Source organism: Pseudooceanicola lipolyticus, from assembly GCF_002786325.1.
Classification (GTDB): domain Bacteria; phylum Pseudomonadota; class Alphaproteobacteria; order Rhodobacterales; family Rhodobacteraceae; genus Pseudooceanicola_C; species Pseudooceanicola_C lipolyticus.
On the sequence record NZ_PGTB01000018.1, the window covers coordinates 1 to 52,965 of the forward strand.

Sequence of the window (52,965 nt, forward strand, 5' to 3'; positions counted from 1 at the left end):
CTCTTTCGCATTCGTCTGCTCCTTCAAGGTTGGGCAGACTCTACATCATGATGAGGGATTTCGCGGGGGGCAGGTCAAACGCCTTGTCGCTTCCCGAGCTGAAGCAGTTGCAAAAGAATGTTGCGAAAGCCATCGCCAGTTTCGAGGACCGTCGCAAGGCCGAAGCCCGCGCCAAGGTGGACGACTTCGCCCGCGAGCTCGGGTTCAGCTTCGACGAGCTTGCGGAAGCGGCTCCCACCCGGAAACGCGCGACCTCTGCGCCCAAGTACCGCCATCCGGAAAACGCCGAAATCACCTGGTCCGGCCGTGGGCGCAAACCGGCATGGATCGCCGAGGCGCTGGCTTCGGGAAAATCGCTAGACGATTTTGCGATCTGACCGGGGGACCTGTCTTGTACCAGCCCGCGAATGCCGTCCGCCTGCATGTCTCTCTGGCGGAGATTGACCCGCCGATCTGGCGGCGACTTGTCGTGCCATCCGACTGGACGCTCGACAGGCTGCATCTGGTGCTGCAGGCCGCGTTCAGCTGGACCGACAGCCATCTGCATGAGTTCCGGATCGGCGGGCTGCGCTATGGCGACCCCGATCAGCTTGAGGATGGTTTCGGCGGACCGCAGATTTTCGACTACACCGGGGTCAGGCTGGCGGATTTCACCGGCCAGGATCTGACCTTCAATTACCTCTACGACTTTGGCGATGACTGGACCCATGTGATCCGGATCGAGGAGTGGCTATCCCTCGATCCCCTGCCCCGCCACGCGGAATGCACCGAAGGTGCCCGTGCCCGGCCGCCCGAGGACGTCGGCGGCCCCTGGTCCTATGCCGATTTCCTCGAGACCATCCGCGATCCGAACCACGAGGACCACAGCTCCAACCTTCGCTGGGCCGGCGGGCATTTCGATCCGGACTGGTTCGACATCGACCTGATCAACAGGGATCTGCGGAACACCTTCCGCAAGAACACCAGCCGACGCCTGCATCAGCCCAAGCCAAAGCCTTCTGGTCGGTAAGCGCGGAGGGCTCGGCCCTCAAGGCGGTGCTGCGGGCCTGGATGACCCTCCTCCCGCCGGCATCACCAGTGTGGCAGCGCCCCCAGCGGGATCCCGGGATGTCTGCACCGCAAAAGGTGCACTGGTCTTGCGGCCTCTCCAGAAGCGTTGCTTGGCGTCGAGGCTCCCGCCCGACTTACCCAAGCATGGGCTCCCTACCCCTTTCACACGCTTCGGAGAGTCTCTCCGACCCAACGTACCCGTCCGATTTGCGCTCCATGCTATCCGCTTCCCCGCCAACCCGCTGCGCGCCCTTCTCCCAACTATGCCATCGTGCTTCACTCCGGGATCATGAACACGGCGTTTCTCTTGATAGCAATGTATTCCGGGCGACCGATCATTCCCGCTGAGGATGTCGCCAGGGATTTTTTCGGTCTGAGTACCGACAAGTTCATCCGCAAAGTCTCGGCCGGTTCCATCGCCCTCCCCCTCGTCCGCATGGAAGCGTCGCAGAAATGCGCCAAAGGCGTCCATATCGACGATCTGGCCGAGTACCTCGACAAGAGGCGGGCTGCAGCCGTCAAGGAATGCCTGCAACTGCAGGGTCTTCGGTAAGCGTGTTCCCCTCTGAAAATCGCCGAAGGCCAGCCTGCTACCCACGGCACGAAGCCACCACCCTCTTCATCTCGCTCAACAGCACGGATTGAATTCTGTCAGAAAACTGTGTATATTTCTGACAGGAGAACAATGATGCAGCACCTTGCAGAACAGATATTGACCCATGCAGAGGGACTTCCGGAAGGAGCACCACTTGCCGCAAAGGGCCTGCTGCACCTCGGCAGCCGTGCCGGTGTGGATCAGGCTTTGTCGCGCCTTGCCGAGCGCGGCCAGTTGATCCGTGCCGGGCGCGGGGTTTACCTGCGACCAATCAAAAGCCGGTTTGGAACGCGCGCGCCGTCCGTGGAACAGGCTGTCGAGGCCCTCGCGGCACAACGTGGCGAAGTCATCGTTCCAACCGGCGCCGCTGAAGCGAATGCACTCGGGCTGACCACGCAAGTGCCTGTTCGATCCGTGTACCTGACCTCGGGTCGCAGCCGCACGCTCTCTTTGGGCAAACAACTCGTGGAACTGCGCCACGCCCCCAGATGGCAACTCGCCCTTGGGAAAAGGCCGGCAGGCAGTGCTGCTCGCGCCCTGGCCTGGCTTGGGCCGGAACAGGCAGAGACAGCTCTTAGATCGCTGAAGCAGAAACTGCCGGCAGCGGCGTTTGACGAATTGGTAACCGCCGCACCGCAGTTCCCGACCTGGCTTGCACGCAGTGTCGGAAAGGCGGCGCATGTCTGAGCCCTTCCTGTCGTTGTCGTCTGCAGACCGCAAGGAGGCCCTGTCCGTAGCTGCAGATCGCTCCGGGCGGCCCGCGCACCTCCTCGAAAAGGATGTCTGGGTTGTCTGGGCCCTTCAGACCCTCTTCAGTTCCGAGCTTGGTGAGCACCTCGTATTCAAGGGCGGAACCTCCCTTTCCAAAGCCTATGGGATGATCCAGCGCTTTTCTGAAGATGTTGATCTGACCTATGACATTCGGGCGATCGCGCCTGATCTGGTGGGCGACCGCGCCGAAGCCCTGCCAACCACACGCAGTGAGGAAAAGCGCTGGTCGAAAGCTGTCCGGGATCGATTGCCGAAATGGGTCGTCGAAGCAACACAGCCCTTGATCCAGAACGCCATTGAAGCGCAGGAGCTCTCAGCCTCGACACGGGCAGATGGCGACAAGCTTTTCATCGATTACGAAGCTGCCTCTTCTGGCTCCGGCTATGTCGCCCCGAGCGTCATGCTGGAATTCGGTGCGAGGTCGACGGGCGAACCGGCGAGCCCGCGTGACGTCTCCTGCGACGCAAACGGGCTGATTGAGGGCGTGACTTTTCCGACCGCGACACCGCGCGTAATGCATGCCGAGCGGACATTTTGGGAGAAAGCTACGGCGATCCATGTCTTCTGCGTCCAGGGACGGCTCCGCGGGGAGCGCTTCGCGCGCCATTGGCATGACCTGGTACGCCTCGACGATGCAGGCATCGCGGATGTGGCTATTTCCGACCGAGACCTCGCCTCAGCAGTCGCGCGGCACAAGCGTATGTTCTTCCCGGAGAAGACGGCCGGCGGAACACCCGTGGACTATGAAGCCGCGGTTCATGGCAATCTGCAACTGGTCCCAAACGGAGAGGCTCGCACCGCGCTCGCGGCCGACTACGCGCACATGGTCGACGACGGCCTATTGCTTGAAGACGCTGAGCGTTTCGACGACCTCATCGAACGTTGCGCATCCATTGCCGAGCGCGCAAAGCTCGCAGAAAACAATCAGCACATCCGCACCTGAGCAGGTGGGCATACAGACTTCACGCCAGATAGCGGAAATCCGATGATCTTGGCAATGTCACGTCTTGACGCAATGCCAAGGGTCGTTTTGACTTCAAATCTGTATTTCATCCTGCATCCGAGGCGCGCGTGCGACGAACGTCAAAGACCGAATTTCTCAGAGGGTTAGGCGAATATAATCCCGGCGCACATGGGCCTTCGGGAACATCCTCAGAGCGGCAAAGACTAAAAGAAAAAATCGCCGCATATGATGCTCAACGCGGCGGCGTTTGGAACTACGAAGATCTCTATCATATCCTGACTATGATCCTGAAAGGATACCCCGTAGATAAAGCGCGCGACACGATTGCGGCCTTGGATGGGCCTGGGGAAGCCGCTGCAAAATTAGGAATCTTTGACGGAATCTGCGGATATATTCCAATTGGTAAAGCAAATTTCATCGAACGTGAGCGACGGGCTATCGCCTTCGGAAAACATGAAGTCGACATTTCACCTGACTTTAGCTTCAAGGCAAATCAGGAAATTTTCGAAGTCTTCATTTATCCCTATAAGTCACCTCCACTCAAGCAGCAACAGAGGCATGCGATCGTTAACGCCATTGCCGCGACCGAGAGGAAAGTCCCGCATTTCTTAATTTTGGCAGAGTACCCAGAACTGTCCGGGATACGAAAATTCAGAGCAGAAACCTTTGATTTTCGTTACAGAGTTACTGAAGAGGGCTTCATAAAACACATGGAAACCTTCTATGATCTCCTCGACGAACGATCCAAAACAGGAGATTTATTCGGAGGATAGTGCATGGGCGACGATCGTGTCTGCCGCACTTGCGATCCCCCACCGCATGACCCGCCGCCTCAGAACTTTAGCTGAAAAGTTGTTGACGCACCCCAGTCACTTCATGAAGCAACAGGCCACTATCGCATAATTTCGATGGAGGATGGCATGGTGGCCCGCAGGAAGAAACGTGCCACAGAAACTTCACTATCGAGCAACCTCTCGCGCCCAGAGTCCAATGAAATTTCCCTTACTGTTCAATACGCAAGCGCCAGGCTCACGTGATCTATGTCAGGGGTTCGATCTTGATTAAAATTCTTCACACTGCTGACGTCCATTTGGACTCTCCCCTCAGGTCACTGGCCTTGCGCAACTCGGACCTTCGCGACGCGGTTGCAGCAGCCTCCCGGTCCGCTTTCCGCGGACTGGTCGATTTCGCCATCTCCGAACAGCTCTCCGCAGTCCTGATTTCCGGCGATCTGTTCGATGGAAAAGAGCGCAGCGCAAGAACGGGCGCCTTCCTGATGGCCGAGCTTGATCGCCTTGGCGATGCGGGGATCAAAGTTTTCTACATCAAAGGCAATCATGATGCCGAGAACCCGATCACCGGAACGCTCGATCTGCCTGCCCACGTTCACGCTTTCGATGCACGCGGCGGCATGGAGCCGCTGACAGACGACATCGTGATCCACGGTGTCAGCTTCGCGGACCGTCACGCGCCCGACAGCCTTCTGCCGCGGTTCAAACCGCCGGTTCCGGGCGCGGTAAATATTGCCATGCTGCACAGCTCGCTTGGCGGTGCGGCGGGTCATGATATCTATGCCCCCTGCAGCCTCGCCGATCTGGCCGGCATGGGGTTCGATTATTGGGCGCTCGGCCATATCCACAAACGGCAGGTCCATTCGGCCGCACCTTGGATTGTCATGCCCGGCACCCCGCAGGGGCGCGATATAGGCGAGTCCGGCCCAAAATCCGCAACTCTGCTGACCATCGATCAGGGCCAGATCGATATTTGCGAAGTGCCCAGTTCGGTCGTGGAATTCGCCCAAAGCGAACTGGATGTGACAGAGACGGAGAGCGACGAGGCTCTGCGCGGGCTGCTGAAGTCCCACCTGAGTGCGATGCGCAACCAGATCGCGGCGCCGATCGGCGTTATCCGACTGATCTTGACCGGAAAGCCGAAGCGCCATTGGCAAATCCTACGGGATCGCGACGTCTGGAGCGAACAGGTGAACGAGCTTGCCCAGGCCACCGGGGATCTCTGGATCGACAAACTCCTGTTCGACCTGCCGCCGCCGGACGCAACCGAAGGCGCAAGCGGCGCCGCCGACGAACTGGCGACGATCATGGCAACGATCCGCGAAGACCCTGGGTTTGCAGCCCTCGCCCGCGACGAGGTCGAGACAGTCCTGCAGGATCTGCCTGTTGCTCTGCGCGACCGGCTGATGGCGGATGGGGCCGCCCGCGATGCGATGGTGGATAAATTGACCAAGGCGGGCGCCGAACTCGTCCTGGCCCAGATGAAGGGGGCCGGACACTGATGCGGCTCCAGCGCCTCTCCCTTGATCGTTTCGGCCATTTCACCGACCGACACTTCGACTTTGGCTCGGCCTCCGATGGCCATGATTTCCACATCATCTATGGCCCGAACGAAACCGGCAAGACCACCACGATGGAAGCCGTCCTACGGCTATTCTACGGCTTCCCGCTGCGCGAGGGCTATGCGTTCAAGCATCCGCGCAATAACCTGCAAGTCTCGGCCAGGCTGGATATCGACGGTGTCTTGCGTGATTTCACGCGACTACCGACGCGCAGCGGATCGCTGGTCGACGCGACCGGCACCCCGCTGCCCGAGGCTGCCCTCTCCGCCCATCTCGCGGGATTGTCCGAAGAGGATTACCGCCGCCTGCTCTGCCTTGACGACGAGACAATCGAACGCGGCGGCGAAGAGATCGCAAATGCCGAAGGGGATATCGGGCGCCTGCTCTTTTCCGCTGCAGCGGGCGTGGCCGACCTGAGCACCGTTCTGGATCACGTCCGCGAGCGGGCCGACGCGCTATGGAAGAAACGCGGACGCACCACCCGCATGGCCGAATTGAAACGCGCCTTGGCCGACGTTGAAAAAGAGATCAAAGACCGCGACGTGACCGCCAGCGCCTGGAAGGCCCTCAAGAAAGATTTGCGCAAGGCACAAGAGGCCGAGCGGGAGGCGCGCAAGACGCGGGATGCGCTGAATCTGACGAAGGCGCGCATGGAGGCGCAGCGGCGTGCCCTGCCCCTGATGGGCGAGATCCGGGACCTGGAACAGGCGATTGCCTCTTTCGCGAGTTATCCCGATCATCTGGATTTCGATCCGGAACGGCTGATCGAGCTAAACAGAGACCGTGGGCTGGCCACACAGAATATCGCACGCCTGACCGAGGAGATCGCGAACCTCAGGGAAAATCGCGACGCCGTCGCCTTGGATCCGAAGCGTCTTGAGCTTTCGACCGCGCTGGCAGCGCTGGAGGATCTCGCCGCGCGGGATCGAACCGCACAGCTCGACCTTGACAGGCGCGAGGACGAACGGCGGGCCGCGGAGGCATCGATGAAGCAGGCTGCATGGGATCTTGGGGTCACCTCGCCGGACGTCGATCTGCAAGGGCTGGTCCTGTCGGGCGCCGATATTGCGTCTCTGGAGAGCGCCAGGGAAGCTTTGCGCGAGGCGATTTCCCAAGAAAAGATCGAGGCGCGCGAAACCGCCGAATTGAAAGAGCGGGTGATCGCCGCGACCGAAGCCATGCAGGATGGCGCGCCCGCGGATGAGGAACGCCCACAGGTAGCAGATATTCTGCTGCGCTTCGATGCGGAGACCCTCGCCCCTGCCTACGCCGCAGCGCAACAGGCGATCGCGGATATGAAGATCAAGGCGCGGCGCTCCCTGGCTGCCCTCTCATTCGCAGGCGTCACTTTCGATCACCTACCCGCCTGCCCGACCTCCCGTCACCAGGCAACCAACTGGGCCGAGCGCCATCAGGACTTGCTTCACGACCTGCGCACGACAACGGCAAAGCGCGACGAGCATCTGGAGGATGCGGAGGCCCGCGGGGCTCAGGCCAAATCACTGGCCCGGGACGCGAAGCTCATCTCGGATGCCGATGCCGAGGATCTGCGCGCGCGGCGCGATGCACGCTGGGCGGAGCATCTTGCCGCCTTGGACAGACAGACCGCCGCCGACTTCCACGAGGCAATGCAAGGGCATGATATCGCTGCCGAAGCGCGATTGGCGCAGTCCCGCGAACTGGCACAGCTCCGCGAAATCGGCCAGGCCGAAGCCCAGGCCCGCGCCCGTGCGGCTCAGACCGACAAACGCCTGGAAACCCTTCGTGAAGAACGCACCAATATCGAGGCCTCGGTCAGCGCGGCGGCGGCTCAGGTTGGCCTTCCAGACAGCATCACGCCTGCGGAATGGTTGGACTGGCGGCGAAGTCACGAGGCGGCCAGCGAAGATGCCCAGGCCCTGCGCGATACCGAAGAGACCAATCAATCCACCCTCCAACGCGCCGACGCCCTACTGGCCGAGCTGGCCCGGACCCTGCCCTTTCCCCCGACAGATCTGACCGGCGCCCTGGCGGCGGCCCGGCGTCAGGCCGAGGACGACCGCAAGCAAACCGACGCCCATACAACGGCCGAGGCAACCCTGCGACAGGCGCAGCGGGATCTTGCCCGGCGCGAAGAGCGTTACGCAAAAGCGTTTAAGGCAAGGGAGGATACGAAGAAGACCTGGCGCGCACTGGTCCACGACCTCCTCGGAGTGGCATTGCCCCCCGAACGGCTGGAGGCATCGCTGGAGCCCCTGCGCGCTTTGCGCGAACACGAAAACACACGGGCCGCAGCCGGGCGCCGGATCACAACCATGCAGGCGGACCAAAAGCAGTTCACCCAGGAGATCGACAGCCTGGCACGCGCCCATGGGCAGGAGCCTCACGCAACGGCGGCAAAGACATTCGCCGCCCTCAAAACCCTGGCGGAAAAAGCGCGCTCGGCCACTGAGACGGGCCGAAAACTCGACACCGCGATCGAGACGGCCGAGGCCGATCTTGTCGAACACAAGGATCGACAAAACGCCATCGACCAAGAGGTCGCGACCATCGCCATGCTTTTCCCCGATACGACCACCCCGGGCGATATCGGCGCCCTGCGCGAGGCCGCAATTCGCACGCAGAAAGCAATCGACAACCGCGCCGCGCTGGCGAAAATCACCCGCCAGGTCCTGGCCGAACTGGGCACGACCGACATCGAGACAGCCCGCGCCCAGCTTGCAGAGTCCTCAGTTGCCGCATTGGAGGGCGAACTCGACAGCAACCGATCCGATCTTGCCCATGCCGAGGACGAGCTGACCCTCGCCATTCAAAACCGCACAGCCGCCGAATATGCCCTAGCCGAGGTGAAGGGAGACGACACGGTTGCGGAATTGGTCGAGCAGAAAGCGACGCTGGAACTGCAGCTCGAAGAGGCTGCCTTGGAGCATCTCGAACTTTCCCTGGGCCATCACCTCGCCTCCGACGCCATCCGGCGCTATCGCGACAGCCATCGCAGCGGCATGTTGACAGCCACGGAAGACTGCTTCGCCAGTCTCACGCAAGGCGCCTATCCGACCCTGAGTACCCAGATCGACAAGGAGTCCGAGATTTTGCTCGCCGTCGATGGCAATGGGGTCAGCAAGCGTGCGGTCGAAATGTCCAAGGGCACGCGCTTCCAGCTATACTTAGCGCTGCGGGCAGCGGCCCACGAACAACTTGTCGCGCAGGGTACGAGGCTCCCTTTCTTTTGCGATGACATCTTCGAAACCTTCGACGAGGCACGCACCAGCGCCGCCTGCCGCGTCATGGAAGCCATCGGCGGACGCGGCCAAGCGATCTACCTGACCCACCACCGCCACGTGGTCGAGATCGCAAAGAGCGTTTGCGTAACGCCTCCGGTCATTCATGAACTTTAAGACATCGCGCCGAGGAGAGTTGATTTGAGTACTTGGAATGCTCGCCGAGAGGCCTGGAACCCGCAGAAGGAAGACGCCCGGAATATCGGGGATGTCGACTATGGCCGGGTGATCCATTCGGCATCATTCAGAAGATTGCAGGGCAAGACCCAGATCCTGAATCTCGGCGACAGTGATTTCTATCGCACGCGCCTGACGCATTCCTTGGAAGTTGCTCAGATCGCGGGAGGGCTCGCAGTCCAGCTCGCGCGCAGTTTCCCCGATCACTCGGCAACGGCAAGTCTCCCGGACCGCAGCCAAATCCATGCGATCGCCTGCTCCCACGACCTGGGCCACCCACCATTCGGCCATGGCGGTGAAGTCGCACTGAACTACTGCATGCGCGATGCGGAAGGGTTCGAGGGCAACGGCCAGACCCTGCGTCTCCTGGCACGGCTCGAAAACTTCTCTGCCGCTGCGGGGGCCAACCTGTCACGTCGTTCCATGCTTGGCGTCTTGAAATACCCTGTTGCACTCTCAAGGTTGCGCAACCCCGAATTGCGCCCGCGGTTGCAGGAGGGCCCTTCGGTTCTGCAAACCATCGACTTGAAAGCCTCGACTCCGCCAAAGGGATATCTCGACAGCGAAACCGACGTCGTCGACTGGATTCTCGAGCCGCTCGGCAATGCCGATCGGGATGCCTTCACGTCGATCGAAAAGCGCGAAGGCAAGCATGCCCGCACTCTCCACAAGTCTCTCGATTGCAGCATCATGGATCTCGCGGACGATATCGCCTACGGGGTCCATGATTTGGAGGATGCCATTGCACTTCGGCTCGTCACAGAGCGCCAGTTCCGCGACCTCGTTCCCGAGGAATCCTGCAAGATCTTTGTCGAAGAAAGGCGGCTGAAGGGCCCCACCGAGAGCAACGCCCCATACGAGGCCATGGTCGACGGGCTGTTTGGCGACAGCAACACGCGCAAGCGCTGGATCAGCCGGTGGGTCAATCATCTGATTACACCCGTCCGTTTCATCGAATGTCCCGAATTCCAAGACCCCTTGCTCCGCTGGCGCGTCGAGATTCCAGAAGGTCAGGCCCGCTTCCTCAAGGCCCTAAAAGAGCTCGTAATGCAGGTGGTTATTCGCAGTCCGGGCGTGCAACATCTCGAATTCAAGGGGCAATCCATGGTTGTCTCGGTCTTTGAGGCAATGCAATCAGATCCAGAACGTTTGCTCCCGCGCGATGCGCAAGCGAAATTCGAAGCAGCAGATGGCGACCTCCGGCACATCAGCGATTTCGTGGCTGGTATGACCGACACCTATCTGCTCAAGACCTATGAAAGGCTGTTCGAGCCGAGGATGGGCTCAGTGTTCGACAAGCTTTAGTGAGCCCTGTCCCTAGGGGACACTTCGAAATTAAAGCGCGATTCCTCCGTGAATTTGATCTACTTTCCGGTGAGCCATGCGGTGAAGCGGGCCCAGCCACTCTTCTTGACCTTCGAAGCGTTAGTGGCCGCAGGTGTGTCGGCAACAATCTGCACCGGTGGACCATACATTGCAGCCCGCGCTCGCCCATCGCGCAGAAGCCCTGCCGTGACTTCGGCGTCTGACCACGATCCAGCCTCCACAACTTTCCCCTCACGCAGGACGTAGTGTGACCGGCACTTCAGGAGCCAGTTGCCTACTGACGGGTGAAGTGAAACCACGTTGCCGTCGAACGTAATTTTCCACTGCGCCGGCGCGAACGGAGTCACCACCTCCTCCCCGCATCCGCAGCAGCACAAGTGCGCGGCCGTGGCGTACTCCATCGAGATGTAGAGGATGCCCGGGCTCAGTTCATCCGGCATGTGCCGGACAAACTGATGATCTAGGCGCTTGTACGTCAGCATCATTGATCCCCGTTCAGCAGCAGATTGCCATCGGTCGTGTAGGTGCAGTGGTGCTCGCCCTCCAGGTCCCGGTAGAAACCGCGCAGCTTCTTCCACTTGATCACCGCCAAGACGGCGTTGAGGGCGTTTAGGTCCGCAACCTGGATGTTGGTGGCGTAGAGGTCTGCGCCCTTGTCGTCACTAAAGTCGATGCGGCCGGCATGGATGTGCTGGCGCTTGGCCGGCGTGCTGGCGGTCATGCGCAGAATACCGCCAAGCGACCCGTCGTCGATTTGCAGGCCCATGCCAACGTCGATGAACGAGGCGCCGATCGCCTCAAGCTTTTGGATCACCGCCTTCTTCGACGGACCGTCGTCGATGCAGATGAAACCGAACGTCACCCCGTCCAGCAGGTGCGCGTTCGTGGTGTCGATCGCGACGGAATAGGGCACAATCCCTTTACGCATGCGCGAGTAGTTCTTCGCCCAGTAGTCAACCTTGAGCGGGAGTTCGCGCAACTCCTCCAAGGATGCCGCGCCCGGGGCCCTGAAGGCGTTGTGCGACACGAACTCGTCCGCATCGAACAAACGGATCTCTACCACCGGCGTCTTGGCGACAAGGTCGAAGACGTACCCGCCCGTCCCACCTAAGCCGATGATCGCGACCGTGTCCTGCGCCAGCTTCTCAGCCAAGGCGCCCAGTCCCGCGCGCCCCGTGGCGGTATCGACGTAGTTGAACACAGACGCCTCTTCTTCCTCGGGGACAGCGTTGCCGCGGGCGGTGACGCCCGGCGACACGGTCGTCGCCGGGCCCGAGATCACCGCGATGTAAGTCGTCATCTTGTGATGGTAGTCGCGATAGCCGCCCTCCGGTTTGTTCGAGAACCCGTGGCGTGCGACCAGACCGTGACCGAGGTTCGAAGCGTTGTCCTGATGGCGCAGCGCTTCGATCGGACGGCCATCCACGCCGCATGGGTACTCACCGATCCAGTGGATCACATGTGTCTCAGGCGGTCGGGTCTGGTCGCCGGCCAGGTTGAGGGTGGAGACCAGGGTCCCGCGCTTCAGCTCCTGCTTGGCGTTGAGGTACGGCACCTCGCGCAGGACCAAGAGATTGCCCTTGATCTGCACGAGGTAGCCGTCCTCTCGAAGTTGCTTCAGGTCGGCGCTACGAGCGAACGGTGCGGGTGACATTGAAGACCGTCCCTTTCCTCACCTTGACCTTACCGCCCGGGCCAAGTTCGCCCGCGTGCGGGTGCGCCGCCGCATGACGGTAGGTCATGGAATAGACCGTGTTCTGGTCCGCAGTACCGCCCGGGAAGGCGAGCTGCACGACCTGCTCGAACCCCGCGATCTTGCCGGGGATCTCGCGAGGGCGCGAGTTAACGATGATCTCGGTCTCGTGGTGCGCGAGGGCGCCTTCGATCTCATGCTCCGCTTTGCGGATTTCGTCCTCGGTGCGGTGTTCGGCCTGGTGGGCCAGCGTCAGGTCGTGCTTCGCCGCCTTCAGGTGGTCCAGCCCGTGCTCGATATCTGGCGGTTTACCGCCATTTTGGGGAGACGTCATTTTTCAGTAATCCTTCGTTTCGTGACCAGCCTCTTGGGCTACAAATGGTTAATCGATGCGAAGGCGGTGAACTGGTAAGAGGGCCAACTTAAATTTTCAGGGTGCCGGGCGAGACCGGGCCGCAAACGAAAAATGCCGGGCAACCGGGGCATGTGCGTTCCGATGGTACGGCGCTGAAGGCCCCGGCTCTGATCTTAGCAAGATAGGACGATAGGGTCAGCTGGCGGTTGCGCAACACAGTGGCGCTCAGGCTCAAGGGCGTGACCGCCTTGTCCGTAAGGTGGACCAGCTCGACGCGGGCGCCAGATCCACGCTGCTGCGCCGCCAAGAGCAACGAGGCCGCTCCGACATCGGAATCCTCCTTGGAGCGGAGCCGGCCCGTGCGCACGCGCCGGAATACCAGCGTCCCGTCGGGCGCCGTCACCACATCCTCCGCGCGGAAGATGAGCTCATCACCGTCCAAGGTCAGCCGAAGCACCGTGGGCGTGACGGCGGTGGCGCCGGCGCGCGTCGACCGGAAGTAGCGGACCATCTCGACTGCGGCGGCTTGCAGCTCGGCGAGCACGCCGCATTCCTCGAGCCCGTGGTCGATGCATGCACGAGCGACATGCTGGACAAGGTCCGTATCGGCCGTGATGTCGATCTCGCCCGCCACGACGGCCTGAGTCACCGCCCGCACGGCCTCGTGCATGAGCATATAGACGGTCTCGGAACGGCGGCCGCCGATCTGAAGAACATGGGTGTAGAAGAAGCGCCGCGGGCACGGCTCATAGAGGGACAGCTGCGAACCGGTGAACTGGAGCTTGCCGCTGACCACGAGGTTGATCGGCGCGTCTTCGGGCTTGGGCGGCAGCGTCCTCGAGGGCGTTATCGATCGACGCGCCAGGTTGCCCGCAAGCTGGTCGAGGAACGGCGACAGCGGCCGCGCCGCATCGTTGGACTTGTGGGTGACCGCGTAGAGGAAGAGACGGTCGCGCGCCCGCGACGCTGCGACGTAGAACAGGCATTCCCGCTCCTCCGCATCTCCCGCGCGGAACACCGTCAAGGCGTCGCCCTCGCCGCCGGCGATCATGCCGTCGGGCGGCAGGCACGCCGGGGACTTGGCGTTGCCCGGCAGGGTGTCCTGGTTCAGCCCGGGCAAATGGACGACCGGGAACTCCAAGCCCTTTGCGCCATGCACGGTCATGAGCCGCACCGCGTCGAGGCTTTGCGACGCGGCCGGCAGCTGGCGCAGGTCGCGATCATCGCCGATCCGGACCAGGCGTCGGACCCGATCGAGGAGGCGCCGCACGGGCCACCCACGCCCGTTCGGCTGGACGCGCAAGAAGTTCATGAACTGCCAAATCGCGATGCCGCGCGACCGATCAGACACCGACGTCGCGGTGGCGATGTCGGCGGCGATCCGCGTCCGCTCGAGCAGGACCGCGGTGAGGACATTCCATGGCGAGGAGGTTTCGGAAAACCCCGCGAGCACGGCTTGGAGGCGCGCCCAGGCGGCGCGGCCCGGTTCGCTCAACGTCGCAGGGTCGATCTTCGACCAGCCCCCCGGAACACCCTCCTCTTCCGAGTCGCGCAGCGCGCCGAGCACCACGGCGACGTCGGCAAGCGACAACGCAAACTGCGGCAGAGCCCCGACCCGAACGACGCCCATCGCGCGCGTATCGACGAGGAGTGACAGGATCGCCAACAGATCCTTGACCTCGGGGCGTTCGAACAGGCTGCCCAAGAAGAGCACCGGGATCCCGAGACGTTCGAGGTCCCGCCCGATCGACGACAGGCGCTCGTTGCCTGTGCAGAGCACAGCCTGGTCGCGATACTTGTAGCCGCCAGCGCGCATCGCCTCGATCGCGTCAGCGATAGCGACGACCTGTTCGTCGCCCTGTCGGACCGCGTGGAGCTCGACGGGCGCGCCGAGCGCACCGCGATCGGATTCGAGGCCGGTATCGCCGTTCGACACCTTCATCTTTGTGGCGAAGGACGAAAAGGCATCGACCACCTCTTTGGACGAACGGTAGTTGCGCTTCAAACGGCCGCGTGCGCCGCCGTGGAAATCCTCTTTGCCGAAGCGAGCCGTGTTGAACGACGAAGCGCCCCGGAACCGATAGATCGACTGCTTGGCGTCGCCCACCACCCAGAGATTCTCGCCCGTCGGGCAGATCGCCTCCAGAAGGCGAACACTGCTCCGGTTGACGTCTTGGTACTCGTCGACCAGCACATGGTCATAGGCGCCTTGAATGCTCGCCCGGACACCCGCGTCACTTTCGAGGAGCTGCACGGGCATCGACACGAGATCACCGAAATCGATGCAGTGGGCCCCGCGCTTGAGGCGTTCATAGGCGTCGTAGACCACGGCGACCTCCGCCGCCTTCTCGGCCTGGTCAATCTGATCACTGGTTGTCGCCCTCGCGTGCATCGCGGCCGCCAGGGCCGCGTACCCGTCAGCATCAACTACCTCGTCCTTGGCGCGCGAAATCGCCGAGAGAATATCGGCGATGTTGCGGGTCGGGTCGTAGAGGTCCTGGTAGTGCTTCAGGTGAAGCCGCGGAAACTCTTGCTCGAGCAGCTCAACAGCCTCGGTGCGGTCCATCATCCGCGGCTCGTTTGGAAGGCCGAGCTGGGGCGCAAAGCGCCGCACAATGTCTAGACCAAAGGCGTGGAACGTGCCCATCCACATTGCAGCGGCCGCTTCGGGGTACTTGCGCGCGATCCGCTCGGTCATCTCCCCGGCGGCCTTGTTGGAGAAGGTCAAGACGAGGATGCGTCGAGGATCGACCCCATCCGCGAGAAGGCCCTCGATGCGGCCCGTCAGCGTTTGGGTCTTGCCGGTGCCCGGGCCGGCCTCAAGCAGATAGGCGCCGCCACGATGCTTGGCCGCTGCGCCTTGCAGGTCGTTGAGCGGCCGCTCGACGTGCGGCTTCTCAGCGATCAGGGGTTCGATCGGCAGCAGCAATGCGTCGAGCAGTTGCTGTGAGACGACATCGATGGGCGCCCTCATCTGCGCTGCGATCTGCGACGCGGTCTGCCCCTCCTCGACGTGAAGTCGCCGCACGAGGGCCCGTGGCAGCAGGAACTCTCGCGCGAAGAGGTCCATCTGGACCTCGCGACGCTGATGGCGACCATAGTCGACCACCCGATCGAAGCCGACCGGAGACGGTTCGGACGGGCGGACCGGGTCGATCTCGTTTACGGTCACCGGTCCGGCTTCGTCACCAAGCTCAACGTGGCCCAGTTCATGGGCGACGAGGAACGCCTGCTCGAATTCCGAGCCGATGTTCTCGTGGATAATCAGGCCATCGGCGGGGACATATGTCGCCCGACCGCCGTCGAGGATGCCGGCCCCCGGGTTCGCCTTTTCGACGTCGAGCCCGCGACGCTTGGCTTCAGCGAGCGTGAACGCATAGGGCTGCCGCGGGTCTTTGCCGGTTGCAACCGCTTGCTCGTGCAGATCGGCGGCCCGGCGTCGGCCAAGTTCGGCGGCGTCCATCCTAGTCGACGTCCGCTAAAAGCCGAGCCCGGTCGTCGTCCGAAACGCCCGCATCGATCAATACGCGCTCGAACGACAGCTGCACGGCCGCGGCCGGCTGTGCGTCGGCCCGGTAGCTACGGGCGAACGCGGCCGCGGGCGGCGGCGATAGCCAGGCGAAAAGGTCGTCGGCCGAGATCGAGAGCGCTCCGGCGAACCGCCGCATGAAGCCACGCGGGACCGAGGCCGGCTGGATGCGACGTTCGCGGAACGAGGTCACGACCTGGCGCGGAATGCCCATTTCGACCGCGATCTCGCGACTACGGGTGGGCGAGAGCGCCCCGAACGGGTCGGCCGCTGATTTCGGTTGGGCGGCGGCGTGCTTCAGCCAACCGGCGTCGATCATGGCCACGTCCGCGGCCGAGAACTCGTTCTCCGGCGGCCGCGCCTGCATGAGCTCGCGCGACAGGTCGATCAGTTCGCCAGCGTACTGCGGATACGTGGTCAGATAGCGATCGAGGGTCACCTTTGCGTGGGTTTCTTCCATCGCGAACGCGTCGAGGACGTCTTCAAGCCGGTCAGCGTTTGGATCGGTCATTGGTCGTCTCCTTCGATCAGCACCCTACGCAGCGTCTTTATTGCCCGGTCGCGGTAGTTCCAGATCGTTTTCGGCGACTTTTTCAGGGCCGTGCAGATCGTGATGACGTCCGGGTCCTCGGAATGGATTTGATATCCTAGCATAAGCATCTGGATTGTCCTGCTTTGTTCTGGTGGCAGGGTCTCAATCGCCGCGTCCAGCCGCAACCGGAACGCCTCATTGTCGATTTCCAATCCCTCGAGCGGATTGGCCCTCCCTGCCGCCTCTTCGATCTCCGGACTGAGCTCGCCGCTGTCGTCTTCATAGGAGAGCGGCTGAAAGCGGTTTTCGTCGCGCCAAGCTTGCCTCTGCGCGTCCTGCCGCAGGCGTTTGAGCGCCATGTCGAACCGGATCTCGAAGAAATCGAGCCGCTCGTCGTATACTTGGCGGTCTCCCGCCATCATTTCGACGAAACGGCCATACACCTTCTCGCGGATGCGTTCACGCGTCAGCGAGCGTGACGCTCCGTCAGCGGCGTCTGCAGTTGGCAGAGCGCGTAGCACCCGGGCGGATAAGATCTTGTAGAGCCGCTCGAACCACGCGTCTGAGTTGTCGGCACGGCTCGCTCGCACAAAATAAACCAAGCACTCAGTGGGGATATACCCGGCATCGTCGCGCGCACGAATCTGCGCGCGGGCGAGAAGCTCGTCGCGCGAGAGGTCCTTCAGTGCATGAAGCAACGCCTCGATCCTCGCGGGTCGGCGGTATCTAGACTTGTCCTGTTTCTGCTTCCGTAGCGCTATAATCAAATTTACCCCCGCCCTGGAGTTCCCACAATTGCCCGCGCGCGAAAGCGACAGGCGTCGTTCAACTATCGGGCAGAGCCGTCTTAGCTACTCCCATTTAGTAATCGGCGCCAAAAGGACGAACCGGTAATCGTCGCGCCGAATATTTCGGTACGGCGAAAGACTACGTGCTAACGGCCCATGTGTCCTTATCCAATCTGAGGCTGAGCCCGTCAGTACAGCATGGCACAATCGCGCTCCCAACGGCTACGCACATCGCCCTCTCCCCAAAAATAATTGGTACTTGGTACAAGAGCAGAATGGATTAAGCTTTGATTTTATGACACAAATTGCGCTCTAACCGTCCAATCCATCATGGGGGCCACGGAAAGACGAAGAGAATGGCGATCTATCATTTTTTCTTACTCAGTTTCGCACCGCGGCCTGCACATGCCCGTCCATATCAAAATCACCCATTCCTGCCAGTCTGTCGATCTTGCAAGCGCGCCTTTGGGCGACCTGAAACGGCGCGCAGATCGACCTGCACCCCGGTTTCTGCCGGCGTTGACCGAGACGCGGTGGACGCGAAAGCCGCAGCTCCGTCTTGCGGAATGACGCCCTGGCGCTTGCGGCGCGCGACAATCTCGGCACGGTTGATTGGGGCGTAGCTATACACGCCGGTGGCACCAGGGCCAAGCCAGTCGACCTTTCTTCGACCCTTGCAAAGATAAGAAGGCGAGGGCCGGCAAGACCCCGGTTGGGTCACCGGCGACATGTTGGGCATTTCCGGTGCCACACCCCTGGAGCGGTTCTCGCGGTTGCGCACTCCTGACCAGCACCGGCGGGGCCGATGCCCTCCTTCCTCGCAGGACAAAGCCACCCCACCAAAAGGGCGCGCCGCGAAACAGGTGTCAGCCGCCGCGCCCCCGGCCCGACATGCCCGCGATGCTGACCGACAGCGCGAACAGCACCGCGACCACGCAGACGATGGTGGGGCCGGTTGGGGTGTCGAAATGATAGGACGCGCGCAGCCCTGCCAGCACCGAAAACCCGGCCACGCCGATGGCGACCAGCGCCATGCCCTCGGGCGTGCGGCTGAACGGCCGGGCAGCGGCGGCGGGGATGATCAGCATGGCGGTGATCAGCAGCGCGCCGACCACCTTGATCGCCACCGCCACGACGATGGCCAGCGCCAGCGTCAGTACCAATTGTTCGCGTTTCGGATCGATGCCTTCGGAAAACGCCAGATCGGGGTTCAGCGTCGCGGTCAGCAAATGGCTCCAGCGCCATGCGATCAGCCCCAGCACCAGTGCAGCGCCACCCCAGATCACCGCGAGATCGGGGGGCATGACCGCCAGGATGTCTCCGAACAGATAGGCCATCAGGTCGATGCGGATGCCGGACAGGAACGACGCCGCGACCAGGCCAAAGGCGAGCGCCGAATGCGCCAGCACCCCGAGCATGGTGTCCAAGGCAAAGCCGCGCCCGCTGAGCGCGGCAACGGTCAGCGCCATGCCCAGTGACACCACTAGAACCCCGGCAAAGATCGAGGTTGAAAAGGCCAGCGACAGCGCCACCCCCAGAATCGCGGCATGGGCGGTGGCGTCACCGAAATAGGCCATCCGCCGCCAGACCACGAAGCACCCCAGTGGCGCTGCGGCAAGGGCCAGGCCCAGCCCCGCCAGTGCCGCGCGGATCATGAAATCGTCCAGAAAGGTCATTGCGCTTCCGTTTCGGGTTCGGCGTGGCCGTGATGATGGTCGTGGTGATGGGCATAGAGCGCCATGGTGCCCTGCGTCCCGGCGCCAAACAGCGCCCGGTATTCGGGTGCCGAGGCCACCTGCTGCGGCCCGCCCTGGCAGCAGATATGCTGGTTCAGACAGATCACCCGGTCACTGGCGCTCATCACCACGTGCAAATCGTGGCTGACCATCAACACGCCGCAACCGGTCTCCTGGCGCACCGCTTCGATGCGCTGGTAAAAGGCGGCAGTGCCAGGCTGATCCAGCCCCTGTGTGGCTTCATCCAGCACCAGCAGTTGCGGCCGGCCCAGCAGCGCGCGGGCCAGCATCACCCGCTGGAACTGGCCGCCCGACAACACGTTCATCTGGCGGTCCGCAAGGTCGGCGATGCCGGCCTGCGCCATCGCCGCGCCGATCTCGGCACGGTCGATTTTGCGATGCAGTCCCATCAGCCGGGCAACCGTGATCGGCAGGGTCGGATCGATATGCAGGCGCTGGGGGACATAGCCGATGCGCAGCTGCTTCTGCCGCACCACCTTGCCGCTGCTGGGCGCAAGCGAGCCGATCAAAACCCGCAGCAGCGTCGACTTGCCCGACCCGTTCGGACCGACAATCGTGACGATCTCGCCCGCCTCCAGGCCGATCGAAACATCGTCCAGCACGGTGGTGCCGGCGAACCGGACCGAAACATTGTGAAAGTCGAACAGCCTCATGCGGCCTGCCCCTTGAAGTGTTCCTGCCGGGAGGTAATGCCCATATCGTCAGCCCTGCATTCAATTCGCCAGGCTAGAACCGATGTCCTCATCGACTCCGCCAACCCGGCTCGAAGCGTGATAACATAACAATCTCGAGGTCGAAGGCAACAACAGATGAAGCATAACGTCAGGAGAAAGCGCCAATTGCGGGGAGCCGCGAGCCAGGGTCTCGACCGCAGGCGCGCCCTGCCGATCCCGGCCGGCACCGCTGGAAATAGTCACGCCCGTGCCCTGCCTGCAGCCGGTCAGCCGCTTTCGGCCTTTTTCTCCCACCGGCCGGATTCCTCGGACCAGTATTGCGCCGCGCAGCCCGCCTGGGTCAGCGCCCGCCACTGGCCGCGCGCGCGGTCGACCGCCGCGGCGTCGTTGCCGTCAAACAGCACGCAAACCCGCTCCAGCCGCGTCACCTCGTCCGGGGCGACCTCGGCCCCGTCCACCGCCATCAGGCAGACTGCCCGGTTGGGCAGGTCCGGTGCGGTGGTCAGCAGGACGGGCTGGTCGGCGTCATGTTTGCCCCCGGCCAGCCCGTGCGGCAGAAACCCGTCTTCCGGGCCCAGCCACAGCCGCTCGTCCAGCCATTCCATCCGCCCCGCATCGGTGCCGCGCACCGCAACGCGCCAACCGGCGGCGCGCGCCTTGGCCAGAAGCTGCGGCAGCGTGCGTTCCAGCGGACCGCGGGTCAGATGATAGAACAGGGCGGCGCCCAAGGTGTCAGCCCTCGAACTTGTCCGCCACCAGCCGGTTCAGCGCCGCAACGCCCCAGCCGGTTGCGCCCTTGGGGGCAAAGGCGGTGTCGGACTTGACCGAGGCGACCCCTGCAATATCCAGGTGGATCCACGGCACCTCGTCCTTGACAAAGCGCTTGAGGAACTGCGCGGCGGTCACCGACCCGGCGGGGCGGCCGCCGACATTCTTCATATCGGCGATGCGCGATTTCAGCTGATCGTCATAGCCCTGCCCCAGCGGCATCCGCCAGGCGCCCTCGCTTTCGGCCTCGGCCGCCTTGAGGAATGACGCGCAGAAGGCATCGTTATTCGAAAACACCCCGGCATTCTCGTGCCCCAGGCCGATGATGATCGCCCCGGTCAGCGTCGCCAGATCGACCAGACCGGCGGGCTGGAACCGGTCCTGCGCGTACCAAAGCACGTCGCACAGCACCAACCGCCCCTCGGCATCGGTGTTGATCACCTCGACCGTGTCGCCCTTCATCGTCCGGATCACGTCGCCGGGCCGGGTGGCATTGCCTGACGGCATGTTTTCCACCAGGCCGACCAGGCCCACCACATTGGCCTTGGCCTTGCGCAGCGCCAGCGCCCGCATCACCCCCGACACCACCCCGGCGCCGCCCATATCCATGGTCATGTCTTCCATGCCGGCGGCGGGTTTCAACGAGATGCCACCGGTGTCGAAGACCACCCCCTTGCCCACCAGCGCCAGCGGCGCAGCGCCCTCGTCACCGCCCTTCCACTGCATCACCACCACCTTGGACGGGCTGTCCGAGCCCTGCCCGACGCTCAGCAGCGTGCGCATGCCCAGCTTGTCCAGCTCGGCCTCGTCCAGCACCTCGACCTCCAGGCCCAGCGCGGTCATCTCGGCCAGCCGGTTGGCAAATTCGGTTGTGGTCAGCACATTGGCGGGTTCGTTCACCAGGTCGCGGGTGAAATGCACACCCTCGGCCACCGCCAGCAGCGGATCGGCCGCGGCACTCATCTCGGCGGCATTGGAATGGCAGATCACCACCGGTTCCGGCGCCTTGCCAGCGTCATCGGCGGTTTTATGCGCCTCAAAGCGATAATCGCGCAGCGCCAGCCCCAGCGCCAGGTTGGGTGCGGATTTCAACGATCCGGCCATGACCAGCACCGGCTTGCCACCCTTCAGCTTGCCCAGCGCCGCGCCGGCCTTGCGCGCCTGGACCGCGCTGGCATTGCGCGGCAGCACCAGCACGTCCAGCGCTTCGGCCGCCAGGCCAACCGGCCATTCCAGCGTCAGCACCTCGCCCGGCTTTACCTTGGAAAACCGTTCGCTTTCCATGAAGCGCATGATCGCGCCCTTGCTGAGCCGATTGGCGCGGCGGGCGGCCTGATCCAACTTGCCATCCGGGGTGACGATCACCACGACGCGGCCCTTGGCGGCAGCGATCTTGTCGAGGTCGATCTCTTCGAACCGGATGGGGGTCAGGCTGGTCATCTGTCGTGCTCCTTGATCCATTCCGACCAGACCTAGCGCGTGCCGCAGAACTTGACCAGCCGCCGATTGCGGCAGGCCGCCGGTCGCGGGCGCGCCCGATTGTTCTGCCCTTGCGATTGCTTTAGGATCGGTCGAAACAACACGATCAGAGGCATCGGGGGAACGGCAGTGTCACGCTACGACAGATATGTGCTGTCGCAATTCCTGCTCTTCTTCGGATTCTTTGCACTCGTCCTGGTGGCGGTGTTCTGGATCAATCGCGCCGTCGTGCTGTTCGATCGGCTGATCGGCGACGGCCAGTCGGCGCTGGTATTCCTGGAATTCACCGCGCTGACCCTGCCCAACCTGATCCGCATGGTGCTGCCGATGGCCGCCTTTGCCGCCGCCGTCTATGTCACCAACCGGCTGAAGGCGGAAAGCGAGATCACGGTGATGCAGGCCACCGGCTCCAGCCCCTGGCGGCTGGCGCGTCCGGCGCTGGGATTCGGCCTGCTGACCGCGCTGATGATGAGTGTGCTGACCCATTTCCTGCTGCCCGCCTCGACCAGCCAGCTGGCCCAGCGCGAAGTCGAGGTGTCGCGCAATGTCACCGCGCGGCTTCTAACCGAAGGCAGCTTTCTGCATCCGGCGCCGGGTGTCACCTTCTACGTCCGCGAAATCGGTGCCGATGGCACGCTGAACGACGTGTTCCTCTCGGACAACCGCAACCCCGAGCAAAGCGTCAATTATACCGGCAGCCGCGCCTTCCTGATCCGCGAGGACGGCCAGATCAACCTGATCATGGTCAACGGGCTGGCGCAGCGGCTGGACACCGAGAACCTGACGCTGTCGACCACGGTGTTCCAGGACTTTTCCTATGATATCAGCAATATGGTTAAAACCGATGAAAGCCGCCCGCGCAATATCCGCGCCATCCCCACCGGCGAGCTGCTGACCGGTCAGGCCGCGATCGTCGAGAAAGAGAATTACAGCGAGGGCCAGTTGGTCGAGGAACTGCACCAACGCTTTGCCCGTGCCGCCATCTGCGTGGCGGTGGCGCTGATCGGGTTCTCGACGCTGATGCTGGGCACGTTTTCCCGCTTTGGCGTCTGGCGGCAGGCGGGGATCGCCTTTCTGCTGCTGATCCTGCTGGAAGGTCTGCGCGGCGTGGTGTCGGAACCGGTGCTGACGGCACCGCATCTCTGGCCCCTGCTCTACCTGCCGACGGTGCTGGGCCTGGCGGTGTCGGCGCTGTTCCTGCGCTTTGCCTCGCGCCCGCTGCCGCGCCTGCTGCCCCGGCGCAGAACGGAGCCGGCAACATGAGGCTGGATCTCTATTTCGCCCGCCGCTTCATCCAGAGTTTCCTGATGATCGGCGTGGTCTTCCTGACCCTGATGATGCTGATCGACATGGTCGAGCAGCTGCGCCGTTTCGAAGGGATCGAGCTGGGCTTTGGCAAGCTGTTCCGGCTGATGCTGCTGAATACGCCGTCGGCGATCAAGGACATCCTGCCCCTGCTGATGATCCTGTCGACCATCGTGCTGTTTGTCGGGCTGGCCCGCAGCAGCGAACTGGTGGTGACGCGGGCCGTCGGCCGCTCGGGGATCCGGGCACTGGTGGCCCCCGGCGCGGTGGCGCTGATCATCGGAATCCTGGCGGTGACCACGCTGAACCCGATCGCGGCGGCGACCTCGAACCGCTATCAGCAACTGTCCGATATCTACCGCACCGGCGGGCCGCAGGTGCTGTCGCTGTCGGACGAAGGCTTGTTGCTGCGCCAGGGCGGCGCGCAGGGCCAGTCGGTGATCCACGCCACGGCCTATGGCAGCATCGACCCGATCGAACTGTTCGATGTGACCATCATCAGCTATGACCCGAATGGCGGGCCGGTGCGCCGGATCCATGCCGAAAGCGCCCGGCTGGGCACCGATGCCTGGCTGCTGCAAAGCGCCAAGGTCTGGACCCTGGCCAGCGGCATCAACCCGGAAGCCACCGCCGCCCGTCATGACACTCTGTCATTGCCCACGACGCTGACCCAGGACCGCATCCGCAACAGCCTGGGCCGGCCGATGGGCGTGTCGATCTATGACCTGCCCGACACCATCCGCGCGCTGCGCCAGGCCGGGTTTTCCAGCCGCAAGCACGAGGTCTGGTACCAGGTCGAACTGGCGCGCCCGCTGTTCCTCATGGCGATGGTGCTGGTCGGCGCGGCCTTCACCATGCGCCACACCCGGTTTGGCGGCACCGGCCTGGCGGTGCTGATGGCGGTGATGCTGGGCTTTGCGCTGTATTTCATCCGGAACTTTGCCCAGATTCTTGGTGAAAACGGGCAAATCCCCGTGGCGCTGGCCGCCTGGGGACCACCGGTCGCCTCGCTGTTTCTGACCATGGGCCTATTGCTGCACGCGGAGGACGGATGAGGCGGCTGATTATTGCAACTTTGGCCGCTTTCGCCCTTCTGGCCCTGCCGCTGAACGCCCAGACCTCGGACGAGGAGGAACAGGGCCCGGCGGTTCTGGTCGCGGACAGCGTCTATATCACCCCCGACCGTACCCTGGTGGCGGAAGGCAATGTCGAGGCGCTGCAGGGCGAAACCCGCCTGCGCGCCAGCCGCATCAGCTTTGACCAGCGCGCCGGCACGCTGACCGTCGAAGGGCCGATCCGGCTGGACCAGGGCGGCAGCATCACCATTCTGGCCAGCTATGCCGAACTGGACCGCGACCTGCAGAACGGGCTGCTGACCGGCGCGCGCATGGTGATGGACCAGCAATTGCAGCTGGCCTCACTGCAGATGACCCGCGTCGGCGGCCGCTATACCCAGCTGTACAAAACGGCAGTGACCTCGTGCCATGTCTGCGATGACGGGCGCCCGCCGCTGTGGCAGATCCGCGCCCGCAAGATCACCCACGACCAGGAGGAACAGCAGCTCTATTTCGAGGATGCGCAATTCCTGATCCTCGACGTGCCGGTGCTGTATTTTCCCGGCATGCGCCTGCCCGATCCGACGCTGAACCGCGCCACCGGGTTCCTGGTGCCCTCGGTGCGGACCACCTCGCAGCTGGGCACCGGGGTCCGGGTGCCGTATTTCTTCCGGCTGGGCGATCACGCCGACCTGACGCTTGCCCCCTACCTGTCCTCGAAGACCTCGACGCTGGACTACCGCTATCGTCAGGCCTTCCGCAAAGGCCGGATCACGCTGGAGGGCGCCCATACCCGCGACGACCTGGTTCCGGGCGAGACCCGCGGCTATCTGTTCGGGTCGGGCTATTTCGAATTGACCCGGGGCTATCGTTTGGACTTCTCGCTGCAGACGGCCAGCGACAACGCCTATCTGGTGGATTACGGCCTGGATGACCTCGACCGCCTGCAAAGCGAAGTGTCGGTCAGCCGCTACAAGCACAACGCCGCCTTCCGCACCCGGCTGATTTACTATGACAGCTTGCGGGACACCGATGATGACAGCCTGCTGCCGACACTGGTCTTCGATTCCACACTGGAGCGGCGCTATTTTCCCCGCGCGATCGGCGGCGAGCTGCGCCTGGGCATCGACCTTCACCAGCATAACCGGACCTCGAACCTTGATATCCTGGGCCGCGACATCGGCCGCGCCACCGCCGATCTGAGCTGGTTGCGCAGCTGGATCCTGCCCGGCGGGCTGCGCGCCGATGGCGAACTGGGCCTGGCCGGCGATGTGTTCCGGATCGAGCAGGACAGCAATTTTGAAGGCAATGTCGCGCGCGCCACGCCGCGTGCGGGCTTCCGGCTGAGCTATCCGATGCTGCGCACCGAAGGCTCGGGCGCGACGCAGTTGCTGGAACCGGTGGTGCAGATCGGCTGGTCGGAAATCCACGGCTCGGACGTGCCCAATGACGAAAGCACCTTTGTCGAATTCGACCGCGGCAACCTGCTGTCGCTGTCACGTTTCCCGGCCGAGGACCGGCGCGAGGACGGCCAGGTCGTGGCCTATGGCATCAACTGGGCACGCTACGGCGTGCAGGGCTGGGAAACCTCGGCGACGCTGGGCCAGGTCTGGCGCGACACCGCCGACCCGGATTTCACCCAGACCTCGGGCCTGTCCGGCACCAGCTCGGACGTGCTGGTGGCGGCGCAGCTGCGGTATGATCGCAAGCTGGCCCTGACCGCGCGCATGTTGCTGGACGGCGCGTTCAGCTTTTCCAAGGCCGAACTGCGCGGTGATTGGACCGGCAACCGTGCCCAGCTGAGCGGAACCTATCTGTGGCTGGGCCCGGATGCGGCCGAATCCCGCAGCCAGGAATTGTCCGAAATCTATCTGAACGGCGGCTATGACATCAGCCCCTCCTGGGAGGCGAGCGCCAATCTGCGCTATGACGTCTCGGACGACCGGGCGACGCGCGCCGGGGTCGGACTGGTCTATCGTAACGAATGTGTGACGGTGGATTTGAGCGTCAACCGGCGCTTTACCTCGTCGACAAGTATTGAGCCCACGACGGATTTCGGGTTTACCATCGCCCTGAGCGGATTTTCCGTTGACGCGGGACCAGAAACATACAGGCGATCATGCAGCTGAACACGCGTAACTTGTCCGGGCCCGGTTTGCCCGTTTTTCTCGGCGCTTTCGCGGCGCTGTTGTTGATGTTTGCCCCGGCGCCCCGCCCGCTGCATGCGCAAAGCCTGTTTTCCCCGGCAATCACCGTGAATGACGAGGTGATCACCAATTTCGAACTCGAGCAGCGCATCCGGTTCATGACCCTGCTGCGCGCCCCCGGAGACCCCGAGGAGCGCGCGCGCGAAGAGCTGATCGATGACCGGTTGCGCAACCAGGCGGTCCGCGACGCCGGCATCACCGTCACCGACGAACAGGTCAATGTCGGCATCGAAGACTATGCCGCGCGCACCCAGCTTTCGACCGCCGCGTTCATCGACGCGTTGGGCGAAGGCGGCGTGGCGCCGGAAACACTGCGCGACTTCATCCGCACCAGCCTGGGCTGGCGCGAATTGGTGCGCGGCCGCTTCCTGAACCAGGCCCGCCCGTCGCAGGAAGAGGTCGATCGCGCGCTCAGCCAGGACCAGAGCAGCGGCGGGGTCAGCGTCTCGCTGGCCGAGGTGATCATCCCGATCACCCCCGAGACCCTGGGCCAGGCCGAGGAACTGGCCCGCCAGATTTCCGACATTCAGGATTACGCCACCTTTTCTGATGCCGCCGCCCGGTTCTCGGCGGCCCCGACCCGCGACCGGGGCGGCGATCTGGGCTGGCTGGCGCTGAACACGCTTCCGCCGGCGCTGCGCCCCACGATCCTGGAACTGACGCCCGGCGAAACCAGCGCACCAATCCCGCTGCCCAATGCCATCGCGGTGTTCCAGATGCGCGGCATCCGCGAATTGCCGGTGCCGGCACCGCGCTATTCCACCATCGACTATGCCGCCTATTACATTCCCGGTGGCCGGTCGCCCGAGGCGCTGGCGACGGCGGCCGAGATCGCCTTGCAGGTCGACCGCTGCGACGATCTTTATGGCATTGCCCAGGGCCAGCCGCCCGAGGTGCTGGACCGCGAAAGCCGGGCGCCGGGCGAGATCCCGCAGGACATCGCCCTGGAACTGGCCAAGCTGGATCCGGGCGAAACCTCGGCCACGCTGACCCGTGCCGATGGGCAAACCCTGGTGTTTCTGATGCTGTGCGGGCGCACCGCGGCGGTGAACGAAGCCGCGTCGCGGGACGATGTGGCATCGGCGCTGACCGTGCAGCGCCTGGAAAGCTTCGCCGAAAGCTATCTGCAGCAGCTGCGCGCCGACGCCCTGATCATCGAGCAATGACCGCGCCCATCGCGCTCAGCTGCGGCGAGCCTGCGGGGATCGGCCCGGAACTGGCCCTGCGCGCCTGGCAGGTGTTGCGCGACTCCTGCCCCTTTGTCTGGATCGGCGACCCGCGCCACCTGCCCCCGGACAGCCCGGTGGCAGAGCTGGACGACCCCGCCCAGGCCATGGATGCCAGCGCCACCGCGCTGCCCGTCCTGCCGCATCGTTTCGCCGCGCCCGCGACGCCCGGCATCGCCGATCCGCGCAATGCACGTGGCGTGATCGAGGTGCTGGAACGCGCGGTTGGGCTGGTGCAATCCGGCGCCGCCGCAGCGCTCTGTACCGCGCCGATCCACAAGAAGGCGCTGATCGACGGCGCCCAATTCGCCTATCCCGGCCATACCGAGTTTCTCGCGGCACTCGCCGGGGTGGAGCGGGTGGTGATGATGCTGGCCTCGGACCAGCTGCGGGTGGTGCCGGCCACCATCCATATCGCGCTGGCACAGGTGCCGCAGGTCCTGACCCCGGCCCTGCTGCGGGCGACCATCGAGATCACCGCGCGCGACCTGACCCGCCGCTTTGGCCTGGCCCGGCCGCGGATCGCGGTTGCCGGGCTGAACCCCCATGCCGGCGAAGGCGGCGCCATGGGCGGCGAGGAGCTGGACTGGATCGCGCCGCTGATCGCCGAGCTGGCCGCCGAAGGTCTGCAGATCACCGGCCCCCACCCGGCCGACACGCTGTTTCACGCGGCGGCCCGCGCCCGCTATGACGTGGCGGTGGCGATGTATCACGACCAGGCGCTGATCCCGATCAAGACGCTGGATTTCGACCGCGGCGTGAACGTCACCCTGGGCCTGCCTTTCATCCGCACCTCGCCCGATCACGGCACCGCCTTTGACATTGCCGGCAAGGGGCTGGCCAACCCGTCCAGCCTGATCGAGGCGCTGAAGCTGGCACAACGGATGGCGGCAGGCTGAAGCGATGAGCGCGATCGACACCCTCCCCCCGCTGCGCGCCGTGATCGCCACGCATGGGCTGTCGGCGCGCAAGGCGCTGGGGCAGAATTTTTTGCTGGATCTCAACCTGACCTCGAAAATCGCCCGGCAGGCCGGCGACCTCGCGCAATGCGACGTGCTGGAAATCGGCCCCGGCCCCGGCGGGCTGACCCGCGGGTTGCTGGCCGAAGGTGCGCGCAAGGTGCTGGCGGTCGAGAAAGACGCCCGCTGCCTGCCGGCGCTGGCCGAGATCGCCGCGGCCTATCCCGGCCGGCTGGAGGTGATCCACGGCGACGCGCTGGAGGTCGACCCGCTGGCGCATCTGACGCCGCCGATCCGGATTGCGGGCAACCTGCCCTATAATATCGGCACCGAACTGCTGGTGCGCTGGCTGACGCCGAAGGCCTGGCCGCCGGTCTGGGACAGCCTGACACTGATGTTCCAGCGCGAAGTGGCGGAACGGATCGTGGCTCGGCCGGGCAGCAAAAGCTATGGCCGGCTGGCCTTGCTGGCGCAGTGGCGGGCCGAGGCGCGCATCGTCATGTCGCTGCCGCCCGAAGCGTTTACACCGCCGCCAAAAGTGTCCAGCGCGGTGGTGCATCTGACCGCCCTGCCCGAGCCGCGCCACCCGGCCGATCCGGCAATCCTGTCGCGCGTGGTTGCGGCGGCGTTCAACCAGCGGCGCAAGATGCTGCGCGCCTCGCTCAAAGGCCTGGCACCGAATATCGCCGACATTCTGGAACAGGCGGGAATCGCCCCCACCGACCGGGCCGAGCAGATCCCGCTTGAGCGGTTTTGCGCGCTGGCGCGTCTGCTTGAGGATCAGGCAGCAAAGCCTTAGCAATACGCGGCTTTTGCCGCTGCTATTGGCGCGGCGATGAAGCCCCGGAGCACCCTCCGGGGCTGCGCCCTGTCTGGATTTGGAGGTTACTCGGCCGCTTCGGGCGCGCCGCTATCCTCGGCAGGGGTGTCGGCCTTGGCAGCAGCGTCAGACGCCGTGCTGGCCTTTTTCGGGGATTTGGTGGTCTTGCGGGTGCGGGTCGAGGTCTTGCGGGCCGGTTTCTTGGGCGCGCTCTCGGGGGTTTCCACCAACCCGCTATCCTCTTCGGCAGCCCCGCTATCGGCAACTTCCATGGCATCCGGCTGAACCGCCGGCTCTTCGGCCGCTGCGGCCGGTTCCGGCTGTTCCGGTTGCTCGCGTTCCTGGCGCTCGGCGCGTTCGCGATCACGTTCGGCCTGGCGCTCGCGGTTCTGGCGTTCCTGCTCTTCCCGGCGCTGTTCGATCTCGCGCTGGGCCTGGCTCAGCATGCGCAGGTAATGCTCGGCATGCTGCTGGAAGTTCTCGGTGGCGACCCGGTCGTTGCCCAGTTGCGCGTCACGCGCCAACTGGTTGTATTTGTCGATAATCTGCTGCGGCGTGCCCCGGACCTTGCCTTCCGGACCGGAACTGTCGAACACCCGGTTGACCACATTGCCACCGGACGTACCTTTGCTGCGGTTCGATTTCGAACGCGAACGTGATTTCGATGATCTCATGTACTTATTGTTAGCCTTATGCTCGCTGTCTTCTGATCCGTTTGACGCCTCTTGCGTTCAGGAAATTCGCCGGATCGTGGACTTTTGGGCTTGGCGTCGCGCGGGAGCTGCAAGAGCATCCACCGAAGCAACACTATTGAGAAAACATTTTTGGAGCGAACAGACAAGGGGGAGCGCGCATTTTTTCCGCCCTTTTCGCTTGAATTGAACTTTTTTCTCCCCGTTTCAGAAGCAATCAGGCCGCGCGGGCCCGAATGACCCGGTCGCGCCCGTCCAGGTCGGCGATGGCACCGATGTCGCGTAACCCCGCCTGGGCCAGCAGATTTTGCACCGCCGCCGCCTGTGTCGGACCGATTTCCAACAGGATCCGCCCGCCCGGCGCCAGATAGCCGATCAGCCCGTCTGCAATCCGCCGATAAGCGCCCAGCCCGTCCCCTTCATCGGTCAGGGCGATCCGCGGTTCGTGCCGGCGCACGTCCTCGTCCAACCCCTCCCATTCGGCGCGGGCGATATAGGGCGGATTCGACACGATCAGGTCGAACTGCCCGGTCACCGCGGCAAACCAGTCCGACCGCTGGATCGACGCCCGCGCCTGGACCCGGTGCAGCACCGCATTGGCACTGGCCTGCAGGCAGGCCGCCTCGGAGATGTCGACGCCGATGCCGCGCGCGTCCTGCCGCTCGGCCAGCAAGGTCACCAGGATGCATCCCGACCCCACGCCCAGATCCAGAACCCGCGAAAACGGCTCGGCCAGGGCCGCCTCGATCAGGGTCTCGGTCTCGGGGCGCGGATCCAGCACCTCGCCGCTGACCTTGAAGCGGCGGCCATAGAATTCGCGTTCGCCGATCAGGTGCGAGACCGGCACGCGGATGGCCCGCAGAGCCACCAGCTGTTCGAACCGTTCCTCGATCTCGGGCGACAGGTCCTCGGGCGCGATCAGGGTGACCCGTGTCGCATCGACCCGCGCCGCATGGGCCAGCAGCACCCGCGCATCCCGCGCCGGATCGGCAACCCCGGCGGCGCGCAGCCGCGCGGCGGCGGCGGCCATGGCCTGGGCCGCGGTCATGAGCCCATCTCGGCCATCTGCCGGGCCTGGGAATCGGTGGTCAGCGCATCGACGATGTCATCCAGATCGCCTGCCATCACCTGGTCCAGCTTGTACAGCGTCAGCCCGATGCGGTGATCGGTCAGCCGGCCCTGCGGGAAATTATAGGTGCGGATACGTTCCGAGCGGTCGCCCGATCCCACCTGCGCCGCGCGGCTGGCCGACCGTTCGTCATGCGCGCGCTGGCGTTCCAGGTCGAACAGCCGGGTCTTCAGCACCTGCATCGCGATTTCGCGGTTCCGGTGCTGCGACTTTTCCGAACTGGTGACCACGATGCCGGTGGGCAGATGGGTGATCCGCACAGCGGAATCGGTGGTGTTCACATGCTGGCCGCCGGCCCCGGAGGACCGCATCGTATCGATGCGCAGATCGTTCGGGTCGACCTGCACATCCACATCCTCGGCCTCGGGCAGCACCGCCACGGTCGCCGCCGAAGTGTGGATGCGGCCACCGCTTTCGGTGGTCGGCACCCGCTGCACGCGATGCACGCCGCTTTCGAACTTGAGCCGGGCAAACACGTTGTCGCCGGTGATCCGGGCGATCACCTCCTTGATCCCGCCCAGCTCGGTCATCTGCTGTTCGATGATGTCGACGCCCCAGCCGCGTTCCTCGGCATAGCGCTGGTACATGCGCAGCAGGTCGCCGGCGAACAGCGCCGCCTCGTCGCCGCCGGTGCCGGGGCGGATCTCGAGGATCGCCGGGCGGCTGTCGGCCTCGTCGCGCGGCAGCAGCGCCAGTTGCAGCGCATGTTCGGCCTCGGGCAGCCGAGCGCGCAGCACCGGCAACTCTTCCTCGGCCAGAACCTTCATATCCGGATCGGCCAGCATCGCTTCGGCCTCGGCCAGGTCGCTGCGCAGCCGGCGCCAGGCGGCGATCTGGTCGACCACCGGTTTCAGGTTGGAATATTCCTTGGCCAGCTTGGCGATATCGCCGCGGCCATCGGCCATCGCCGCTTCCAGATACTGGAAACGCTGGATGATCTGTTCAAGGCGGTCTTCGGGCACCATCCGCGCGGTGTCTTCCATCGAAACAGTTTGGTCAAGGGTCGCAATGTGCTAAGATTATAACATGACACGGGTTCTGCTGATCCTGCTTATGCTGTCCACCCCGGCCCTGGCCGATGTCACCGGACCGGGCGGCAAGACAGTGGACTGTTATTGCACCGACAAATCAGGCTCGCGGGTGGAACTGGGCGAAACCATCTGCCTGCAGGTCGATGGCCGCATGTTTATGGCGCAATGCCAGATGTCGCTGAACGTGCCGATGTGGCGCGAGGTGCAAAAAGGCTGTTTGTCCTCCGGTTTGCAAAGCATCGATCCACTGCTCGACGCGGGCCCGGTTTATTCCAAGATCTGAGCGGCCAAAGCGCAACCGTGCGAAGATGCGCAGGGTGTCGCCCTGCTGCTGCACCGTGGTGTAATCGGGAAAGCCCAGCACCCGCGAGCGGGTGACATAGGTCACGTGGCCGTCGACCACGCTGCCGGCCAGACGGGTGGTGCGCGGCGTTGCCCGGATGATCGCATCCAGCTGGGCCAGCGCCTGGGGCCCGGCCTCCAGCACCCGTTCGACGCCGCCGTCAAAATCGCGATTGCCGTCGAAGTCCAGCCGGACATGCCAGTGCGCCGGATCGTTGGGGGCCAGCCGCACATAGCCGTCCGCCACCACCGCCACGCACAGCAGGATCCAGCCTGCCAGGACGATCCGCTTCATCATTGCGCCGATCTCCGTTCCATGCACCAAGGCTACAGGCGCGGTGGGTCGGTTGTCAGTGCGGCGTAACGCCCGGCAGGATACAGAGCATCTCGTAGAGCAGATTGGCAGCGGTCAGCGCGGTATTGCCCGACGGGTCATAGGGCGGCGACACTTCGACCAGGTCGCAGCCGACGATATTTGCACCCGCCAGCGCCCGGATCAACTGCAGCGCCTGCGCCGTGGTCAACCCGCCGATCTCGGGCGTGCCGGTGCCGGGGGCATAGGCCGGGTCCAGACTGTCGATGTCAAAGCTGACATAGACCGGCAGCGTGCCGATTTCGGCGCGGATCTGCTGCCCCAGCTTGTCCAGCGGCTTGCCCCACAGCTCGTGCGCCTGAAAGATTTGAAAGCCCCAGCCCTGCGCCTCGGTAAAGTCGGTGGCGGCATAGCCGGTGCCGCGCAGCCCGACCTGAAACACCTTGTCGGCGCGGATCAGGCCCTCTTCATAGGCGCGGCGGAAGGTGGTGCCGTGACATTCGCGTTCGCCGAACATCTGGTCATTTACATCCGCATGGGCATCGACATGCAGCAGCGCCACCGGCCCGCTTTTTTTTGCGATGGCGCGCAGCACCGGCAAGGTCAGCGTGTGATCGCCCCCCATCGCCAACGGAATCAGGTCATGGGCGAGGATCTGGTCGTAACTTTCGGAGATGATACGAATCGTGTCGGCCAGGTTGAAGGTGTTGATCGCCAGATCACCGATATCGGCAACCTGCAAACGGTCGAACGGGGCCGCCCCGGTGGCCATATTATAGGGCCGGATCATCGCGCTTTCGGCGCGGATCTGCTTGGGTCCGAACCGGGTGCCCGACCGCCACGAGGTGCCGATATCCATCGGGATGCCCAGGAAGGCCACGTCCAACCCGGCCAGATCGCTGGCCTGGGGCAGCCGCATGAAGGTATTGGGGCCCGAAAACCGCGCCAACTCGTTGCCGCCCAAGGGCTGGTTGAACCCGGTCATGCCCGCAGCGCCCAGCCCAGCAGACAGCAGATCTCGACCGCCACATGCGCCCCGGCAATTGCGGTGGCACCGGTGGTGTCAAAGGGCGGCGACACCTCGACCACGTCACCACCCTTGAGGTTGACGCCGGCCAGCCCGCGCAGCATCGCCGCCGCCTGCGCGCTGGTCAGCCCGCCCCAGACCGGCGTGCCGGTGCCAGGGGCATAGGCCGGGTCCAGCGCGTCGATGTCGAAGGACAGGTAGGCCGGGTGATCGCCGACGATCTGGTGCACCCGCGCCACCACCTCTTCGGGTCCGATCAGGTGCACCTCGGGCGCGTCGATGATATGCACACCCAGCGTATCGGCATTGGTGGTGCGAATGCCGATCTGCACCGACCGCGCCGGATCGACCAGACCCGATTTCACCGCCTTGTAGAACATGGTGCCGTGATCGACGCGCGCCATGTCGTCATCCGGCCAGGTGTCGGAATGGGCATCGAAATGGATCAGCGATAGCGGCCCGTGTTTCTCGGCCATCGCCCGCAGAATCGGGAAGCTGATATAGTGATCGCCCCCCAGCGTCAGCGGCGCCGCCCCGGCCTGCAGGATGCCGCGGATATGGTCGGTCAGCCTGCCGGGAAATTCCGGCACATTGGCATAGTCAAACGCCAGATCGCCGTAATCGGCGATGGCGCAATCCTCCAGCACGTTGAAGGGCCAGCCATAGGGCGGATCGACCGCCTGCAGCGCGCTGGCCTCGCGAATCGCGCGCGGTCCCAGCCGGGTGCCGGGCCGGTTGGTCACCGCCTGGTCGAAGGGCACGCCGGTCACGGCGATATCGACCCCGGCCAGATCCTTGGTATAGCGCCGGCGCAGGAACGAGGTGGCGCCGCCAAAGGTGTTTTCGAAACTCAGCCCGCGCAGGTCGCTGCGGGTGAACGCATCATCCACACGGGTCTTCGCGTCTTCCAGTGCCATGTCTACCCCGCTGCCAGCGGCTGTGCCCGTTCCACCAGCCGGGCAAAGAACGAGGCGCCGACCGGCGCCACCTCGTCGTTGAAGTTGTATTCCGGGTGATGCAGCCCGGCGCCCTCGCCCTGGCCCAGGAACAGATAGGCGCCCGGTCGGGCCTTGAGCATATAGGCGAAATCCTCGGCCCCCATGCGCCGGGGTGAGTCGTCGCTCACCCGCGCCGGCCCCGAGATCTCGCGCGCCACCTCGGCGGCAAATGCCGCGCTGTCGGCATCGTTGATGGTGGGCGGATAGCCCTGGAGATAGTCCAGTTCAACCTCGACCCCGAAACTCATCGCATGGCCCTGCACGATCTCGCGCATCCGGTTGCGCACCATGCGCTGCACCTCCAGGTCGAAACTCCGCACCGTGCCGTTCAGGAAGGCGGTGTCGGGGATGACATTATCGGTGGTGCCGGCATGGATCTGGGTGACCGAAACCACCAGGTTGTCCAGCGCATAGGCGTTGCGGCTGACGATGGTCTGAAAGGCCTGCGCGATCGCCACCGCCGCGACCACCGGATCGCGGGTGGCATGCGGCATCGCGCCATGGCCGCCAACGCCCTTGATATGCACGCGGAATTCATCAACCGCCGCCATGATCGGCCCCGGCGTGGTCAGGAACTCGCCCGGCGCATATCCCGGCGCATTGTGCAGCGCATAGACCTGCGAGATGTCGAACCGGTCCAGCACCCCCTGGTCCACCATCACCTCGGCGCCGCCGCCGGTTTCCTCGGCCGGCTGGAAGATCAGCGCCACGCGGCCGGTGAAATTCCGCGTCTCGGCCAGGTAACGCGCCGCGCCCAGCAGCATGGTGGTGTGGCCGTCATGGCCGCAGGCATGCATCTTGCCGGGACGCGCGCTGGCATAGTCCAGCCCGGTCGCCTCGGCGATCGGCAGCGCGTCCATATCGGCGCGCAGCCCGATGGTGGGCCCGTCGCCCTGCCCCCGGATCAGCGCCACGATGCCGGTTTTGGCAAAGCCCTCGTGGATCTCGTCGACGCCGAACTCGCGCAGCCGCGCGGTGACGAAGGCGGCGGTGTCATGACAGTCCTGCCCCAGTTCGGGGATGCCGTGCAGGTGTTGTCGCCATCGGGTCATATCGCCCGAAAACTCGGCAATGCGGTTGACGACGGGCATGGGCTGGACTCCTTGGCCGCACAATGGGACCAATCCATCAGACACCGGAAAAGAGGCCGCCGCAATGCCCGATGACGCCCTGATTCACGACCGCGACGCCGGGATCGACCGGCTGCTGCAGATCATGCGCCGGCTGCGCGATCCCGAAAGCGGCTGCCCCTGGGATATCGAGCAGGATTTCGCCACCATCGCGCCCTATACCATCGAAGAGGCCTACGAGGTCGCCGACGCCATCGAGCGCGGCGCCTGGGGCGAGCTGGAGGGCGAACTGGGCGACCTGCTGCTGCAGACGGTCTATCACACCCAGATGGGCGAAGAGGCCGGCCGATTCTCTTTCCAGTCGGTGGTGCAGGCGATTTCCGACAAGCTGGTCGCTCGGCACCCGCATGTGTTTGGCGACGAAACCCGCGAAAAATCCGCCGATCAGCAAACCCGCGACTGGGAAAAGATCAAGGCCGCGGAACGCGCGGGCAAGGCGCAGAAAGGCACGCTGGACGGTGTTGCCATCGGTCTGCCGGCGCTGCTGCGCGCGCTGAAACTGCAGAAACGCGCGGCGCGGGTCGGCTTTGACTGGCCCGATGCCAGCCATGTGCTCGACAAGATCACCGAAGAGGCGCAGGAACTGGCCGAAGCGTGCGACCACCTGGGCCCCGACGAGATCGAGGAGGAATTCGGCGACCTGCTGTTCGTGATGGCCAATCTGGGCCGGCATCTTGGGGTCGATCCCGAAGCGGCGCTGCGCCGCGCCAACGCCAAGTTCGTCCGCCGGTTTGAAGGGATCGAGGCGCGGTTGGCTGAAATGGGCAAGCGACCGGAGGACAGCGACCTGGCCGAGATGGACGCGCTGTGGGAGGCGGTGAAGGCTGCGGAGCGGTCAAAAGCGGCAAGCAGCGAAGATTGAACGCCTGAGCGCCGCCTGCCCGCCCAAGCGGCGCAGCGACGGACCGGCCGCCCGGCCGACCGGCGGTCTTCAGCCGAACACCACCCCGTCCAGCGCCGCCACCCGTTCCAGGTCATGTGTATAGCGCGTGCGCAGTGCCTGCTGCTCGGTTTCGGAAAACGCGGCCACGCCGCGCGCGGTGCGATCCCCGGCATGGCGCGCCAGCACCGCCTTCCAGTCCTCGCGCGACAGGCTTTCGCCCGCACCATAGCGGCTCTGCAATTCGATCAACGCGGCATCGGTGGCGCTGACATTGACCGCCTCAAGCGGTTCGTCCAACGCCGCTTCGGACAGGTCGGGCACCAGGCGGGCCAGCAGCGACCGGCTGTCGCCGCGCGCGGCATAGTCCAGCACCGTCAGCCGCCGGGGTTTCAGAATGTCGCGGAACTCGGCCACCAGCTCGGGCCAGCCGCGATCCATTGCCAGGAAATGCGGCACCAGCTGCGCGAAGGGCGTGACCGGGTTGTCCTCGGCCCGCTTGCGATAGGCCGACACGAACAGCTGGTCATAGGGCCGCAGGACGTAAAGCAGGTGCGCGGGCGGCGCCTCCAGCGCCGCCGCCAGCGATTCGAGCCGGCGCGCCGAGGCGGGAAAGAACTGGCCGTCGTAGAAATGGATCATCCGCCCGGGAATGTTCTCTTCCGAAAGGATCAGCGCGCGGTCGGGATCGGGGCTCAGCTCAGCCAGGTGCGCCCGCAGGCTTGCCGCGAAGTCCGGTACGCGCCTGGCCCCGTGGCGCGGCCCCGGCAGTTTCAGCCGCAACGCACCGCCGGGCACCCCGTCGCGGCCGGGATAGGCCAGATCATACCCGTTTGCCTCCAGACCGGCGCGATTGCGCGCCAGGCACATCTGGAATGAGCTCGACCCGGTGCGATGGGCGCCGGCATGGATGAAAACGGGCTTGGTCATGGCGCCGACCATGTCGCGCATTCGGGCGCTGGACAAGCCCGGCCGGGCTTGCGACTGTCGCGCGCCGAAGGAGAGCGCATGAGTCCCCGAAAAATCATCATCGACACCGACCCCGGACAGGACGACGCCGTCGCCATTCTGCTGGCCCTGGCCAGCCCCGACGAGATCGAGGTTCTGGGCATCACAGCCGTGGCCGGCAACGTGCCGCTGGCCCTGACCGCGCGCAATGCCCGGATCATCTGCGAACTGGCCGGGCGGCCGGATATGCCTGTGTTTGCGGGCTGCGACCGCCCGCTTAAACGCCCGCTGGTCACCGCCGAACATGTGCATGGCAAGACCGGGCTGGACGGTCCGGATCTGCCGGAACCCACCATGCCGCTGGCCGATGGCCATGCTGTCGACTTCATCATCGACTGCCTGCGCAGCAACGCGCCCGGCAGCGTGACGCTGTGCCCGTTGGGGCCACTGACCAATATCGCCACGGCGCTGCAAAAGGCGCCGGATATCGCCGCGCGGATCGGCCAGATCGTGCTGATGGGCGGGGCCTATTTCGAAGTCGGCAACATCACGCCGGCGGCCGAGTTCAACATTTATGTCGACCCGGAAGCCGCGGATATCGTGTTCAAATCCGGCGTTCCGCTGGTCGTGATGCCCCTGGATGTCACCCATCAGGCGCTGGTCACCTCAGCGCGCAACGACGCCTTCCGCGCGATTGGCACGCCGGTGGGGCTGGCAGTGGCACAGATGACCGATTTCTTCGAACGCTTCGACAAGGAAAAATACGGCTCGCTTGGCGCGCCGCTGCACGATCCTTGCGTCACCGCCTATCTGATCGATCCCGAATTGTTCACCGGGCGCCATATCAATGTCGAGATCGAAACCGGATCAGACCTGACCCTGGGCATGACCGTTGCCGATTGGTGGGGGGTGACCGACCGCGCCGCAAACGCCACGTTCATGGGCGGGATCGACGCCGATGGGTTCTTTTCACTTCTGACCGAAAGGCTGGCCCGCCTGTGACCACCGCCCTACACCTTGCCCGGCCGGACGATTTCGACCGGCTCGACGGCCTCGTCGCCGCCTTCCACGCCGAAGCCGGTTTCGAGACCGAAGCCCGCGTCCGCCAGGCCGCGCTTGCGCCGCTGCTGGATGGCAGCCCGCATGGCGTGGCCTATCTGATCGGCCCGGCCCGTTCGCCCATCGGCTATATCGTGATCTGCTTTGGCTGGTCGGTCGAGTTCGGCGGCATGGACGGGTTTGTCGACGAGATCTACCTGCGCCCGGCGGTGCGTGGACGCGGCATCGCCAGCGAGGTTCTGAACGCCCTGCCCAAGGCGCTGGCCTCGGCCGGGCTGCGGGCGTTGCATCTGGAAGTGGAACGCAACGACAGCAAGGCGGTGAAACTCTATACCCGCGCCGGATTCAAACCGCGCCAAAGCTATATGCTGATGAGCAAGAAGCTCTAGCCCACCGCGCCGGGCCTAAAGGTCGCGGCCGAAAAACAGCAGATGCTCGGCAAAATCCTCGGGCGGGTCGTAGAAGGGTTCGATCTCTTCAAAGCCCAGCCCCCGGTATAGCGCGATCGCCTCGGTCAGCCGCGTTGTCGAATCCAGCACCACCCGGCGATAGCCTTGCGCCTTTGCTTGGTCCATTGCCGCAAGGCATATTTTCCGCCCGGCGCCATGTCCGCGCGCCGCATCCGACACATAGACCCGCTTGATCTCGGCGATACCGGGGGCAACCTCGTGGGTCATGCCGCAGCCCACCACGCGGCCCTCCAGATCGGCGACGACGATGCTCCCTTTGGGCGCGCGATGCAGTTCGGGCAGCCGGTCCAGCAGGTCTTCGAACCCATCTTCGGCGTAATAGCGCGCCAGGAATTGCGGATGGTCCGGCCAGCGATCGGCCAGCAAGGCGCGATAGGCGCGGCACAACATCCGCACCGCCGCGAAATCGGCTTCGGTTTCGGCCAGCCTGATCTGCATCGCGTCCCCCACAGTGTTGACCTAACCTTATACGACAGCCTCGACTTCGCCAAAGCCATGCCGGCAGCGGGACTGACGGCGGGAGTTTGCCGAGTGCCAGCACCGCCTGCATTCTGGTCATGCAAGCGCCTGACAAAGCCCTAGGTTACGCCGCAGGGCAAAGACCCACTGTCCGGCACAGGCCGGGCAAAACCAGAATGGAAAGAGGAAGTGATCATGAAGACCTGGATTATCGGCATCGTCGGCGCAGTGGCCTTGGCGCTCGCCGCTTGCGACACCATGACCCCCGAGCAGGAAGCCGCACTGGGCGCTGCCGCCGGCGCCGGCGCCGGCCTGCTGCTGGCCGACGCCTTCGATGCCAATTCGAACTGGACCGTGGTTGCCGCCCTGAGCGGTGCGGCCGCCGGGACGCTGGTGGCCCGCAACAGCGCCAGCGGCAATTGCGCCTATGCGCGCGGCGACGGCACCTATTATTCCGCGCCCTGCTAAGGAACGGTGACGGCCGGTGGCGGCAATGCCGCCACTGGCCTTATTTCAGGATCGACCGCCCGGCATATTCCGCGGTTTCGCCCAGCGATTCCTCGATGCGGATCAGCTGGTTGTATTTCGCCAGCCGGTCGGAGCGCGCCAGCGACCCGGTCTTGATCTGACCGCAATTTGTGGCGACCGCCAGATCGGCGATGGTGGCGTCCTCGGTTTCGCCCGAGCGGTGGCTCATCACATTGGTATAGCGGGCGCGATGGGCCATATCGACGGCCTTAAGCGTCTCGGACAAGCTGCCGATCTGATTGACTTTCACCAGCATCGAGTTGGCACAGCCCTTGGCGATGCCCTCGGCCAGACGCTTGGGATTGGTCACGAACAGATCGTCACCGACCAGCTGCACCTTGGCCCCCAGCGCGTCGGTCAGCGCCTTCCAGCCATCCCAGTCATCTTCGCTCATCCCGTCTTCGATCGAGATGATCGGATAATCGGCGACCAGCGCCTGCAGATAGGCGGCGTTTTCCTCGGGCGACAGGGTTTTTCCTTCGCCGGCCAGCACATATTTGCCGTCCTTGAAGTATTCGGTCGCCGCGCAATCCAGCGCGAGATAGATGTCCTCGCCCGGCTTATAGCCGGCCTTCTCGATCGACTTCAGGATGAAATCCAGCGCCTCGCGGGTCGAGCCCAGCTCGGGCGCGAAACCGCCCTCGTCGCCCAGCCCGGTGGACATGCCAGCGCCCGACAGCTCTTTCTTCAGGGTGTGGAACACTTCCGAGCCCATGCGCACCGCCTCGCGGATACTGTCCGCGGCCACCGGCATGATCATGAATTCCTGGATGTCGATCGGGTTGTCGGCATGTTCGCCGCCATTGATGATGTTCATCATCGGCACCGGCAGCATCCGTGCCGAGGTTCCACCGACATAGCGATAGAGCGGCTGGGTGGTGAAATCGGCCGCCGCCTTGGCCACCGCCAGCGACACGCCCAGGATGGCATTGGCGCCCAGCCGGCCCTTGTTGTCGGTGCCGTCCAGCTCGATCATCGCCGAATCGACGGATTCCTGCTCGGTCGCGTCAAAGCCCACCAGCATGTCGGCAATTTCACCATTGACCGCCGCAACCGCTTCAAGCACGCCCTTGCCCAGGTACCGGGCCTTGTCGCCGTCGCGTTTTTCCACCGCCTCGTAGGCGCCGGTCGACGCGCCCGAGGGCACTGCCGCGCGGCCCATGGTGCCGTCTTCCAGGATGACATCCACCTCGACCGTGGGATTGCCCCGGCTGTCGAGGATTTCACGCGCGTGAATGTCGATGATGGTGCTCATTTGTTCTGTCCCTCCGAACGAGTCACCGCCTCTTACCGGGCTGCAGGCGGCAGGAAAAGGGTTGAGGCCATCCGGGGGCCGAATCCGGTGCAGATCGCGGCACAGTCACCGCGAAAAGCCCGAATTATTCAATCCTGCCCACACCGGCCCCGCTTCCCCCCGGCGCCGGGATCAACTAAGCCCGGGATATGAACGCCTTACCGGACATTTCCACCCTGCGCGCGACCCTGACAACGCTTGCCATCAGCGCCATCGGGGCCGCCCTGGCATGGCTGCTGTCGATCCCCGCACCGGTGCTGACCGGTCCGGCGACACTGGTCAGCCTAGCCAGTCTGGCGGGGCTGCGCACCGAGATTGCCCCGGCGGTGCGCGAAATCTGTTTCGTCGTGCTGGGAGTCGGGATCGGTGCCGGTTTCACCCGGTCGGCCGGCTCGGCGATCCTGACCTGGCCGCTGGCCTTCGTGGCCCTGGGCCTCGGGCTGGCCGCCACCATGCTGATCTGCCGGTTCGTGCTTGAGCGCGGCTTTGGCTTCGACCGCCGCACCGCGCTGCTGGCCTCGGCGCCCGGGCATATGAGCTTTGTCATGAGCCTTGCGGCCGATACCCGCGCGGATGTGGGCCGCGTCGCGGTGGTGCAAAGCATCCGGCTGCTGGCGCTGACGCTGTTGGTGCCGTTTGCGGCGCTGGCGATGGGCTTTCCGGCGATCCATATCGGCATTGCCCCCGAACGTGCCCTGACGCCGCTGCCCTTCCTGCTGCTGGTGGCTGGTGGCGGGGCGCTGGGCCTGGTCCTGCGCCGGTTTCGCACGCCCGCGCCGACGCTGCTGGGCGGCATGATCGTTTCGGGCCTGACCCATGTGACCGAACTTGTTCCCGGCGCGGTGCCCTCGGTGGTGCTGGTTCCCGCCTTCGTGGTTCTGGGCGCCCTGATCGGCAGCCGGTTTTCGGGGATGAGCCTGACCACGCTGAAACTGTCCCTGGGGGCGGGCGTGGCGGCAACCTTGGTCGCCGCGATCATCGCAGCGCTGACAGCGGTTCCGGTGGCCGCGGCGCTGGGGTTCCCCCTGGCCCATGTGCTGGCCGCCTTCAGCCCCGGCGGGCTGGAGACGATGATCGCGCTGGGGGCGGCCCTGGGGGCCAATCCCGGATTCGTCACCGCCTGCCATGTGATGCGGCTGCTGATCCTGTCGGTCATGGTGCCGTTTTTTCTGGGCGGGCGTCAGCCCTCAGAGGTGCCACAGCCGGACCAGGAACGCCACTGACCTGCGGGCTCAGCCCTTCTTGCGCGGCACCCCGTAGAGTTCCATCCGGTGCCCGCGCAGATCATAGCCCAGCTTGGCGGCGATCTTTTCCTGCAGCTCTTCGATCTCGGGATCGACAAATTCGATCACCTCGCCGGAATGCAAATCGATCAGGTGGTCGTGATGGTCGCGCATCGCGTCTTCATAGCGGGCGCGCCCATCGCCGAATTCCAATCGCTCAAGAATCCCGGCCTCTTCGAACAGCTTGACGGTGCGATAGACGGTGGCGATGGAAATGCCGTCATCGATCGCGCTGGCGCGGCGATACAGTTCTTCCACATCAGGATGATCGCTGGATTCTTCCAGCACCTGCGCGATCACCCGGCGCTGCCCGGTCATGCGCAGGCCCTTGGACTCGCAGCGTTCAGTGATCGTATCCGCCATCGCCGCCTCTGGTTCGGTTTGGGCTTTGGCTGCTACCGCAACCTGCATCGCAAGCCAACCGGTTTCGTACCGCCGGGTCAGCCATACAGGGGTTTGACACCCATCTGCAGATGCAACGCGTTCACCGTCTCCTGGTTCAGCTCCAGCGCGCTGGCCAGTTCGTCCAGGTAATGGGCCTCGCCCACGCTGTCGACACGGATCGGCATCAGCGACATGGAATAGACCTGCATCGCCATCGCCGGCGGCGTGTCCTTGGCCAGCGCCCCGACATCGATCGGCGCGGCCAGCTGTGCCTTGAGAAAGGCGATGTCCTCGGCATCGGCATCCTCGCCCACGGTTTCCATGATCTTCTTGCGCTCGTCGTCGTCGATGCGGCCATCCGCCTTGGCCGACTGGATCATCGCCCGCAGCAAAAGGCCGGCCGACTCTTCGACCTGCGGCGCGGTGTCCTTGGTGACCATCTGATCAAACGCGGCACCGGTGCCCTTGGCCCCCATCGCCGCCGCGCCGCCCAGGGCCGCCAGCAGACCGGCGATGCCGGTGCCGCCGCCGGGGGCCGAGGAGAGCAGCCCGCGCTCGCGGCCGGGTGTGCCGCCACCACCCATCAGCGACGACAGGTCAAATCCCGACTGGCTGGTAAATTTCTTGACCATGTCCCCCAGATCGCCGCCCTTGCCACCGGTGAAGGCGGCCATCATCTCTTGCAGGCTGTCCACGCCCGGCGCGCGACTGGCCTGCGCCTTGTCCGGCTCGATCTGGGCGCCGCCGAACAGGCCGCCCAGGCCCTGTCCGCCGCTCATCCGGTCCACGCCGCGTGCCGCGGCATATCCAATGGCCACCTTGGCCAGCGTTCCCATAAGGCTCATCTGTCTCGCTCCCGCTACGGCGTTTTCAACGCCATCCCACATGCGACAGAGTTGCATATTCCATTTGCCAGGTCAGGACCAAATTTGCCCGCCCCTGCCCGGCCGGGCCGCGCGGCTCAGGTGCCGCAGAAGGTGGCCCGGACCACTTCGGACTCGGCCGGGGGGCGTTTCAGGTCGGCCGCGTCGGACGGGTCGTCATAGGGATGGGCCAACACGCGGTTCAGCCGCTCGAACGGGGCATAATCGCCGGCAACCGCCGCCTCGATCATCTGCTCGACCCGGTGGTTGCGCGGGATGACGGCCGGGTTGGCCGCGCGCATGACCCGAACCGGGTCGGCCTCATCCGCGATCCGTGCCCGCCAGCCGCCCTCCCACTGGTCGAAGGCCTCGGGATCGGTGAACTGGTCGCGCGCGGCGCCATCGGCCAGCGCCCGGAAGGTGTTGGTGAAATCCGCCTGCTGCTCGGCCATGCGTTGCAGCAACCCGTTGACCAGCGCCTCGTCACCCGGACGGGGCTCGGCGAGGCCGATCTTGGCGCCGAAACGGCGCAGCCAGGCCGCGCGGATCCGGTCGGGCATGGCATGTACGATCTCGGTTGCCTGTTCCGCCGCCGCCTCGCGATCTTCGATCTGCTGGATCAGCGCGGTGGCCAGCTGGGCCAGGTTCCAGACCAGGATATCGGGCTGGTTGGAATAGGCATAGCGCCCGAACTGGTCGATCGAGCTGTAGACCGTGTTGGGATGAAACGTGTCCATAAAGGCGCAGGGGCCGTAATCGATGGTCTCGCCCGAGATCGCGCAGTTGTCGGTGTTCATCACCCCGTGGATAAAGCCCACCGCCATCCAGGCGGCCACCAGTTCGGCCTGGGCGTCGCGCACCGCAGTCAGCAGGCCCATCGGCCCCTCGGCCTGCGGGTAATGGCGCGCGATGGCATAGTCGGTCAGCTGCGCCAGCGCGTCGATCTGGCCGCGCGCGGCGAAGACCTGGAAGGTGCCGACCCGCAGGTGGCTTTGCGCCACCCGGGTCAGCACCGCGCCGGGCAACACCCGTTCGCGGATCACCTTCTCGCCGGTTTCCACCGCGGCCAGCGCCCGCGTGGTGGGAATTCCTAGCGCGTGCATCGCCTCGCTGACCACGTATTCGCGCAGCACCGGCCCCAGCCAGGCGCGCCCGTCGCCCATCCGGCTGTAGGGCGTGCGGCCGGCGCCTTTCAGCTGGATATCGCGGCGGATCCCGTCGGTGCCCACCACCTCGCCCAGCAGGATCGCGCGGCCATCGCCCAGCTGCGGATTGTAGCTGCCGAACTGGTGGCCGGAATACAGCTGTGCCAGCGGTGCGGCGCCCTCGGGCACCTCGTTGCCGGCGAAAACCTGGGCGAAATCCGCGCCCGCCTCGGCCGGAAGGCCAAGGATGCGCGCCAGTTCGCCATTCCACGCCACCAGGCGCGGCGCGCGCACCGGTTCGGGCCGCTGCAGCGAATAGAACTGGTCCGGCAGGCGGGCATAACTGTTGTCGAAGGGGATCATCACACTCATACCCAGAACATATGCCTGTGGCGCGCAAATGCCATAGCCTTCGTGCTGCGGCGCGGATAGCGTGGCACCATGACCGTTGACGAGATCATCGCCCACCTTGCCCTGCAACCGCATCCCGAGGGCGGGCATTACCGCCAGACCTGGATCGCCGAGAACGCGGGCCGGCCCTGCGGCACCTGCATCTATTTCCTGCTGCGCGCAGGCGAGCGCAGCCACTGGCACCGGGTCGACGCCACCGAGATCTGGCTGTGGCATGCCGGTGCGTCGCTGATCCTGTCGCTCAGCGCAACCGATGCCGGCCCGGCCACCGACCACCTGCTGACCCCCGACCTGACCGAGGGCGCGCCGCAGGTCATCGTGCCGGAACAGCATTGGCAATCCGCGCGGAGCACCGGCGATTACACCCTGGTCAGCTGCACCGTTTCACCCGGTTTCCGCTTTGACGGGTTCACCCTTGCCGCGCCCGGATTCGACATCCCGCGCGGCTGAGATCACGCCTTCCCGAAACGCAAAAACGGCCAGGCGATTGCCTGGCCGTTCTGGTTTTCTCTCCGCGCCGATCAGGCCGAGGGTTCAGGCTCCATGCCGCCATCGGGCGGGGTCTGCTTGGGCCGCGTCTTCGGGATGGCGGTGACGCTGGGCGCGCTGCCGGCATCCGAGTTGTCGTCATCCTCGTTGACATGCGGCGGCTCGCCCCGGATCACGCGCTGGATCTCTTCGCCGGTCAGGGTCTCGTATTCCAGCAGGCCCTGCGCCAGGCGCTCGAACTCTTCCTGGTGCTCCTCGATCAGCCGATAGGCGGTGGCATAGCCCTCGTCGATAAAGCGTTTGACCTCGGTCTCGATCAGTTCCTTGGTCGCGGCCGAGACCGAGAAGCCCCCGGCGCCGCCATTGGGCGTATAGCCGGCGGCGGCTTCCTGGTAGTCGATATTGCCGACCTTGTCGGACATGCCGTAGCGCATCACCATGGCGCGGGCCAACTGGCTGGCCTGCTGGATGTCGCCCACCGGGCCGGAAGACACGCTTTCGGCGCCGTATTTGAAGATCTCGGCCGCCTTGCCCGCCATGGTCATGGCGATGCGCTGTTCGGCCTCGTCCTTGAACATCTGCAGCTTGTCCATTTCCGGCAGGCTCATCACCATGCCCAGGGCCCCGCCGCGCGGAATGATCGTGGCCTTGTAGACCGGGTCGCATTTCGGCAGCTTCAGACCGACGATGGCGTGCCCGGCCTCATGATAGGCGGTCTTTTCCTTCTGGTCCTGGGTCAGCACCATCGAGCGCCGCTCGGCCCCCATCATGATCTTGTCCTTGGCGGATTCGAAATCGATCATCGCCACGAACCGTCGGCCCAGCCGCGCGGCGGTCAGCGCCGCCTCGTTTACCAGGTTGGCCAGATCGGCGCCGGAAAAGCCCGGCGTGCCGCGTGCGATCACGCGCAGATCCACATCCGGGCCCAGCGGGGTCTTGCGGGCGTGCACGCCCAGGATCTTCTCGCGGCCCTTGATGTCGGGGTTGCCAACGGTCACCTGGCGGTCGAACCGGCCGGGGCGCAGCAGCGCCGGGTCCAGCACGTCCTTGCGGTTGGTGGCGGCGATGATGATCACGCCTTCATTGGCCTCGAAACCGTCCATCTCGACCAGCAGCTGGTTCAGCGTCTGTTCGCGTTCGTCATTGCCGCCGCCATAGCCGGCGCCGCGATGGCGGCCGACAGCGTCGATTTCGTCGATGAACACGATACAGGGGGCGTTCTTCTTGGCCTGCTCGAACATGTCGCGCACGCGGGACGCACCGACACCGACGAACATTTCCACAAAGTCCGAACCCGAGATGGTGAAGAACGGAACGCCGGCCTCGCCCGCGATGGCGCGGGCCAGCAGGGTCTTACCGGTGCCCGGAGGGCCGACCAGCAGCGCGCCTTTCGGGATCTTGCCGCCCAGGCGCGAGAATTTCTGCGGGTTGCGCAGGAATTCGACGATCTCTTCCAGCTCTTCCTTGGCCTCGTCGATGCCCGCGACGTCGTCAAAGGTGACGCGGCCATGTTTCTCGGTCAGCATCTTGGCCTTGGATTTGCCAAAGCCCATCGCCCCGCCTTTGCCGCCGCCCTGCATCCGGTTCATGAAATAGACCCAGACGCCGATCAGCAGCAGGAAGGGAAGAAGGGTGATCAGGAAGGACTGGAACAGCGACTGCTGTTGTTTCTCGGCCCGGATCGGGATGTTGTTTTCGATCAGCAATTGCGTGACCGAGGCATCCTCGGGTTTGATCGTCACATAGTCCTGGTTGTCGGTTCCACGGAACCGGATCTGTTCGCCATCCAGCGTCGCCTGTGTGACCTCGTCGGCCTTTACCGCCGAAACGAAATCAGAATAGCTGATTTCGCGGCTTTGCAGCGTGCCGCCGGATCCGTTGAACAGGTTGAACAGCGCAAGGATCAGCAGAAAAAGCACGACCCAGAACGCGATGTTACGTGCATTGCCCAAGAGGGTGTCTCCTACCTATCAGGGGTACGACGTCCGTACCCCCGCTCCCTTCTTAAAATAGACAGGAATGGCCAGGGTTCAATGCGATAATGGTGCGGCAAAGAACCCGTCTTCGGCAACCGCCAGGGTCGCGCACCATTGTTCGGGCCGTCCCGCGGCCGGGGCGGCAACCAGATGATCGCCCTCCCAGACCGACGGAGAGGCCAACAACGCCGGGCGCGGCAGGCCGATGTCGCGCCAATCCGGGCATTGCTCCAGCCCGGACCGGCCCATCGCGCGGATCTCGCAGCCATGCCCGTTGGGACCGGTCAGCCGCCAGCGGTTGTCCCAGATATCGCCGGGCCGGGCGGTAACGTCCCGCACCGCCGCATATTCCCGGCAGATCCACAGGCCCGCGCCGTTGCGCAGGATGCGGCAGCCGCCCAGCGTGCCCGCTGGATTGCCCTGGCGCATCGCCGCCAGCAGCTCGGCCAGCGGTGCGCGGCGGGGCGGATATTCCGCCCCCGCGACCCAGCCGATGGCGCGCAGCAGGATGCGGCGGGCGATCTCTTCCGGCAGCGCGGCAAAGCCCGCCGGCTCCAGCAGGACGGCGCCGTGGCGGATCTTTGCCACCTCCTGCGCCGCGTCGGTGGTGCATTGGTCCAGCGCATCGCGCGCGCGGGCCATATTGTCGGCCACTCGCACCAGCGCCTCGGCGGTCAGGCCGGTGTCTTCCAGCAGTTCCAACGCCCGCCGCGCCCGGATCCGGCCAAAGGCGTCGTCCTGATTGCTGGGATCCTCGGCCCAGCTCAGCCCGTTGCGGGTGAGGTAGGCGCGCAGCGCCGCACGCGACAGCCCGAGCGCCGGGCGCAGGAAGGGCACGCCCAGCACCACCCGGCGCGGCTGCATCGCCGCCAGCCCATCGACCCCGGCAGCGCGGGACAGCCGCATCACGAAGGTTTCGGCCTGGTCGTCCGAGGTGTGGGCCAGCGCCACCGCCCCCAGCCCCGCAGCGCGCGCCCAGTCTGCCAACAGGCGATAGCGCGCGCGCCGTGCCTGGTCCTGCAGGTTGCCTTCGCCGTCCCAGCCGGACCAGCGCAGGGTGGCATGGGCGATGCCCAGCGCCGCCGCCTGCGCTGCCACCGCCTCGGCCTCCTGCGCCGCTTCGGGGCGCAGACCGTGATCGACGGTGGCCGCCGCAAGGCGGTCGGGATCGAAACACCGGCTCAGAATATGCAAAAGGGCGACCGAGTCGCCCCCACCTGAAACCGCAATGCCCAGCCGCTCGGGCGGCGCGCCGGAAAACCCGTTGCGCACCGCCTGAAGGATATGGGCGTCGGCCTCGTTCAAGTGCAGCCCAGTTTGCTCATCTCGTTGCGGGCTTCCAGGGCCGCCTCGCCGGCCGGAAAGCGCGACCCGACCTCGCCCAGCGTGATGCAGGCCTGCTGGGTCTGGCCCAGCCGGCCCAGCGCCGCGCCGAGTTGATACAGCGCATCCGGCGCCACCGGACCGGTGGCGTTCAGGTTGAAACTGGACAGATAGGCGCGCGCCGCCTCGCGGGTGTCGCCCAGCTGGTCCAGCGCATGGCCGCGTTTCAGATCGGCCTCGGCCGCCAGCGGGCTGCCGGGATAGGACTGGTTGAAGGTCGCCAGAAGATCGGCGGCCTTGCGGTAATTGCCCTCGTCCAGCGCAGCCATCGCGGCCTGGTAATCGGCCTCTTCCCCCACCGCCAGCTGCGGCTGGCTGCTGGTGGGCGCCTGGGTGCCGGGCAGCGGGGCGGCGGCGGTCGGTTCCACCCCGCCCAGCGTGGTGGTGTCGCTCAGCTTGCTGACATCACCGCCTTCCAGCTCGACCAGCCGGAATTCCAGGTCGCCGATCCGGTTGGTGCCATCGGTCACCACTCGGTTCACCCGGTTTTCAAGCTGCTCGGTCTCCGAGGTCAGGCGCTGAAGTTCGGCCTCCATGGCGGCAACACGGTCCAGCACGGAGGAGCCGGCCAGGTTGACCTGCGGCGATCCGGTGGTCGACAGCTCGCGCTTGAGCTTCTGGATCTCGACAAACAGGATGTTCAACTCCTGACGGATATCCGCCAGCGTCTCGTCCCGCGTCTGCGCCGCCAGCGGCAGCGGCGCCGCAAGGGCCAGGGCCGTGAGAACCGCACATAGGACGCGCATGGCCCGTTACCCTGTCAGCGCGCTGGACAGCACCGTCACCGCGCGGCGGTTCTGCTGATAGCAGGCTTCTTCGCTGCAGATCTCGATCGGGCGTTCCTTGCCATAGCTGATCACCTGCAGCCGGTTGCCGGCCACCCCGCGCGAAATCAGGTATTCGCGAGCCGCATTGGCCCGGCGCGCACCCAGCGCCAGGTTGTATTCGCGGGTGCCCTGCTCGTCCGCGTGACCCTCGATCACCGCGATATAGTCGGTGTTGGTCAGCAGCCATTGTGCCTGACCGTCCAGCACCGTCTGCGCCTGCGGGCTCAGCGTGGACTGGTCCACGGCAAAAAGCACCCGGTCGCCGATGGTCTGGTTGAAATAAGCCGGCGAGGTCGGATCGCTGACCGAACCGGGCACCACCGCCCCGGCCGTTCCGGCCGAAGACAGCGCGTCACGGCCGCCGAACAGGCCGCCATTGCTGCAGGCAGATACAACCAGCACTGCGCCGATTGTCAGAAACTTTGTGAGGGTACTCATTTAAATGCCTCTCGGTTTATCGTTCTTGATCCGTTTCTACCACAGGCCCGCACGCTTGTGAACGCGGGCCATCGGGCCGGCGATCAATTCTGCAAAGGGGACCAGGCCGGGTCGGACGCGCCATCGGGAGTGCGCACCGGCTTGAGATTGCGGCCGGTGATATCGACCGACCACAACGATGACCGGCCCTGCGCGCCCTGGGTTTCACGGGCGAACATGATCACCCGCCCGTTCGGCGCCCAGGTTGGCCCTTCGTCCAGGAACGAGGCGGTCAACAGCCGTTCCTCGCTGCCGTCGGTGCGCATCACGCCAATATGGAACCGGCCCTGGTTCTGCTTGGTAAAGGCGATCATGTCGCCGCGCGGCGACCAGACCGGGGTGCCATAGCGGCCGGGGCCAAAGCTGATCCGGGTCGCCTCGCCGCCCCCGGCCGGCATGACATAAAGCTGCTGGGTGCCGGACCGGTCGCTTTCGAACACGATGCGGCTGCCATCGGGCGAATAGCTGGGCGCGGTTTCGATCGAGGGCGCATTGGTCAGGCGCGACAGCTGGCCATTGGCGATGCCCATGGCATAGAGATCGGTATTGCCGCCCTGGGTGATCGAGAACACCACGGTCTGGCCGTCGGGGGCAAAACGCGGCGCAAAGCTCATCGTGCCCTCCTGGCTTTCCAGCACCCGCCGTTCCACCCGGCCCACATCCAGCACATAGATGCGCGGCGCACCGCTTTCATAGCTGGTATACAGTACCCGGTCGCCGGTAGGGGAAAAGCGCGGCGCCAGCACCAGGGCGCTGGAATCGGTCAGGTATTGCAGGTTGGCACCGTCGTAATCCATGATCGCCAGCCGCTTCAGCCGCTGGTCCTTGGGCCCGGTCTCGGACACGAAGACCACGCGGCTGTCGAAGTAGCCGCCCTCGCCGGTGATCCGGCTATAGACCGCATCGGCCACCTTATGCGCCATGCGCCGCCAGCCGGCGGTCGAGCCGGTAAATTGCAGACCGTTGCCCAGTTCGGCATCGGAAAACACGTCATAAACCCGAAACTGCACCGTCAGTTGGTCGCCCGCGGCACTGACCGAGCCGGTGATCAGCGCCTGCGCGTTGATCGCCTTCCAATCGGCATAGTTGACCGGGGCGGCAAAATCGCTGACCTGGCTGATATAGGCGGTGTTGGGCACCTCGCGGAACAGCCCGGTGCCGGCCAGATCGGCGGCGATCACCCGAGCCAGATCACGCGCCACCTGCGCCGCCGCCGCGTTGGCCGGGACGAAATCGGGCACCGCGAAGGGCAGCGGTTCGATCACGCCCTCGTCGATCTGGATCCGCAGCGGCCCGGTCTGGGCCGAAAGCGGCGCTGCAAACAGACAGGCTCCGGCAATCAGGCCCAGGAGTACTCGTATCATCTGATCCGCATCCTTTCGGGATTAAACGTCATCTCGATATCACGCCAATGTGCATATTTCTCGGTCGGCAGGTCAAATCCCGAGCCACCACAGCGAATAATCGCGCGGCGGGCCGCTTCGAAGGCCTGCCTGGCCGAAGAACTGTCACCGCCGGAACTGGACAGCATCCGGATCGAGCCGGTATCGGGCCGGCCGTCCTGCTGCATCGCCACGCTGACCACCACCGTGGTGTTCAGCGCCGCCGAGGACAGCGACCCGACGTTCCAGCACCGCGACACCGCCACGCGCAACGACTCTTTCTCGCCGGCCGACAGGGGCGGACCGGCGGGTTCGGCCGCGACCTCTTCGCCGCCGCCCAGGGCCTGGGCCAGCGCATCGTTGACCGCGTCGCGGGTATCGGCGCGCGGCGTCTCGGGCTGC

Annotated in this window: 50 protein-coding genes and 1 pseudogene; 22 read left to right on the forward strand and 29 right to left on the reverse strand. The window is 64.9% G+C overall.

Annotated features, from left to right (window positions below; all coding sequences use genetic code 11):
* Positions 1-50: 50 nt before the first annotated feature.
* The 9 genes from CVM52_RS07690 (at position 51) to CVM52_RS07725 (ending at position 10,475) form a co-directional block, all read left to right on the forward strand.
* Positions 51-377, forward strand: coding sequence for an H-NS histone family protein (locus tag CVM52_RS07690; RefSeq protein ID WP_100161967.1), 327 nt, complete (start codon positions 51-53; stop codon positions 375-377).
* Between the two features lie 14 nt (positions 378-391).
* On the forward strand, positions 392-1,009 hold the full coding sequence (locus CVM52_RS07695) for a plasmid pRiA4b ORF-3 family protein (protein ID WP_100161930.1): 618 nt from the start codon (positions 392-394) through the stop codon (positions 1,007-1,009).
* A 330-nt stretch (positions 1,010-1,339) separates the two neighbouring features.
* Positions 1,340-1,603, forward strand: a complete 264-nt coding sequence (locus CVM52_RS07700; RefSeq protein ID WP_020043354.1) for a pyocin activator PrtN family protein — start codon at positions 1,340-1,342, stop codon at positions 1,601-1,603.
* 135 nt (positions 1,604-1,738) lie between these two features.
* The gene (locus CVM52_RS07705) at positions 1,739-2,332 is read left to right on the forward strand and encodes a DUF6088 family protein (RefSeq protein ID WP_100161968.1); all 594 of its coding nucleotides are present in this window, start codon (positions 1,739-1,741) and stop codon (positions 2,330-2,332) included.
* Positions 2,325-3,359 carry a nucleotidyl transferase AbiEii/AbiGii toxin family protein gene (locus CVM52_RS07710; RefSeq protein ID WP_100161931.1) on the forward strand — a complete coding sequence of 345 codons (1,035 nt, stop codon included), beginning with the start codon at positions 2,325-2,327 and terminating at the stop codon, positions 3,357-3,359. Before CVM52_RS07705 ends, CVM52_RS07710 begins: the two co-directional genes overlap by 8 nt.
* 128 nt (positions 3,360-3,487) lie before the next feature.
* Entirely contained in the window at positions 3,488-4,153 is a 666-nt protein-coding gene (locus tag CVM52_RS26570; RefSeq protein ID WP_133119808.1) for a hypothetical protein, read from the forward strand.
* Positions 4,154-4,437: 284 nt separating this feature from the next.
* Positions 4,438-5,673, forward strand: a complete 1,236-nt coding sequence (locus CVM52_RS07715) for a metallophosphoesterase family protein (protein ID WP_100161969.1) — start codon at positions 4,438-4,440, stop codon at positions 5,671-5,673.
* Positions 5,673-9,110: an ATP-binding protein gene (locus CVM52_RS07720; RefSeq protein WP_100161932.1), complete on the forward strand. Its 3,438-nt coding sequence runs from the start codon at positions 5,673-5,675 to the stop codon at positions 9,108-9,110. Before CVM52_RS07715 ends, CVM52_RS07720 begins: the two co-directional genes overlap by 1 nt.
* A 24-nt stretch (positions 9,111-9,134) precedes the next feature.
* Positions 9,135-10,475, forward strand: a complete 1,341-nt coding sequence (locus tag CVM52_RS07725) for an anti-phage deoxyguanosine triphosphatase (protein ID WP_088624417.1) — start codon at positions 9,135-9,137, stop codon at positions 10,473-10,475.
* 59 nt (positions 10,476-10,534) lie between these two features.
* Here the strand turns inward: CVM52_RS07725 and CVM52_RS07730 are convergent, their stop codons facing one another.
* The 10 genes from CVM52_RS07730 to CVM52_RS07775 form a co-directional block, all read right to left on the reverse strand.
* A complete protein-coding gene (locus CVM52_RS07730) occupies positions 10,535-10,978 on the reverse strand; it encodes a ubiquitination-like system serine protease family protein (protein WP_205964907.1) in 444 nt (147 codons plus the stop codon).
* Positions 10,978-12,150 (reverse strand): ThiF family adenylyltransferase, encoded by a 1,173-nt coding sequence (locus CVM52_RS07735; RefSeq protein ID WP_100161933.1) that lies wholly within the window; start codon positions 12,148-12,150, stop codon positions 10,978-10,980. Before CVM52_RS07735 ends, CVM52_RS07730 begins: the two co-directional genes overlap by 1 nt.
* Positions 12,125-12,523 carry a multiubiquitin domain-containing protein gene (locus tag CVM52_RS07740; RefSeq protein ID WP_100161934.1) on the reverse strand — a complete coding sequence of 133 codons (399 nt, stop codon included), beginning with the start codon at positions 12,521-12,523 and terminating at the stop codon, positions 12,125-12,127. The genes CVM52_RS07735 and CVM52_RS07740 overlap by 26 nt, the downstream gene beginning before the upstream one ends.
* A gap of 88 nt (positions 12,524-12,611) precedes the next feature.
* Positions 12,612-16,007, reverse strand: a complete 3,396-nt coding sequence (locus tag CVM52_RS07745) for a UvrD-helicase domain-containing protein (RefSeq protein WP_100161935.1) — start codon at positions 16,005-16,007, stop codon at positions 12,612-12,614.
* Position 16,008: 1 nt separating this feature from the next.
* Positions 16,009-16,584 carry a hypothetical protein gene (locus CVM52_RS07750; RefSeq protein WP_100161936.1) on the reverse strand — a complete coding sequence of 192 codons (576 nt, stop codon included), beginning with the start codon at positions 16,582-16,584 and terminating at the stop codon, positions 16,009-16,011.
* Positions 16,581-17,303, reverse strand: coding sequence for an RNA polymerase sigma factor (locus tag CVM52_RS07755; RefSeq protein ID WP_240620894.1), 723 nt, complete (start codon positions 17,301-17,303; stop codon positions 16,581-16,583). Before CVM52_RS07755 ends, CVM52_RS07750 begins: the two co-directional genes overlap by 4 nt.
* Positions 17,304-18,259: 956 nt before the next feature.
* Positions 18,260-19,069 carry a metal ABC transporter permease gene (locus CVM52_RS07760; protein WP_100161938.1) on the reverse strand — a complete coding sequence of 270 codons (810 nt, stop codon included), beginning with the start codon at positions 19,067-19,069 and terminating at the stop codon, positions 18,260-18,262.
* The gene (locus CVM52_RS07765) at positions 19,066-19,803 is read right to left on the reverse strand and encodes an ATP-binding cassette domain-containing protein (protein ID WP_100161939.1); all 738 of its coding nucleotides are present in this window, start codon (positions 19,801-19,803) and stop codon (positions 19,066-19,068) included. Before CVM52_RS07765 ends, CVM52_RS07760 begins: the two co-directional genes overlap by 4 nt.
* 287 nt (positions 19,804-20,090) lie before the next feature.
* Complete coding sequence (locus CVM52_RS07770; protein ID WP_100161940.1) at positions 20,091-20,552, reverse strand: DNA polymerase III subunit chi; 462 nt, start codon at positions 20,550-20,552, stop codon at positions 20,091-20,093.
* A 4-nt stretch (positions 20,553-20,556) separates the two neighbouring features.
* Positions 20,557-22,032 carry a leucyl aminopeptidase gene (locus tag CVM52_RS07775; RefSeq protein WP_100161941.1) on the reverse strand — a complete coding sequence of 492 codons (1,476 nt, stop codon included), beginning with the start codon at positions 22,030-22,032 and terminating at the stop codon, positions 20,557-20,559.
* A gap of 168 nt (positions 22,033-22,200) precedes the next feature.
* Here CVM52_RS07775 and lptF point away from each other — a divergent pair, with 168 nt between their 5' ends.
* From lptF to rsmA, 6 genes are read left to right on the forward strand one after another with little or no spacing between them, the layout of a single operon-like run.
* The gene (gene lptF / locus CVM52_RS07780) at positions 22,201-23,334 is read left to right on the forward strand and encodes an LPS export ABC transporter permease LptF (RefSeq protein ID WP_100161942.1); all 1,134 of its coding nucleotides are present in this window, start codon (positions 22,201-22,203) and stop codon (positions 23,332-23,334) included.
* Positions 23,331-24,431, forward strand: a complete 1,101-nt coding sequence (gene lptG, locus CVM52_RS07785; RefSeq protein ID WP_100161943.1) for an LPS export ABC transporter permease LptG — start codon at positions 23,331-23,333, stop codon at positions 24,429-24,431. The genes lptF and lptG overlap by 4 nt, the downstream gene beginning before the upstream one ends.
* The gene (locus CVM52_RS07790; RefSeq protein ID WP_100161944.1) at positions 24,428-26,560 is read left to right on the forward strand and encodes an LPS-assembly protein LptD; all 2,133 of its coding nucleotides are present in this window, start codon (positions 24,428-24,430) and stop codon (positions 26,558-26,560) included. The genes lptG and CVM52_RS07790 overlap by 4 nt, the downstream gene beginning before the upstream one ends.
* Positions 26,551-27,804 carry a peptidylprolyl isomerase gene (locus tag CVM52_RS07795; protein WP_240620895.1) on the forward strand — a complete coding sequence of 418 codons (1,254 nt, stop codon included), beginning with the start codon at positions 26,551-26,553 and terminating at the stop codon, positions 27,802-27,804. The genes CVM52_RS07790 and CVM52_RS07795 overlap by 10 nt, the downstream gene beginning before the upstream one ends.
* Entirely contained in the window at positions 27,801-28,763 is a 963-nt protein-coding gene (gene pdxA / locus CVM52_RS07800) for a 4-hydroxythreonine-4-phosphate dehydrogenase PdxA (protein ID WP_100161945.1), read from the forward strand. Before CVM52_RS07795 ends, pdxA begins: the two co-directional genes overlap by 4 nt.
* 4 nt (positions 28,764-28,767) lie before the next feature.
* Positions 28,768-29,622 (forward strand): 16S rRNA (adenine(1518)-N(6)/adenine(1519)-N(6))-dimethyltransferase RsmA, encoded by an 855-nt coding sequence (rsmA, locus tag CVM52_RS07805; protein WP_100161946.1) that lies wholly within the window; start codon positions 28,768-28,770, stop codon positions 29,620-29,622.
* Positions 29,623-29,708: 86 nt separating this feature from the next.
* Here the strand turns inward: rsmA and CVM52_RS07810 are convergent, their stop codons facing one another.
* From CVM52_RS07810 to prfA, 3 genes are all read right to left on the reverse strand, one after another.
* Entirely contained in the window at positions 29,709-30,317 is a 609-nt protein-coding gene (locus CVM52_RS07810; RefSeq protein WP_100161947.1) for a DUF4167 domain-containing protein, read from the reverse strand.
* A gap of 235 nt (positions 30,318-30,552) precedes the next feature.
* Positions 30,553-31,383 carry a peptide chain release factor N(5)-glutamine methyltransferase gene (gene prmC, locus CVM52_RS07815; RefSeq protein ID WP_100161948.1) on the reverse strand — a complete coding sequence of 277 codons (831 nt, stop codon included), beginning with the start codon at positions 31,381-31,383 and terminating at the stop codon, positions 30,553-30,555.
* Positions 31,380-32,429 carry a peptide chain release factor 1 gene (prfA, locus tag CVM52_RS07820; RefSeq protein WP_100161972.1) on the reverse strand — a complete coding sequence of 350 codons (1,050 nt, stop codon included), beginning with the start codon at positions 32,427-32,429 and terminating at the stop codon, positions 31,380-31,382. The genes prmC and prfA overlap by 4 nt, the downstream gene beginning before the upstream one ends.
* Before the next feature lie 61 nt (positions 32,430-32,490).
* On the opposite strand from prfA, the gene CVM52_RS27665 reads away from it, so the two are divergent.
* Positions 32,491-32,778, forward strand: a complete 288-nt coding sequence (locus CVM52_RS27665; RefSeq protein ID WP_240620896.1) for a hypothetical protein — start codon at positions 32,491-32,493, stop codon at positions 32,776-32,778.
* A gap of 9 nt (positions 32,779-32,787) precedes the next feature.
* On the opposite strand, the pseudogene CVM52_RS27670 reads toward CVM52_RS27665, so the two are convergent.
* The 4 genes and pseudogenes from CVM52_RS27670 to CVM52_RS07840 all read right to left on the reverse strand — a co-directional run.
* Positions 32,788-33,135 (reverse strand): annotated as a pseudogene (locus CVM52_RS27670) (DUF1499 domain-containing protein); the annotation flags it as partial.
* A gap of 52 nt (positions 33,136-33,187) precedes the next feature.
* Positions 33,188-34,135: an agmatinase gene (gene speB, locus CVM52_RS07830; protein ID WP_100161949.1), complete on the reverse strand. Its 948-nt coding sequence runs from the start codon at positions 34,133-34,135 to the stop codon at positions 33,188-33,190.
* Positions 34,132-35,094, reverse strand: coding sequence for an agmatinase (gene speB, locus CVM52_RS07835; RefSeq protein WP_100161950.1), 963 nt, complete (start codon positions 35,092-35,094; stop codon positions 34,132-34,134). Before speB (CVM52_RS07835) ends, speB (CVM52_RS07830) begins: the two co-directional genes overlap by 4 nt.
* Positions 35,095-35,096: 2 nt before the next feature.
* Positions 35,097-36,266 carry a M20 aminoacylase family protein gene (locus CVM52_RS07840; RefSeq protein ID WP_100161951.1) on the reverse strand — a complete coding sequence of 390 codons (1,170 nt, stop codon included), beginning with the start codon at positions 36,264-36,266 and terminating at the stop codon, positions 35,097-35,099.
* Positions 36,267-36,330: 64 nt separating this feature from the next.
* Here CVM52_RS07840 and mazG point away from each other — a divergent pair, with 64 nt between their 5' ends.
* The gene (mazG, locus tag CVM52_RS07845) at positions 36,331-37,167 is read left to right on the forward strand and encodes a nucleoside triphosphate pyrophosphohydrolase (RefSeq protein ID WP_100161952.1); all 837 of its coding nucleotides are present in this window, start codon (positions 36,331-36,333) and stop codon (positions 37,165-37,167) included.
* A 69-nt stretch (positions 37,168-37,236) separates the two neighbouring features.
* Here the strand turns inward: mazG and CVM52_RS07850 are convergent, their stop codons facing one another.
* A complete protein-coding gene (locus CVM52_RS07850) occupies positions 37,237-38,115 on the reverse strand; it encodes a hypothetical protein (RefSeq protein ID WP_133119809.1) in 879 nt (292 codons plus the stop codon).
* 78 nt (positions 38,116-38,193) lie between these two features.
* Between CVM52_RS07850 and CVM52_RS07855 the strand changes: the two genes are divergently transcribed.
* Complete coding sequence (locus CVM52_RS07855) at positions 38,194-39,135, forward strand: nucleoside hydrolase (RefSeq protein ID WP_100161954.1); 942 nt, start codon at positions 38,194-38,196, stop codon at positions 39,133-39,135.
* Positions 39,132-39,581, forward strand: a complete 450-nt coding sequence (locus CVM52_RS07860) for a GNAT family N-acetyltransferase (RefSeq protein ID WP_100161955.1) — start codon at positions 39,132-39,134, stop codon at positions 39,579-39,581. The genes CVM52_RS07855 and CVM52_RS07860 overlap by 4 nt, the downstream gene beginning before the upstream one ends.
* A 15-nt stretch (positions 39,582-39,596) precedes the next feature.
* Here the strand turns inward: CVM52_RS07860 and CVM52_RS07865 are convergent, their stop codons facing one another.
* Positions 39,597-40,100 (reverse strand): GNAT family N-acetyltransferase, encoded by a 504-nt coding sequence (locus CVM52_RS07865; RefSeq protein WP_100161956.1) that lies wholly within the window; start codon positions 40,098-40,100, stop codon positions 39,597-39,599.
* A 216-nt stretch (positions 40,101-40,316) separates the two neighbouring features.
* On the opposite strand from CVM52_RS07865, the gene CVM52_RS07870 reads away from it, so the two are divergent.
* Complete coding sequence (locus tag CVM52_RS07870) at positions 40,317-40,589, forward strand: glucose-6-phosphate isomerase (protein WP_100161957.1); 273 nt, start codon at positions 40,317-40,319, stop codon at positions 40,587-40,589.
* A gap of 40 nt (positions 40,590-40,629) precedes the next feature.
* Here the strand turns inward: CVM52_RS07870 and eno are convergent, their stop codons facing one another.
* Positions 40,630-41,904 carry a phosphopyruvate hydratase gene (eno, locus tag CVM52_RS07875; RefSeq protein ID WP_100161958.1) on the reverse strand — a complete coding sequence of 425 codons (1,275 nt, stop codon included), beginning with the start codon at positions 41,902-41,904 and terminating at the stop codon, positions 40,630-40,632.
* Positions 41,905-42,092: 188 nt separating this feature from the next.
* Here eno and CVM52_RS07880 point away from each other — a divergent pair, with 188 nt between their 5' ends.
* Positions 42,093-43,166 (forward strand): AbrB family transcriptional regulator, encoded by a 1,074-nt coding sequence (locus CVM52_RS07880; protein WP_100161959.1) that lies wholly within the window; start codon positions 42,093-42,095, stop codon positions 43,164-43,166.
* 9 nt (positions 43,167-43,175) lie between these two features.
* On the opposite strand, the gene CVM52_RS07885 is transcribed toward CVM52_RS07880, so the two are convergent.
* The 3 genes from CVM52_RS07885 to CVM52_RS07895 all read right to left on the reverse strand — a co-directional run bounded on the left by CVM52_RS07885 (position 43,176) and on the right by CVM52_RS07895 (position 45,990).
* The gene (locus CVM52_RS07885) at positions 43,176-43,589 is read right to left on the reverse strand and encodes a Fur family transcriptional regulator (RefSeq protein WP_100161974.1); all 414 of its coding nucleotides are present in this window, start codon (positions 43,587-43,589) and stop codon (positions 43,176-43,178) included.
* A gap of 77 nt (positions 43,590-43,666) precedes the next feature.
* Positions 43,667-44,455, reverse strand: coding sequence for a DUF533 domain-containing protein (locus tag CVM52_RS07890; protein WP_100161960.1), 789 nt, complete (start codon positions 44,453-44,455; stop codon positions 43,667-43,669).
* Between the two features lie 116 nt (positions 44,456-44,571).
* On the reverse strand, positions 44,572-45,990 hold the full coding sequence (locus CVM52_RS07895) for a protein adenylyltransferase SelO (RefSeq protein WP_100161961.1): 1,419 nt from the start codon (positions 45,988-45,990) through the stop codon (positions 44,572-44,574).
* Between the two features lie 69 nt (positions 45,991-46,059).
* Here CVM52_RS07895 and CVM52_RS07900 point away from each other — a divergent pair, with 69 nt between their 5' ends.
* Positions 46,060-46,479, forward strand: coding sequence for a cupin domain-containing protein (locus CVM52_RS07900; RefSeq protein WP_100161962.1), 420 nt, complete (start codon positions 46,060-46,062; stop codon positions 46,477-46,479).
* 71 nt (positions 46,480-46,550) lie between these two features.
* On the opposite strand, the gene ftsH is transcribed toward CVM52_RS07900, so the two are convergent.
* The 6 genes from ftsH to tolA form a co-directional block, all read right to left on the reverse strand.
* A complete protein-coding gene (gene ftsH, locus CVM52_RS07905) occupies positions 46,551-48,470 on the reverse strand; it encodes an ATP-dependent zinc metalloprotease FtsH (protein WP_100161963.1) in 1,920 nt (639 codons plus the stop codon).
* A 78-nt stretch (positions 48,471-48,548) separates the two neighbouring features.
* A complete protein-coding gene (tilS, locus tag CVM52_RS07910) occupies positions 48,549-49,778 on the reverse strand; it encodes a tRNA lysidine(34) synthetase TilS (RefSeq protein WP_100161975.1) in 1,230 nt (409 codons plus the stop codon).
* Between the two features lie 17 nt (positions 49,779-49,795).
* Positions 49,796-50,623, reverse strand: a complete 828-nt coding sequence (gene ybgF, locus CVM52_RS07915) for a tol-pal system protein YbgF (RefSeq protein WP_100161964.1) — start codon at positions 50,621-50,623, stop codon at positions 49,796-49,798.
* A 6-nt stretch (positions 50,624-50,629) separates the two neighbouring features.
* Complete coding sequence (pal, locus tag CVM52_RS07920; RefSeq protein ID WP_100161965.1) at positions 50,630-51,142, reverse strand: peptidoglycan-associated lipoprotein Pal; 513 nt, start codon at positions 51,140-51,142, stop codon at positions 50,630-50,632.
* A gap of 83 nt (positions 51,143-51,225) precedes the next feature.
* Positions 51,226-52,545 (reverse strand): Tol-Pal system beta propeller repeat protein TolB, encoded by a 1,320-nt coding sequence (gene tolB / locus CVM52_RS07925; RefSeq protein ID WP_100161966.1) that lies wholly within the window; start codon positions 52,543-52,545, stop codon positions 51,226-51,228.
* Positions 52,542-52,965, reverse strand: a 424-nt coding sequence (tolA, locus tag CVM52_RS07930; RefSeq protein WP_503128391.1) for a cell envelope integrity protein TolA, incomplete at its 5' end; no start/stop codon positions are given. The genes tolA and tolB, both read right to left, overlap by 4 nt.

Bases quoted from the DNA above. Each gene is read 5' to 3' on its own strand.
- CVM52_RS07690 (WP_100161967.1), top strand. From the start codon at position 51: ATGAGGGATTTCGCGGGGGGCAGGTCAAACGCCTTGTCGCTTCCCGAG.
- CVM52_RS07700 (WP_020043354.1), top strand. From the start codon at position 1,340: ATGAACACGGCGTTTCTCTTGATAGCAATGTATTCCGGGCGACCGATC.
- CVM52_RS07705 (WP_100161968.1), top strand. From the start codon at position 1,739: ATGCAGCACCTTGCAGAACAGATATTGACCCATGCAGAGGGACTTCCG.
- CVM52_RS07710 (WP_100161931.1), top strand. From the start codon at position 2,325: ATGTCTGAGCCCTTCCTGTCGTTGTCGTCTGCAGACCGCAAGGAGGCC.
- CVM52_RS07720 (WP_100161932.1), top strand. From the start codon at position 5,673: ATGCGGCTCCAGCGCCTCTCCCTTGATCGTTTCGGCCATTTCACCGAC.
- CVM52_RS07730 (WP_205964907.1), bottom strand. From the start codon at position 10,978: ATGCTGACGTACAAGCGCCTAGATCATCAGTTTGTCCGGCACATGCCG.
- CVM52_RS07735 (WP_100161933.1), bottom strand. From the start codon at position 12,150: ATGTCACCCGCACCGTTCGCTCGTAGCGCCGACCTGAAGCAACTTCGA.
- CVM52_RS07740 (WP_100161934.1), bottom strand. From the start codon at position 12,523: ATGACGTCTCCCCAAAATGGCGGTAAACCGCCAGATATCGAGCACGGG.
- CVM52_RS07745 (WP_100161935.1), bottom strand. From the start codon at position 16,007: ATGGACGCCGCCGAACTTGGCCGACGCCGGGCCGCCGATCTGCACGAG.
- CVM52_RS07750 (WP_100161936.1), bottom strand. From the start codon at position 16,584: ATGACCGATCCAAACGCTGACCGGCTTGAAGACGTCCTCGACGCGTTC.
- CVM52_RS07760 (WP_100161938.1), bottom strand. From the start codon at position 19,069: ATGACCTTTCTGGACGATTTCATGATCCGCGCGGCACTGGCGGGGCTG.
- CVM52_RS07765 (WP_100161939.1), bottom strand. From the start codon at position 19,803: ATGAGGCTGTTCGACTTTCACAATGTTTCGGTCCGGTTCGCCGGCACC.
- CVM52_RS07775 (WP_100161941.1), bottom strand. From the start codon at position 22,032: ATGACCAGCCTGACCCCCATCCGGTTCGAAGAGATCGACCTCGACAAG.
- lptG (WP_100161943.1), top strand. From the start codon at position 23,331: ATGAGGCTGGATCTCTATTTCGCCCGCCGCTTCATCCAGAGTTTCCTG.
- CVM52_RS07790 (WP_100161944.1), top strand. From the start codon at position 24,428: ATGAGGCGGCTGATTATTGCAACTTTGGCCGCTTTCGCCCTTCTGGCC.
- CVM52_RS07795 (WP_240620895.1), top strand. From the start codon at position 26,551: ATGCAGCTGAACACGCGTAACTTGTCCGGGCCCGGTTTGCCCGTTTTT.
- pdxA (WP_100161945.1), top strand. From the start codon at position 27,801: ATGACCGCGCCCATCGCGCTCAGCTGCGGCGAGCCTGCGGGGATCGGC.
- rsmA (WP_100161946.1), top strand. From the start codon at position 28,768: ATGAGCGCGATCGACACCCTCCCCCCGCTGCGCGCCGTGATCGCCACG.
- CVM52_RS07810 (WP_100161947.1), bottom strand. From the start codon at position 30,317: ATGAGATCATCGAAATCACGTTCGCGTTCGAAATCGAACCGCAGCAAA.
- prmC (WP_100161948.1), bottom strand. From the start codon at position 31,383: ATGACCGCGGCCCAGGCCATGGCCGCCGCCGCCGCGCGGCTGCGCGCC.
- prfA (WP_100161972.1), bottom strand. From the start codon at position 32,429: ATGGTGCCCGAAGACCGCCTTGAACAGATCATCCAGCGTTTCCAGTAT.
- CVM52_RS27665 (WP_240620896.1), top strand. From the start codon at position 32,491: ATGACACGGGTTCTGCTGATCCTGCTTATGCTGTCCACCCCGGCCCTG.
- speB (WP_100161949.1), bottom strand. From the start codon at position 34,135: ATGACCGGGTTCAACCAGCCCTTGGGCGGCAACGAGTTGGCGCGGTTT.
- speB (WP_100161950.1), bottom strand. From the start codon at position 35,094: ATGGCACTGGAAGACGCGAAGACCCGTGTGGATGATGCGTTCACCCGC.
- CVM52_RS07840 (WP_100161951.1), bottom strand. From the start codon at position 36,266: ATGCCCGTCGTCAACCGCATTGCCGAGTTTTCGGGCGATATGACCCGA.
- mazG (WP_100161952.1), top strand. From the start codon at position 36,331: ATGCCCGATGACGCCCTGATTCACGACCGCGACGCCGGGATCGACCGG.
- CVM52_RS07850 (WP_133119809.1), bottom strand. From the start codon at position 38,115: ATGACCAAGCCCGTTTTCATCCATGCCGGCGCCCATCGCACCGGGTCG.
- CVM52_RS07855 (WP_100161954.1), top strand. From the start codon at position 38,194: ATGAGTCCCCGAAAAATCATCATCGACACCGACCCCGGACAGGACGAC.
- CVM52_RS07865 (WP_100161956.1), bottom strand. From the start codon at position 40,100: ATGCAGATCAGGCTGGCCGAAACCGAAGCCGATTTCGCGGCGGTGCGG.
- CVM52_RS07870 (WP_100161957.1), top strand. From the start codon at position 40,317: ATGAAGACCTGGATTATCGGCATCGTCGGCGCAGTGGCCTTGGCGCTC.
- eno (WP_100161958.1), bottom strand. From the start codon at position 41,904: ATGAGCACCATCATCGACATTCACGCGCGTGAAATCCTCGACAGCCGG.
- CVM52_RS07880 (WP_100161959.1), top strand. From the start codon at position 42,093: ATGAACGCCTTACCGGACATTTCCACCCTGCGCGCGACCCTGACAACG.
- CVM52_RS07885 (WP_100161974.1), bottom strand. From the start codon at position 43,589: ATGGCGGATACGATCACTGAACGCTGCGAGTCCAAGGGCCTGCGCATG.
- CVM52_RS07890 (WP_100161960.1), bottom strand. From the start codon at position 44,455: ATGAGCCTTATGGGAACGCTGGCCAAGGTGGCCATTGGATATGCCGCG.
- CVM52_RS07895 (WP_100161961.1), bottom strand. From the start codon at position 45,990: ATGAGTGTGATGATCCCCTTCGACAACAGTTATGCCCGCCTGCCGGAC.
- CVM52_RS07900 (WP_100161962.1), top strand. From the start codon at position 46,060: ATGACCGTTGACGAGATCATCGCCCACCTTGCCCTGCAACCGCATCCC.
- ybgF (WP_100161964.1), bottom strand. From the start codon at position 50,623: ATGCGCGTCCTATGTGCGGTTCTCACGGCCCTGGCCCTTGCGGCGCCG.
- pal (WP_100161965.1), bottom strand. From the start codon at position 51,142: ATGAGTACCCTCACAAAGTTTCTGACAATCGGCGCAGTGCTGGTTGTA.
- tolB (WP_100161966.1), bottom strand. From the start codon at position 52,545: ATGATACGAGTACTCCTGGGCCTGATTGCCGGAGCCTGTCTGTTTGCA.